Origin of the sequence: Stenotrophomonas sp. JC08 (assembly GCF_052180205.1) — a bacterium.
Classification (GTDB): Bacteria; Pseudomonadota; Gammaproteobacteria; order Xanthomonadales; family Xanthomonadaceae; genus Stenotrophomonas.
The window spans coordinates 3,138,050-3,194,415 of record NZ_CP197473.1; the positions used below are offsets into that span (position 1 = coordinate 3,138,050).

Genomic DNA, 56,366 nt, shown 5'->3' on the forward strand with positions numbered 1-56,366 from the left:
CCTTCCACGCCGGCTCCAGCAGTTGCACGCCCGAACGCGGCAGCGCCGCGCCGAATTCCTCGCGCATCAGGTCTTCCAGCGGGTACAGCTTGAACAGGCTGCCGATCACCACATCGTCCAGATCGGTGAAGCGGCCGTCGGCCGAAAGGCCGATGTCCTCGATCGCGATCGCCGCCCCATGCAGGCCGGCCTGCGCCGCGCAATCGCGCAGGTAGGCCACCGTGCCCTGGTCCTCCTCCGATTCACCCACCGCGCTGAAATACAGCGGCGGCGGCAGGCGCGCGGCCAGTTCGGCGAAGCGTTCCACCAGAGTTTCGTGGATCGAATTGAACTGGTCGGCGTGTGCCGGCAGCCCGCCGCGGTTGCGCTGGTCCTCCAGCCATTGCCACTGGAAGAACGACGCCTCGTACAGCGACGTGGGCGTGTCGTAGTTCAGCTCGTACAGCTTGGCCGGGCCATTGCCGTCGTAGGCGAAGTCCAGCCGGCCATACAGATGCGGATCCCGCCGCTGCCAGCTTTCGGCGATCCAGTCGCGGAAACCCTCGGGAATGGCCAGCCTCGTCATCAGCTCGTCGCTGGCCACCACCTCGCCGACCAGATCCAGCGCCATCGCGTGCAGCTCGGCGCTGGGGTCCTCGATGTCGTCTTCGATCTGCCGCAGGGTGAAGGCGTAGTACGCGCTTTCATCCCAGTACGGCGCGCCGTCGATGGTGTGGAAACGGAAGCCGGCTTCGGCCGCACGCGCGCGCCAGTTGTCGCGCTCGGCAATCGCAATACGCCTCACCGCATCAACCGCCGACGCTGCTGCGACCGCGGCTGTTGCCACCGAAGCCGCCACGGCTGGCGGTCACCGCACGGTTGGGCTGGGTGGTCACCGGCGCCAGACCGGCCTTGCCGGCACCGATGCCGCTGCCGGTATTCAGGCCGCCGGTGCCGCCCGGTGCGGGCTTGGCCCAGCCGTTGGCCTTGTCCTTGAACGCCGGCTGCGCCGCCGGCGGTGCGGCTACTGCGCCGCGGCCGCTGTTAAGCATCTGCGACATGAAAAAGCCCATCATCATCGGGCCGATGAAAGAGCCGCCGGCGCTGGTGGTCTGCTGCACGCACTGCTCGGCCGGATACTCCTTGGCGCACTCTTCCTTGCTGGCGTACTTGGGCGCGGCATCGGCGGCCTGCTGCTGTGCAGCGGCAAACGCCGTGCGGCAGGCGGAGGGATCGCCGGTGGCCTCGCTGCAGGCCTCCACCGAGGTGTACAGCCCTTCCTGCACCTGCACGGCGTCTTCCTTCTGGCAGGCGGTGAACAGCAGCGGCGCGGCGCTCATCAGCAGCAGCGCGGTAGTCCGGGAGCGCTTCATCTTCGAATCCTGGTGAAAGAGAGATTGGCGAATAATGCCCGATCACCGCTGGCGGCGGGAATTTCGCCGTGTACCGGCCTGAACCGCCAAGTCAGTTTCAGACATGCCGGAGCCTGCGCGATGGTTGCAGCTGCAACCGGGTTTTTTATGCAGAATCAACGGCCAAGGTGCCGTTGCGCCCATTGTCGCGTTCGATCCCATGCCTGAATACCGCTCGAAAACCTCCACTGCCGGCCGCAACATGGCCGGCGCCCGCGCCCTGTGGCGTGCCACCGGCATGACCGACGGCGACTTCCACAAACCGATCATCGCGGTGGTCAACTCCTTCACCCAGTTCGTGCCCGGCCACGTGCACCTGAAGGACCTGGGCCAACTGGTCGCGCGCGAGATCCAGGCCGCCGGCGGCGTGGCCAAGGAGTTCAACACCATCGCCGTGGACGACGGCATCGCCATGGGCCACGACGGCATGCTGTACTCGCTGCCCAGCCGCGAGATCATCGCCGACTCGGTCGAATACATGGCCAACGCGCATTGTGCCGACGCGCTGGTGTGCATCTCCAACTGCGACAAGATAACCCCCGGCATGCTGATGGCCGCGCTGCGGCTGAACATCCCGACGGTGTTCGTTTCCGGCGGACCGATGGAAGCGGGCAAAACCCGCCTGGCCGACCACAAGCTGGACCTGATCGATGCGATGGTCGCCGCCGGCGACGCCTCGATCAGCGACGAGGAAGTGGCCGCGATCGAACGCAGCGCCTGCCCCACCTGCGGCTCGTGCTCGGGCATGTTCACCGCCAATTCGATGAACTGCCTGACCGAGGCGCTGGGACTGTCGCTGCCAGGCAACGGCACTGTCGTGGCCACCCACAGCGACCGCGAGGGCCTGTTCAAGCGCGCCGGGCGGCTGGTGGTGGAGCTGTGCCACCGCTGGTATGGCGGCGAGGAGGCCAGCGTGCTGCCACGCGGCATCGCCACGTTCGAAGCGTTCGAGAATGCGATGACGCTGGATATCGCCATGGGCGGTTCCACCAACACCATCCTGCACCTGCTGGCTGCCGCGCAGGAAGCCGGCGTGGCGTTCGACCAGCGCGATATCGACCGCCTGTCGCGGCGCGTGCCGCAGCTGTGCAAGGTCGCGCCGAACTCGGAGAAATATCACGTCGAGGACGTGCACCGCGCCGGCGGCATCATGGCCATCCTGGCGGAGCTGGCGCGCGGCGGACTGCTGCACACCGATGTGCCGACCGTGCACGCACGCACGCTGGGCGATGCGATCGCCCGCTGGGACATCACCCAGACCGCCGACCAGAGCGTGCACCAGTTCTACAAGGCCGGACCGGCCGGTATTCCCACCCAGGTCGCCTTCAGCCAGTCCACCCGCTGGCCGTCACTGGATACCGACCGCGCCAACGGCTGCATCCGCAGCGTCGCCCACGCCTTCTCCAAGGAAGGCGGGCTGGCGGTGCTGTACGGCAACCTCGCCGCCGACGGCTGCGTGGTCAAGACCGCCGGTGTGGACGAATCCATCCACGTATTCGAAGGCAACGCCCGCGTCTATGAAAGCCAGGACGCGGCGGTCAAAGGCATCCTCGGCGACGAGGTGCAGGCCGGCGATGTGGTGGTGATCCGCTACGAAGGCCCGAAGGGCGGCCCGGGCATGCAGGAAATGCTGTATCCGACCAGCTATCTCAAATCCAAGGGCCTGGGCAAAGCCTGCGCGCTGCTCACCGACGGGCGTTTCTCCGGTGGCACCTCGGGGCTGTCTATCGGCCACTGCTCGCCGGAAGCCGCCGCCGGCGGCGCCATCGGTCTGGTCCGCGACGGTGACCGAATCCGCATCGACATCCCCCAGCGCAGCATCGACCTGCTGGTGGACGAGGCCGAGCTCGCACGCCGCCGCAGCGAACAGGACACCCGTGGCTGGAAGCCGACCGAGGCCCGTCCGCGCAAAGTCAGCAGCGCGCTGAAGGCCTATGCGCTGCTGGCCACCAGTGCCGACAAGGGCGCCGTGCGCGACACCTCGCTGCTGGACGGCTGAGCCGTCATTGCGCCGGGAGCAATGCTCCCGGCAAGCGGTCCAGAGGACTCAGCAATCCACCGGCACCGCGGCCGAGCACGTGGGTATAGATCTGCGTGGTGGCCACATCCTTGTGCCCCAGCAGCTCCTGCACCGTGCGGATGTCGTGCCCGGCTTCGAGCAGGTGGGTGGCGAAGGAGTGCCGCAGCGAATGGCAGGTCGCGGGCTTGATGATCCCCGCCCGCGTACGCCCGGCCTTGATCGCCCGCTGCAGCGTTTCCTCGGCGACGTGGTGACGCCCGATCCTGCCGGTACGCGGATCGCGCGAAACCCGTTCGGAAGGAAACAGGTACTGCCAGCCCGGCTCGCCCTCTGCGGCCGGATACTTCCGCGCCAGCGCGTTCGGCAGGTACACCCGGCCATGCCCCTGCAGCAGATCGGCACGATGCTGCAGCAGCGAGCGCTGCTGCTGGGCGGACAGCCGGTCCTGCAGCGAGGCCGGCAACGGTACCCGTCGATCCTTGTCGCCCTTGCCACTGCGCACGCAGATTTCGCGCCGCGCAAAATCCACATCCTTCACCCGCAACCGCAGGCATTCCATCAGCCGCATGCCGGTACCGTAAAGCAGGCGGGCCATCAGTTCCGTCAGCCCCTCCGGCATCGCCGCGAGCAATCGGGCCACTTCCTCCTGCGACAGCACCACCGGCAAGCGCCGAGGCCGTTTGGCCCGCACCACCTCCTCCATCCACGGCAGATCCACTCCCAACACTTCCCGATACAGGAACAGCAGCGCCGACAACGCCTGGTTCTGGGTGGCCCCCGATACATTGCCTTCCGTTGCCAATCGGGTAAGGAACGCCTCCACCTCCCGCGCCCCCAGCTGCTTCGGATGGCGCTTGCCATTGGCCAGGATGAAACGCCGGATCCAGCCGGTATAGGCCTGCTCGGTACGGATGCTGTAATGCCGGAAGCGGATCCGCTCCCTGACCTGATCAAGCAGTTTCGGCGATTGGGCACCCGTTACACCGGATGTCTGAGGGGTGTAACTCATAGGGCGGCACTCCTGCGGCATAACACCGCCAGCCTAGGGCTGCCAACGGCCCTGAAACGTCATCCAAGCCATTGAACAGGCGTAGGAATTCCCTGATTCACAATGCCCGCACAAACGACCATAATCTGCACATTGCCGCAATTAGGCGGTCCAATAAGCGTTAGATGCCATGTGGACAGTCGGGTGCTCACAGAAAAAATCTCCATGCAAGACTGTTTTCTGTTCTACGCCGGCCCCACTATTGTTCCTCGCGCGATAAGGAGAGGAAAGATGAAAAGCTGGCTGTTCTTGGCTATTGCAATAGTCGGAGAGGTCGTCGCAACATCCGCACTAAAATCCAGCGAAGGCTTCACAAAGATAGTCCCATCAGTTGTAGTTATTGCTGGCTATGGGATTGCGTTTTACTTCCTGTCTCTTGCGTTTAAGTCCATTCCGGTAGGAATAGCGTATGCGGTCTGGGCGGGGCTAGGTATCGTGCTTGTGGCGGCTATAGCATGGATATTTCATGGTCAAAAGCTCGACCTCTGGGCTTTTGTTGGCATGGGCCTCATAGTCAGTGGGGTCGCCGTGCTTAACTTGTTCTCAAACGCCAGTGCTCACTGACTCGGCTGGCATCTAACAATGCGTTCAAGCCGACACCGCTTCGTTACGCAAACCACATGGCAGGTACAGCTTGCCATGTGGTTCGCTCCACTGCGCGGCGCGGCTTAACTTAGGTGTTAGGCATCACAAAGTACAGCATCGTGACCAACAGCAACGATTCCGTCACACTGCGCCTCATGACTGAGCATGACCTTGCGATGCTCTATGAGTGGCTAAATCGATCTCATATCGTCGAGTGGTGGGGCGGAGAAGAAGCACGCCCGACACTTGCTGACGTACAGGAACAGTACTTGCCAAGCGTTTTAGCGCAAGAGTCCGTCACTCCATACATTGCAATGCTGAATGGAGAGCCGATTGGGTATGCCCAGTCGTACGTTGCTCTTGGAAGCGGGGACGGATGGTGGGAAGAAGAAACCGATCCAGGAGTACGCGGAATAGACCAGTCACTGGCGAATGCATCACAACTGGGCAAAGGCTTGGGAACCAAGCTGGTTCGAGCTCTGGTTGAGTTGCTGTTCAATGATCCCGAGGTCACCAAGATCCAAACGGACCCGTCGCCGAGCAACTTGCGAGCGATCCGATGCTACGAGAAAGCGGGGTTTGAGAGGCAAGGTACCGTAACCACCCCAGATGGTCCAGCCGTGTACATGGTTCAAACACGCCAGGCATTCGAGCGAACACGCAGTGATGCCTAACCCTTCCATCGAGGGGGACGTCCAAGGGCTGGCGCCCTTGGCCGCCCCTCATGTCAAACGTTAGGCCGCAGTTGTAAAAGTTGGGTGGTGGTTCCTGCTTCGGCAAACCCATTGCCCGTTTGCCGGTCGGCTCCGGTCACTGCTCTTCACCGTTCCCGGCATCGGCAAGTTTTCGACTCCGGCCCTGGCGTCACGTTTGCCGCATTCGGCTTGCGTTTGGCTTCGGTGGTTCCGCGCGTCCGGCTTCATCGGGCAAGCCCTGCCCTGCAGGCTGTGGCATCATCGGCCTGCGTTGGGTTGTTCAAGCCGGCAGCATTGCCTTCGGCAATTTCTCGGCCACTGCTGCCTAACAATTCATTCAAGCCGACGTCGCTTCGCGACGCGGCTTAATTCAGCGTTAGGCCTTGTTTCCCGCACTGTTGTTGCCGGGTTCCAGGCAATGTGTAGCGCCTCGCTTATCCGCAGCGTTTGCACCTCGCACGCACGGTGCAGGCATCGGCAGTCAGCCCTGCGGCGCCTCGGCTTCGGACGGGCGCGACTCTCCGCAAGGTTCGACCGGCCGAGTCGGCTTCGGACAGGGCGCTGTGAGAGTTCTTGGCCGCGCGAGTTGCTGGTTCTGGCTTCGGCCCCGGCAAGTGCCAGCCTCAGGCCATTCGGCCAGACTTGTTGTAGTGTTCGGCGCAGGGGTTGGGCTGTCGCCAGGTCGGGTGCAAGCCGGGCGTGCGGCGGCCTAACAAGTCGTTCAAGCCGAAGCCGCTTCGTTACGCAAACCACATGGCAGGTAAAGCTTGCCATGTGCTTCGCTCCACTGCGCGTCTCGGCTTAACTCTGGCGTTAGGCCGCAGTTGTAAAAGTTGGGTGGTGGTTCCTGCTTCGGCAAATCCATTGCCCGTTTGCCGGTCGGCTCCGGTCACTGCTCTTCACCGTTCCCGGCATCGGCAAGTTTTCGACTCCGGCCCTGGCGTCACGTTTGCCGCACTCGGTTTGCGTTTGGCTTCGGTGGTTCCGCGCGGCAGGCTTCGCTGGGCCAGCCCCGTCTTGCCGGCTGTGGCATCATCGACCTTCGTCTTGTTGTTCAAGTGGGCAGCATTGGCTTTCTGCTAGTTTCTCGGCCACTGCTGCCTAACAACTCATTCAAGCCGACGCCGCTCCGCGGCGCGGCTTAATTCAGGCGTTAGGCCGCAGTTGTAAAAGTTGGGTGGTGGTTCCTGCTTCGGCAAATCCATTGCCCGTTTGCCGGTCGGCTCCGGTCACTGCTCTTCACCGTTCCCGGCATCGGCAAGTTTTCGACTCCGGCCCTGGCGTCACGTTTGCCGCACTCGGTTTGCGCTTGGCTTCGGTGGTTCCGCGCGTCCGGCTTCATCGGGCAAGCCCCGCCCTGCAGGCTGTGGCATCATCGGCCTGCGTTGGGTTGTTCAAGCCGGCAGCATTGGCCTTCGGCAATTTCTCGGCCACTGCTGCCTAACAATTCATTCAAGCCGACGTCGCTTCGCGACGCGGCTTAATTCAGGCGTTAAACATCATGAGGGAAGCGGTGATCGCCGAAGTATCGACTCAACTATCAGAGGTAGTTGGCGTCATCGAGCGCCATCTCGAACCGACGTTGCTGGCCGTACATTTGTACGGCTCCGCAGTGGATGGCGGCCTGAAGCCACACAGTGATATTGATTTGCTGGTTACGGTGACCGTAAGGCTTGATGAAACAACGCGGCGAGCTTTGATCAACGACCTTTTGGAAACTTCGGCTTCCCCTGGAGAGAGCGAGATTCTCCGCGCTGTAGAAGTCACCATTGTTGTGCACGACGACATCATTCCGTGGCGTTATCCAGCTAAGCGCGAACTGCAATTTGGAGAATGGCAGCGCAATGACATTCTTGCAGGTATCTTCGAGCCAGCCACGATCGACATTGATCTGGCTATCTTGCTGACAAAAGCAAGAGAACATAGCGTTGCCTTGGTAGGTCCAGCGGCGGAGGAACTCTTTGATCCGGTTCCTGAACAGGATCTATTTGAGGCGCTAAATGAAACCTTAACGCTATGGAACTCGCCGCCCGACTGGGCTGGCGATGAGCGAAATGTAGTGCTTACGTTGTCCCGCATTTGGTACAGCGCAGTAACCGGCAAAATCGCGCCGAAGGATGTCGCTGCCGACTGGGCAATGGAGCGCCTGCCGGCCCAGTATCAGCCCGTCATACTTGAAGCTAGACAGGCTTATCTTGGACAAGAAGAAGATCGCTTGGCCTCGCGCGCAGATCAGTTGGAAGAATTTGTTCACTACGTGAAAGGCGAGATCACCAAGGTAGTCGGTAAATAATGTCTAACAATTCGTTCAAGCCGACGCCGCTTCGCGGCGCGGCTTAACTCAAGCGTTAGGCCTCTATGGAAAATATTCGCTGCCATGATTACACCAGAGCAGCCTCAGGCCGTTCAGGCTGGGGGATCCACTCGTTCAAGGGCGATCCCCGTGGACTCGTCCAAGTAGACGCATCAGGATATCGTGAGGAAAATGGGCCGAATGGCCTGACCTTTCATAAGCTAGAAGCTGGCGACCTGTATGCAGTATCTCTCCCTGACGGCACAGGGCTGTACGAGATCAAGTCTATCCGCTATCACGGCGGAGAGCCCGGAGACACTTACAGTGCTGACATCCAATACCTTCAGCATGTCACTGGCCTTCCTATCATGGAGCATCTATTTGATCCCGCCTATAGCGCCCGCAATTTGTGGTGGAGCGCCCGGCTCAAGGCAAGTGCAGATCAGCAGCCAGAGGCCTAACAATTCATTCAAGCCGACGCCGCTTCGCGGCGCGGCTTAATTCAGGCGTTAGACCGCAGTGTGGCAAAGGTCGGGTTGTTTCCTGCTTCGGCAAATCCACTGGCTGTTTTCCGGTCGGCTCCGGCCACCGTTGTTCACCGTTTCCGGTATCGGCCAGTTCACGACTTCGGCCTTGGCGTCAGGTCCGCCACACTCGCATTGCATTTGGCTTCGGTGGCTCCGCGCGGCAGGCTTCACTGGGCAAGCCCCGTCTTGCCGGCTGTGGCATCATCGACCTTCGTCTTGTTGTTCAAGTGGGCAGCATTGGCTTTCTGCTAGTTTCTCGGCCACTGCTGCCTAACAACTCATTCAAGCCGACGCCGCTCCGCGGCGCGGCTTAATTCAGGCGTTAGGCCGCAGTTGTAAAAGTTGGGTGGTGGTTCCTGCTTCGGCAAACCCATTGCCCGTTTGCCGGTCGGCTCCGGTCACTGCTCTTCACCGTTCCCGGCATCGGCAAGTTTTCGACTCCGGCCCTGGCGTCACGTTTGCCGCATTCGGCTTGCGTTTGGCTTCGGTGGTTCCGCGCGTCCGGCTTCATCGGGCAAGCCCTGCCCTGCAGGCTGTGGCATCATCGGCCTGCGTTGGGTTGTTCAAGCCGGCAGCATTGCCTTCGGCAATTTCTCGGCCACTGCTGCCTAACAATTCATTCAAGCCGACGTCGCTTCGCGACGCGGCTTAATTCAGCGTTAGGCCGCAGTGGGTCAAAGTTGGGGTGGTTCCTGCCTCGGCAAATCCACTGGCCGTTTACCGGTCGGCTCCGGCCACCATTCTTCACCATTTTTGGCATCGGCCAGTTCACGGCTTCGGCCTTGGCGTCAGGTTCGCCACACTCGGTTTGCCGTTGGCTTCGGCTGCTCCACGCTTCCAGCTTTACCGGGCAAGCCCCGTCTTTCGGGCTGTGGCATCATCGGTCTTCGTTGTGTTGTTCAAAGCAGGCAGCAATGGCCAACTGCAACTCCATCGGCCACTGCTGCCTAACAACTCATCCAAGCCGACGTTGCTATCGCAACGCGGCTTAATTCAGGCGTTAGGTGTTTTACAGACTTCGAGGTTGACATGTCCGATTGCGGGTGCGAGATGGAGGCAAACAACGAGCAGGAACGAAAGACTCTCAGGCTCATTCTTGGGATCAATGCTTTCATGTTCGCCGTCGAAATGGCGCTTGGGCTCTTTGCGCAATCCACGGGCCTCATCGCCGACTCTTTAGATATGCTGGCGGATGCAGGTGTGTACGCCATCAGTCTCTATGCTGTTGGCAAAAGCGACATTCTCAAGATAACAGCTGCAAAATTCAGTGGTTTTGCCCAAGTGGCCCTAGCCTTAATTGTGCTTACCGATGTAATCAGGCGATTCGTTCTCGGCAGCGACCCCGAAAGCACGGTGATGGTCACAGTAGGCACCGTTGCATTGATCGCTAATGTTATTTGCCTTTCTCTCATTGCCAAGCACCGAAGCGGTGGCGTGCACATGCGGGCGTCATTTATATTCTCCAAGAATGACGTCATTGCCAACCTGGGCGTCATTCTTTCTGGCGCGCTCGTGTGGGCGTTTGGCAGTCGTTATCCTGATCTTATAGTTGGTTTCGTAATCGCATTTGTTGTGCTTCGTGGCGGGATCCAAATTCTTAGGGATGCGTCATCGCAAAAATCAGGCGCTCCCAGTGACTGATGCAGAAACACCTAACATTGCGTTCAAGCCGAAATTGCATCGCTACGCCAACAACATGGCAGGAGGAGCTTGCCATGTTCTTGGCTACGCGCTGCAATTCGGCTTAACTTAAGCGTTAGGTGCTCACGGAGTGAACGATGAATCTGAGTGATCTTCTGGCAGTTTTTGCATTAGTTATCTCATTTGCTTCGGTTGTGTACGCGCGCGCATCTGCGAAAGCCGCTAAGGCCGCCAATAAAATTGGCCTTCATCAACCTCGGAAAGATATCTATGACGGGCTTCTGCATTTCAGGAGCCTGTTCGTTGGCATGGACCTTCACCCTACAGATGAAGAGATTGATACCTTCTACGCCAAATCTGTAGCCCCTGCCCGCATCTACCTCCAGCCAGAGCTTGCAAAGCGCATCCATTCCATCTACAAGAAATCTTGGGAGCTGTTTCGGCTGATAGAGGTTGCTGAGAGTGGCGAGCGCCCACAAATGTCAAAGTGGGACTACATCAAGCCATTCCAAGAATTAGGTCGGACGGAGCTAGAGGCGGTCATTGGGGCGGTGGCAGAAGAAATCCATGTTGGCCGCACCTAACAATTCATTCAAGCCGACGCCGCTTTGCGGCGCGGCTTAATTCAGGCGTTAGGCGGCAAGGGAGACATTCGGTGACTGAAGATGACTTCGACGACGACTGGGACTTCAGCCCGTTTGGCTCGGCTGCCGAGGCAAGGAAGCGAGCTTTGCTTGTAACAGCTGGTAAGCCGGCACATTCCCTTTCGCCCATCGAAATATTCGAGCTCGTAAAAAATTCGGTCCATCTAGAGAAGTTCGTACCCCTCGCATTGGACCTGATCGAAGCGGGTCGTGACTTCGATCTTGGACCGGTTGAGGACGAGTGGAGAATCCTAGAAAGGCAGCACGAGTACTTTCGCCAACATCACAACCAGAGAGTTCGCTTTGAAAGGCTTTCGAGAAACCGCTACAGCCTGAGAGCCGGTGATGTTGGTGTCTACCGTAAGTGCGGACGCTGCACCGACGGCGTTGGTGAACTTAAGAATCTATACTCCACAAAGGAGGCGGCGCTTTCTGCGGCTGCCAAGCGATCTGCAGCAACTTCGCTCCGTCTGGAAGCCTACAAGTGCCCACATCAGGATGGATGGCATCTCACGAAGGCAGATCGCGTGTGAGCTGTAAGTCGTCGCCGCCTAACAATTCATTCAAGCCGATGCCGCTTCGCGGCACGGCTTAATTCCGGCGTTAGGCCGCAGTTGTAAAAGTTGGGTGGTGGTTCCTCCTTCGGCAAATCCATTGCCCGTTTGCCGGTCGGCTCTGGTCACTGCTCTTCACCGTTCCCGGCATCGGCAAGTTTTCGACTCCGGCCCTGGCGTCACGTTTGCCGCACTCGGTTTGTGTTTGGCTTCGGTGGTTCCGCGCGTCCGGCTTCGTCGGGCAAGCCCCGCTCTGCAGGCTGTGGCATCATCGGCCTGCGTTGGGTTGTTCAAGCCGGCAGCATTGGCCTTCGGCAATTTCTCGGCCACTGCTGCCTAACAATTCATTCAAGCCGACGCCGCCTCGCGGCGCGGCTTAATTCAGGCGTTAGGCCGCAGTTGTAAAAGTTGGGTGGTGGTTCCTGCTTCGGCAAATCCATTTCCCGTTTGCCGGTCGGCTCCGGTCACTGCTCCTCACCGTTCCCGGCATCGGCAAGTTTTCGACTCCGGCCCTGGCGTCACGTTTGCCGCACTCGGTTTGCGCTTGTCTTCGGTGGTTCCGCGCGTCCGGCTTCATCGGGCAAGCCCCGCCCTGCAGGCTGTGGCATCATCGGCCTGCGTTGGGTTGTTCAAGCCGGCAGCATTGGCCTTCGGCAATTTCTCGGCCACTGCTGCCTAACAATTCATTCAAGCCGACGTTGCTATCGCAACGCGGCTTAATTCAGGCGTTAGGCGCTGACCGCTGTTAGTCGCCGTTTGGGAGAAGAAGCGTGGGAAGTTTCAGCTTGTGGCACTGGCTCATCGTTCTCGTGATGGTAGGGGTGCCTGCCCTCATCGTCGCCGGGATCATCTGGCTTATCGTTCGCGCCAGCCGGGGTAGCAATCGCCAAGCGGTACAGCCGCGCATCCCTCCGATGAGCAACACAGAGGTCAGGCTTGCCGAGCTCGCCGCACTGTTGAGAGCCGGCCACATTACGCAGGAAGAGTACGAACGGCAGCGTGCTGCCGTGATCGCTAGTGTCTAGGCACGCGCCTAACAATTCGTCCGAGCCGACGCCGCTTCGCGGCGCGGCTTAACTCAGGTGTTAGGCGCCAGATCAGATGTGCTGGCAACTTGGGGAAACTCTGTGAGAAACCTAACCCTTGCTCTTGCGCTGTACGCTTCAGCTGGACTCGCCGTTGCTCAAGAGATCTCCAAACCGCATACCGTCTATCGGTGCACCGTAGATGGCGTTCTGCACTACATGGCCCGTCCAATCCAAAACGCAGACTGCCAAGCCGTGTCAGTGCAACCGGCCCCGCAGCAACTCTTGGCAGGCCCTCCCAGCATCCTTTCGCAGTGCTTGGATGCACCACGCGGGTCCATGCTGGTTGGCCCTTCTGCACGCGCGAGAGAGTGCACCAGGCAGTATTGCTCGCAGCCGAGCTACAAAGCCATTGTGTCCGCGTATGCCATGAGCAGACCGCAATCTGACACAGACCAACGAGTTGCTTTGACTTGCATTACACGTGCAGAGCAGGATATGAAACGGTAGGGGCGTCGTGCTGAGTACCGGCATGGCGCCTAACAATTCGTTCAAGCCGATGCCACTTCGCGGCACGGCTTAACTCAGGCGTTAGGCGGCATTGGTAAACGATGGGTGGCGGTTTCTGCTTCGGTCTGTCTCTCGGCTGTTTGCCGGTCGGCTCCGGCCACCACTTTTCATCATTTGTGGCATCGGCAAGTTCACCGCTTCGGCCCTGGCCCCAAGTTCGCCGCACTCGGTTTGTCATTGGCTTTGGCAAGTCCACGCGGCAAGGTTTCTGGGGCAAGCCCCGGCCCCGCAAGCTGTGGCACTATCGGCCTTCGTTGTGCAGTTCAGGCGGGTGGTTTTGGTCAGCGGCTAAACATCTCGGCCAATCCCACCTAACAAGTCATCCAAGCCGACGTTGCTACGCAACGCGGCTTAATTCTGGCGTTAGGCCGCAGTTGTAAAAGTTGGGTGGTGGTTCCTGCTTCGGCAAACCCATTGCCCGTTTGCCGGTCGGCTCCGGTCACTGCTCTTCACCGTTCCCGGCATCGGCAAGTTTTCGACTCCGGCCCTGGCGTCACGTTTGCCGCATTCGGCTTGCGTTTGGCTTCGGTGGTTCCGCGCGTCCGGCTTCATCGGGCAAGCCCTGCCCTGCAGGCTGTGGCATCATCGGCCTGCGTTGGGTTGTTCAAGCCGGCAGCATTGGCCTTCGGCAATTTCTCGGCCACTGCTGCCTAACAATTCATTCAAGCCGACGTCGCTTCGCGACGCGGCTTAATTCAGGCGTTAGGCCTCACAGAGCAAGATCATGGCAGCTTCAACAGAGCAAGAGTTGGGTGCACGTGCAGTCTCACCAGCCGAGGTAAGACCCGACGGCCATCTCACTTTGCCGCGCAGCTTTGGCGTCTACGAGCTTCCGGCCCGGTCAGGAGCAACGCGACGCTTTCGCCTCGGCAACCACCCTATTCGCGAGTCGGAACTTCATCGGGAGTTCGGTGGCTGCAAGCTCTTGTACCTATTCTTGCAGCGATCGGATGCAGTGCAGATGGCTTCTCTGCTCAATGGGCGTGAGGCCTAACAATTCATTCAAGCCGACACCGCTTCGCGGCGCGGCTTAATTCAGGCGTTAGACGGCACAGGGAGTGCGTCGCAAATGATGTCTCAGAAGAAAATCGGGCTTGTTGCAGTAGCGACTCCGTTCTGGTTCCTGTTGGTCTACCTCGTGATGTCGGCCATGCGGCCGGACTACCTGCACACGGATCAGGCAATAAGCGAGCTGGGCAGTCTGGATGCTCCGAACCTATGGGCATGGAACGTGCTCGGCTACATCCTGCCCGGGCTCGCCGTCGCGCTTTTAGGCATCGGAGTGCGTCGGGAGCTGGCCACATATGAGGTCCGTGCCACGGCACCCGCAATGGCCCTCGTGGCTGCAGGTCTACTTATGTCGCTGTCGGGTGCGTTTCCGGCCAACATGGCGGACTTCAGATCTCTTACCACGCTCCTCCACACAGTCGGCAGCTTTGGGTGTTACCTCGCGTTCCTCGTAGCTGGTTTTTGGCTGCCCTCGGCACTCCGACGGGTGCACTCGTTGCGGTGGGCGGCCACCCCCTCGCTCGTGCTCGTCATTGCATCGGTCGTAACCGGGTTTCTGCGCTTCGCCGGTATGGCCAGCATCGGTCAGCGCATCACGTTCGCGTGCTTCTTCCTGTGGGTCTTGCTGCTGGGCTGGGCACTTTGGCGTGCCAACGGCCCGTCGGCGCCGTCTAACAATTCGTCCAAGCCGACGCCGCTTCGCGGCGCGGCTTAACTCAGGCGTTAGGCCTCACAGAGCAAGATCATGGCAGCTTCAACAGAGCAAGAGTTGGGTGCACGTGCAGTCTCACCAGCCGAGGTAAGACCCGACGGCCATCTCACTTTGCCGCGCAGCTTTGGCGTCTACGAGCTTCCGGCCCGGTCAGGAGCAACGCGACGCTTTCGCCTCGGCAACCACCCTATTCGCGAGTCGGAACTTCATCGGGAGTTCGGTGGCTGCAAGCTCTTGTACCTATTCTTGCAGCGATCGGATGCAGTGCAGATGGCTTCTCTGCTCAATGGGCGTGAGGCCTAACAATTCATTCAAGCCGACACCGCTTCGCGGCGCGGCTTAATTCAGGCGTTAGGCACCACAGGGGAGTTCTTCGTCAGTGCCACGATACCGAGTCATTATCACGGGCACCGGAATGAACATTCCGCCGGAAGGCTCTAGTGGCTTCGCCACCACTCGCTTTGTCCGTGCCGTATCGGAGAATGAGGCAGCAGGTAAGGCTCTTGCCTTGGTTGCAGCGTCTGTCGCGTCGGAGCCCGCATTTTCAACCTCGCCCTCCCCAACATTGGCGGTTGATCAGGTTGTACGCGTCCGCAGTCCTTTCAAGTTGTCCCGTCCCAATAAGGGCTATACCTTTGTCGGAGCAGATGCGGAGTTGGAGGACGCCCTGCACATTGAGCGTCAGGTAGGCACTGGATGGTTCCTGTAATGCAGGTGGTGCCTAACAATTCATTCAAGCCGACGCCGCTTCGCGGCGCGGCTTAATTCAGGCGTTAGGTTGCTCATGGCGCTAGACACAAAAAATAAGTGGCGCGTGGTTTTGGCCGTGGGCGTCGGCACTGCCATTTCATTCGCCGCCAAGCAACTTTTGGTGCTTCTCTCTGACGCTCTGCCCAACCATCTTTGGCTGGCTAAAGGTGTCGTTATCGTTCTGTACGCTTTCGCTATGACCTACTGGGCCGTAGTGCCAATCCTTCGAGCCACCGGCCATACAGTACGGTAGCGAAACTAGAGAGTTACATGACCTCGTTTGAGTTGCGGCAACCTAACAGTTCGTTCAAGCCGAACGCGCTTCGCTACGCCAACAACATGGCGGAACAGCTTGCCATGTTGTCGGCTCCGCTACGCACGTCGGCTTAACTCAAGCGTTAGGGCGCACTGCGAGTGCGTCGCAACTTCCACAAGGAGCTTTGATGTCCGGTCCTGCCTCTGCTGGCCTCTTCATTTACGCAAAAGACCTTGAGCGCCTCGCTAGCTTCTATCAAACGCTTCTTGGCATGTCTCGTGCGCATGCTGCACCCGGCTTGGTGGTATTGCGCTCGCCGGACCTCCAGATCACCGTCAACGCCATGCCCGCCCATATCGCCGCTCAAGTTGACATTTCCAGCCCACCGACCTCCAGTCACCGTCAACGCCAGCCCATATCGCCGCTCGCCCACCGGTCAAGCGGGACAATGCGGCCTACAAGTTCTTCTTTACGGTCCCAAGCCTTCAGCAAGCTAGTCAAACAGCATCGGCACTCGGGGGTGAGGTTCTGCCAGAGCAATGGTCCGGCCCAGGTTTCATCGTGTGCAATGCGGTGGACCCAGAGGGCAATATCTTCCAGGTGCGCGAGAGTGTGCCCTAACAATTCATTCAAGCCGACGCCGCTTCGCGGCGCGGCTTAATTCAAGCGTTAGGCGCGCATGACAGATCCCCTTCATCCTGTCGAGAAAGTTCCTGGCTTAGTCGGCGAGCTTTACGCGCTTGTGGCGCAGTTGGAGGCGCTTTTCCCTGGCCGTCGCTTCACGCCTGACGGACACTTGGTCGGAAGCATTGGCGAGGTAATTGCAGCGCATCGCTACGGCCTCGACCTGCTACCTCACTCAGCACAGGGGCATGATGCTCGCTCGCCGTCGGGCATGCTGGTAGAGATCAAAGCCACCCAAGGCAGCTCGGTCGCCCTTCGGGAGCAGCCAAACCATTTGATCGTTCTGCACCTCTCCAAGCTAGGCGAGGCCTTGGAGGTCTATAACGGTCCCGGCGCGCCAGTCTGGGCAGCTGCCGGCGCTATGCAGCGTAACGGACAGCGACCAGTATCACTGTCCAAGCTCCGCAAGCTTATGGCGCACACTCCAGAGGCATTGCGCCTCCCGGTGTGCGCGCCTAACAATTCATTCAAGCCGAAGCCGCTTCGCGGCTCGGCTTAATTCAGGCGTTAGGCCGCAGTTGTAAAAGTTGGGTGGTGGTTCCTGCTTCGGCAAATCCATTGCCTGTTTGCCGGTCGGCTCTGGTCACTGCTCTTCACCGTTCCCGGCATCGGCAAGTTTTCGACTCCGGCCCTGGCGTCACGTTTGCCGCACTCGGTTTGCGTTTGGCTTCGGTGGTTCCGCGCGTCCGGCTTCATCGGGCAAGCCCCGCCCTGCAGGCTGTGGCATCATCGGCCTGCGTTGGGTTGTTCAAGCCGGCAGCATTGGCCTTCGGCAATTTCTCGGCCACTGCTGCCTAACAACGCATTCAAGCCGACGCCGCTCCGCGGCGCGGCTTAATTCACGCGTTAGGCCGCAGTGGGGCAAAGTTCGGGGCGGTTCCCGCTTCGGCAAATCCACTGACTGTTTCCCGGTCGGCTCCGGCCACCGTTCTTTACCGCTCCCGGCATCGGCAAGTTTATGGCTTAGGCCTTGGCGTCAGGTTTGCTACGCTCGGTTTGTCGTTGTGTTCGGTGGCTCCGCGCACCAAGCTTCACTGAGCAAGCCCCTTCTCGCTGGCTGTGGCATCATCGCCCTTCGTTGCGTTGTTCAAGCAGGCAGCATTGGCCGGGCGCTGCAATTCCATCGGCCACTGCTGCCTAACAACTCATTCAAGCCGACGTCGCTTCGCGACGCGGCTTAATTCAGGCGTTAGGGCCAATGAAGACAAATCGCAGGGGGAAGTTATGAAAAGCTCATTGATGGCGTTAGTCGCGGCGGGAATAATTGCCCTGTTGACTGGGTGCTCAGACCCTTATGAAAAAGAGATTCCAGCTTCTGGATTCATCGCCGCAGGAGAAGCTGAGAAAATAGCAAAAAAACTCAACGAGTCTGACAGAGATATCTTCAAGCGCTGGGCAGCAAGAGCACCCACGAGTGAGAGATTCCCCGGAGAGGCTATCCCGCACAATGTACGAATTGCCCTGATGAATCAGACGCGATTTGAGGCAATTCAAGCAGAAAAAGCAGCCAAAGATGCCGAGAGGCTTGAAGAAGAGAGAAAAGCTGCCGAGAAGATGAAGAAAGAGCAAGAAGAGGATGAGCTTGCATATCTGGCAATAAAAGAGGCAGATGCAGTAATCAAGGAATACTTTGTTGCAAGGCCAGACTCTTACAACATAGTTCCAATATTTAACAGCTATGGGGCACTATCCCATCGAGAATGGCAATTCAATGTCAAGCTCACAAATAGAACACCAAAAGAAATCATAGGCATGAGCGGCCTTGTTCTTGTCAAAGATGCATTCGGCGAAGAGATTGGTTTATACAACTTTCGCGTGGAGCCACGGGTTAGTCCCGGCAAAACAATTAGCTATACGCTCTCCATGCGGCACAACCCCAAAGACCCAGCCCATATGGCCATGCTCAAAACAGAAACTCTATTCTTTGAGTGGCTTTTTGACAGCTTGGCATTCAATGACGGCACAAAGCTTGATTACCAGTCCGTCTCCAGGCTCAACAATCCACAAGACACCCCTGACATGAAAACGAGTTGGCCCTAACAATTCATTCAAGCCGACGCCGCTTCGCGGCGCGGCTTAACTCAGGCGTTAGGCCGCAGTTGTAAAAGTTGGGTGGTGGTTCCTGCTTCGGCGAATCCATTGCCCGTTTGCCGGTCGGCTCCGGTCACTGCTCTTCACCGTTCCCGGCATCGGCAAGTTTTCGACTCCGGCCCTGGCGTCACGTTTGCCGCACTCGGTTTGCGTTTGGCTTCGGTGGTTCCGCGCGTCCGGCTTCATCGGGCAAGCCCCGCCCTGCAGGCTGTGGCATCATCGGCCTGCGTTGGGTTGTTCAAGCCGGCAGCATTGGTCTTCGGCAATTTCTCGGCCACTGCTGCCTAACAATTCATTCAAGCCGACGTCGCTTCGCGACGCGGCTTAATTCAGGCGTTAGCTCATACGGGGGGATCGATGAGGTCGAGGATACTTCCAATAGTCGCCGCGATTATTCTGGCCCTCTTGGTCCACGGCTACTACGTAGAGTACGGGGTGTCTAACAGCGAGCGAACAATGCTCGACCTTAGTCCCGTGCCCGCGCTGCCGGGCGACTCAGTCGCTTGGAATAAAAGCCTCGTTCGTGATGAGGCCCGACAACTGCAGAGGTATCGTCGTGGCGAGGGATGGGTGATTGATCGGGCTGCCTTAGAAGAAGCGTCGGAATCAATCTTTGCGCAACAGCTCTACATGGGTCTGCTAGTGCCGGCAAGATTGATCAGCGATGCGGGGACAGAACATCAACGGGCACAAGACATGCGGAAAGCCAAAGAGAAGTCATTCTGGCTTGGCATAGTCCTTCCGCTATTGATTGTCGTTGTCGGTGCTTCCTGGCTCTACGGGCGGCAAGAAGGCCGTAACGAACTTGAGCTAACAAGTCATTCAAGCCGATGCCGCTTCGCGGCACGGCTTAATTCCGGCGTTAGGTGCCATTCGGACGTATGTCGTTAGCCAAAGCACAAATCGGCAAGTGCGGCGAGCTTCTGGTGCAGTACCAGCTACTACTGCGTGGCATTGAGTCAGCTCCGATGAGCACCGACACGGGCATTGACCTTGTGACTTACTCTCCCAGGCTGCCTCACCCCATCACAGTTCAAGTCAAGACCAACCTTCAATCCAAACCCGGTGGCGGCAAGGGCAAGCTCGCGCTTGACTGGTGGGTTCCAAATGACACACCCGCTCATTACGTTGCGCTTGTCGACCTTTCCAGTGAGAGCATTTGGTTCATGTCGCCTGCCGAGCTGCGCATTCATGCACAGCAGCAGCCCACTGGCCGGCTTCACATCTACATGTACACGGACGCATCCGCTCGGCCTCGCCGCTCAGATCGTCTCGCACACTTACATGAGTTCGAGCATTTCAAGCTCTCCAATCGGGTGTGCGCCGTCTATGGCACCTAACAATTCATTCAAGCCGAACCCGCTTCGCGGGTCGGCTTAATTCTGGCGTTAGGCGGCACAGGAGAGTTCGCAGGTGAGTACAGCACTGTTCGTCATTGGGTCAATTGCTCTCATCGCGCTCATTGCATGGGCGAGCAACAATCTTCTTTATCGCGCCGCAAAGCCCCTTTCGCGCGTGGATCATCTAGTTAGCTTTCCGCCGCTAGTCACACTTTCCATTACTCGCAAAGAGGTTCCGGCCCTAGCTCATGCTGGCGTCTATGACTCTGTAGCTGTACAACGCAATCCATACGCACTTGAGTTGCGCCTTACCAATTCAACTGACCCAAAATCGTTAGACCCATTTTCGTTCTACGTACCTTTGGATCAAACCTCATTGCGCCAACTCGCATCGGTTCTAACCAGTGAGGCGGATCGGCTAGACGAGGTTGGTAGTCCATACTGGCGGTAGTGTGCCGCCTAACAATTCATTCAAGCCGACGCCGCTTCGCGGCGCGGCTTAATTCAGGCGTTAGGGGCGAGTGGAGAAGCGGAAACAGACTTGCTTCTTCGGTGGCAATGTTGGCCGCGTGGGACCGCGTGATGCATGGCCGCTTCGCCCGGCAACTGGCTTCGGCTGCATCGGGCCAACAGCCGGTAGCCGATGGCCTCCGGGGCAGGACAGTGAGCGGCGTCTGTAGCACCCTGGGCAAGCCTCGTCTTCCTTGCCGGTCTGGCATTTCCGCGCGATGATCGCCCCTAACAAGTCATTCAAGCCGATGCCACTTCGTGGCACGGCTTAATTCCGGCGTTAGGCGCACATGTACGAGTTCGGCAATTGGATAACAAGAACTCTTTGGGGTGGGGTTACTCTCTATCCTGCCGAGCATTGGTTTCTCACCCAGATGGTCGCGGCATTGCCGGAGTACCTGAGAATCACGGTCCAAGCTCAACTGCGCTCGTACAACCTGGCACAACGAGAGATTGATGGACGCACAATCAACTTGTACCGCAAGCCGGCTCTCTTGACTCAAATGCCGCTGCTGCCCATGTCGGTGGCAGATGCGCCACTCATCCATCTGACAGCCAGCGCCGACAGGGGCGAGCCAGTGCATGCCACCCTCAACGCGGTTTCTGGCCGGGTATTCTGCATGGCGCTCAGTCGTTCCGCTCAAGGAATTCCAGACTCGGGCCTTGGCGTTGTACAAGTAACTGAAACATGGCGCTCAAGCTTCCCGGCTTGTGCGCCTAACAATGCGTTCAAGCCGACACCGCTTCGTTCCACCAAGCACATGGCAGGTCAAGCTTGCCATGTGCTTGGCTCCACTACGCGGCGCGGCTTAACTTAGGCGTTAGGTGCCATGGAAAATCTGCGCGAGCAGTTGGTAAGAGTCACGCTCGCTTGGGAGCGTGCATTCGGCAATGCCCCTCAGATCACCACCGTTCTGTCGGAGTATGACGCCGCGTGTTTGGTCGGCTGCTCCACAGATTCGTACTCATGCGCCATGCAGGGAACAACGGCCGTTCAAAAGGGCCATGACTTCATCTTCAATGGCGCTCGGTACCAGGTCAAAGGCAATCGTCCCAGTGGCAAGCGCGGAAGCTTCGTGACGTGGGTTCCTAAAGCCACTAACTACGACTGGGACTACCTGATCTGGGTTCTCTATGATTCCCAATACCAGATTCAAGAGGCATGGCAATGGGAGGTCTCTGCGTACAGACGTGCCTTTGACAGCGTTAAACGTTTGTCACCCGCTCATCTACGCCTCGGCAAGCAACTGGCGTAAGCTGGCACCTAACAATTCATTCAAGCCGACGCCGCTTCGCGGCGCGGCTTAATTCAGGCGTTAGGCCGCAGTTGTAAAAGTTGGGTGGTGGTTCCTGCTTCGGCAAATCCATTGCCCGTTTGCCGGTCGGCTCCGGTCACTGCTCTTCACCGTTTCCGGCATCGGCAAGTTTTCGACTCCGGCACTGGCGTCACGTTTGCCGCACTCGATTTGCGTTTGGCTTCGGTGGTTCCTCGCGTCCGGCTTCATCGGGCAAGCCCCGCCCTGCAGGCTGTGGCATCATCGGCCTGCGTTGGGTTGTTCAAGCCGGCAGCATTGGCCTTCGGCAATTTCTCTGCCACTGCTGCCTAACAATTCATTCAAGCCGACGTCGCTTCGCGACGCGGCTTAATTCAAGCGTTAGGGCGCACTGCGAGTGCGTCGCAACTTCCACAAGGAGCTTTGATGTCCGGTCCTGCCTCTGCTGGCCTCTTCATTTACGCAAAAGACCTTGAGCGCCTCGCTAGCTTCTATCAAACGCTTCTTGGCATGTCTCGTGCGCATGCTGCACCCGGCTTGGTGGTATTGCGCTCGCCGGACCTCCAGATCACCGTCAACGCCATGCCCGCCCATATCGCCGCTCAAGTTGACATTTCCAGCCCACCGGTCAAGCGGGACAATGCGGCCTACAAGTTCTTCTTTACGGTCCCAAGCCTTCAGCAAGCTAGTCAAACAGCATCGGCACTCGGGGGTGAGGTTCTGCCAGAGCAATGGTCCGGCCCAGGTTTCATCGTGTGCAATGCGGTGGACCCAGAGGGCAATATCTTCCAGGTGCGCGAGAGTGTGCCCTAACAATTCATTCAAGCCGACGCCGCTTCGCGGCGCGGCTTAATTCAGGCGTTAGGCCTCGTGATCGAAATCATCGCAATCTTCACCATCTTGCCGTTGGCGCTTTACTTCGGCGTTTTGGTAGCTGTCGGGTTCTTCTCCAGCAGTCTGTATTGGGCCGTAGTAGGCCTCGCTGGCGCTGCCATTGTCGTGCTTCTAGCGGCCGCTGGCCCCTCAATGAGCCCACTAACACTGCTATTCGCTTGTCTCATTTTTGGTGGCTTCATACTCACATCGTGGCTAGCCGCGTCGTGCATCCGCAGCCTGAATCGTTCGTACAATCAATCCCGGGCTTTGGCCAATCAGCCCGAGGCCTAACAGTTCATTCAAGCCGACGCCGCTTCGCGGCGCGGCTTAACTCAGGCGTTAGATTAAATTGGAGGCATCATGAAAACTTTACTTGTCTTCTTAGTAGCGTTATTGACATCAGCGCCATTGCTCGCACAGAACTCTTTATCTTTAGTGCGTAATAAGGCGCAAGTCATTGCATTGCAGTTAAATGACAATTTTTCCACCAGTGGCGCGGGACTTCCTACTGAGTTCAATTATCAGCAAAGAAAAATTTATGCCGTTCCAATTTCCGTCGCAGAACGATATGGCGGAAATGGTTACGATCAATATATCGCCGTGTACGAACTCAGCAATGATAGCCGCAGTCAGAACCAGAGCTCTCCACCCAGCTACAGCCTAATCGCATTTTCAAAAGTCGGTGCGAAAATGTGGCGTAGCATCAAATTCGAATCAATACAATTTGCCAATGACACCTTCTACTTTGACGCAGTCCGTTGGGGGCCAAATGACCCCGGATGCTGCCCATCACAAGAAGTTAGAGTTGGATACAGAATTACAGACTTTGGGTTGGTTGAAATTTAATCTAACAATTCATTCAAGCCGACGCCGCTTCGCGGCGCGGCTTAATTCAGGCGTTAGGCCTTGTTTCCCGCACTGTTGTTGCCGGGTTCCAGGCAATGTGTAGCGCCTCGCTTATCCGCAGCGTTTGCACCTCGCACGCACGGTGCAGGCATCGGCAGTCAGCCCTGCGGCGCCTCGGCTTCGGACGGGCGCGACTCTCCGCAAGGTTCGACCGGCCGAGTCGGCTTCGGACAGGGCGCTGTGAGAGTTCTTGGCCGCGCGAGTTGCTGGTTCTGGCTTCGGCCCCGGCAAGTGCCAGCCTCAGGCCATTCGGCCAGACTTGTTGTAGTGTTCGGCGCAGGGGTTGGGCTGTCGCCAGGTCGGGTGCAAGCCGGGCGTGCGGCGGCCTAACAAGTCGTTCAAGCCGAAGCCGCTTCGTTACGCAAACCACATGGCAGGTAAAGCTTGCCATGTGCTTCGCTCCACTGCGCGTCTCGGCTTAACTCTGGCGTTAGGCCGCAGTTGTAAAAGTTGGGTGGTGGTTCCTGCTTCGGCAAACCCATTGCCCGTTTGCCGGTCGGCTCCGGTCACTGCTCTTCACCGTTCCCGGCATCGGCAAGTTTTCGACTCCGGCCCTGGCGTTGTGTATTCCAGTGATGCTGACACTCAGTTCCAGAGATTGTGGCCCATTCATGCTGGAGATTCTGACCATCCTTTCCAGTGATTGTGATCCACCGCGCTTATGGTTTTGACCGGCAAGAGTTGGGACGAATCGTACCTGTGCTGCACCCATGCAATCGCGCGCTCAGCGTGCTAGGCGGTGTTCTCATTTGATGCCGAAGGTGCCGCCAGTATCTCGCCGCTTTTTGTAGTTGGGATTTGTCGGTATTGGCTGCGTGATGATCACTGGCAATGAATCGAGGTGTTATTGATGGGCAAATTCAGTGACAGTGACTGGCGGCCAGAGATAGTTGAGGTCTTTGTCGAGACGGTGTTCTTCTGAATTGCCCGAATCGGCCCTCTCTGGCACGACACTCCAGAAGCCTATGACCGTTGGCACCGTATGTATGTGCGGTATAGCCGCTAGTAATGCAAAGGAGTGTGATTGGCCTGATTGAGAACGTTCCCTGTAAAGTTGCTCGTGGCCTGCTCATAACAAGGCCAAGCTTGTTATGAGCCTCTTCCCAGATACTCTTCAAGGGGCCGCCGATTAAGACTTCAAGGCGGGCGATCAATAGGATCATGTCCAGTGAGGCGTACTGGGGCCGGTGCAACGGCAAGTGTTTGCCCTGCTAACGCCGCTCCCGCAACCACTCAATTAGTTCAGGTAGTGGCATCGGCCTGGCAAACCAGAAACCTTGCCCTTGAGAGCATCCTGCCTCCCGCAGGAAGGCTAGCTGCTCCTCCGTTTCAACCCCCTCAGCCACCGTGCGCATGCTGAGTCCTTTGGCCATACCGAGAATGGCCTGCACGATAGCTTGATCGCTACGGCTTTCAAAAAGACCAGAAACGAACGATCGATCGATCTTCAGCTTGTCAAACCGCAACTTTTTCAAGCGGTTCAACGACGAAAAGCCGATGCCAAAATCATCCATTGCCAAACGGATACCGGCCTCATGCAGTTCATCCGAGGTCTGCAATACCTGGGCCGAAGAGTTCATTGCCACACCTTCGGTGATCTCAAGCTCCAAACGCTCAGCCGGCAGTCCAGTGCTGACAAGTAACTGATGAACCAGCGCGCAGAATCCGGCTTCACTGAACAACGGGGCACAGATGTTGACCGCTACCACCACATCCAGCAGGCCCGTTTCGATTAGCGTCATATTGTCTTTGCACGCCTGGCGAATGACCCAGCGTCCAATAGTCGGCATCAGGCCGTATTCCAGTGCTACAGGAATAAACTGATCAGGTGCCACCAGGCCATTAACGCCATCACGCCAACGCAGCAAGGCCTCCATGCCGCACGGCTGCAAGGTCTGCATATCGAACTGCAACTGGTAATGCAACTCGAACTGCTCTAGCGAAATGGCCTTGCGCAAGCGACTGAGCAGGCGATAGACCTGCTCGGATCGTTGACGTAACGCTTGATCGAATAGGCGAATACAGCCGCCTCCTTCCACCTTGGCCTGATACATGGCGATATCAGCTTCATTCATCACCTCATCGGCTGTCAGACCGTCATCGGGGTACAGGCTGATGCCGATACTTGCGCCAACACTCAGTGCCCGATTATCAATGACGAATGGCTCCTTCAGCGCCTCCATCAACCGTGCGGCGATGTGGGAGGCTGTTTCCCCTTTGGAATCTAGAATGATAGAGACGACGAACTCGTCTCCCCCCACCCGACCTAATAAGTCACTATCGCGCAAGGTTTTCTGAAAGCGCTCAGCTGTTAGCTTGAGCAAGCGGTCTCCAACTTGATGGCCATGGTTATCGTTGATCTGCTTGAAGCCGTCAAGGTCGATAAACAGCACCGCAATTTTACGTCCGCTTGTCTGGCAAGCATCAATGGCGGTGGCCAGCCCTTCAATAAATTCACGTCGGCTGATACATCCGGTAAGTCCGTCGTATTTGGCCAAAAAGGCAATGTGCTCGGTGAACTTGCGGCGCTCGCTGATATCGTGGCAAATACCGACGAATAACTGCTGATCATCTTGGCGAAACTCACCGATGCTCAAGTGCATCGGAAAGCAGCTGCCATCTTTGCGCTGGCCCGTAACCTCTCGGCCAATACCGATAATCTTGCGCTCACCACTGGATCTATAGTTGTTTAAATAACCGTCGTGCTCCTGGGCATAGGGTGCTGGCATCAGCATGGAGATGTTCTTGCCAAGCATCTCGTCTGAACTAAAGCCGAAAAGCCCTTCCGCAGACCGGTTAGCCGCTTGGAGAATGCCGCGTGCGTCGATAACCATGATGGCATCCACGGCTGCATTGAAAATGGCGCCGGCCAGTGCGGACTCCAAGCCATCCAATGTACCCAGCTCATTCCCTTCTGCGGTCTGATTAACCTCTATCCGTTTTTTCATTTTCAGTTACCGAAGCGCTCAACCAGTGCATGCATGGCATGAGATGTCTGTTTCAAGTCGTTGCCCATTTGTGCGGACTCTCCCGCCAACTCGGCATTATGGTCAGAGGCCTGAGCAATTCGCGTGATCTGCTGGGAAATATCCTCGGCGACATGCGCCTGTTCTTCTGATGCCGCCGCCATCTGCTGGCCCATGTCATGGATCAACTCAACGGCGTTGCTGATGCCTTGTAGTGCTTCCTGGGTGGCAATTACCTGCTGCACACCGGCGGCGGCCTCCTGGGTACCGGCCTTGGCTATCGACACCGCGTTCTGTGCCCCTTCTAGCAATGTCTTGATGATGTCCTGAATAGCTTTGGTCGACTCCTGAGTCTTCGATGCCAAGGCGCGCACTTCATCTGCCACCACGGCAAAGCCCCGGCCCTGTTCGCCAGCCCGCGCCGCCTCGATGGCCGCGTTCAAGGCCAGCAGGTTGGTCTGTTCGGCAATTGCCCGAATCATGCCCGCCGCCTGTTCAATGGCTTGAGTATCACGAGCCAATGTTTCTACTGAATCGCTGATCCCGGATACCGTTTGTGCTAGGTTTTCAATCACGTCGCGAGTCTTGCCTGCCTCGGCAGAGCCGTTACGAGCCAGCGTATTTGCACGCTGCGCCTCATCGGCCGTGCGATGAACATGTGCCGATACCTCGGCAATCGAGGCCGCCATCTCATGCATGGCGGTTGCCGTCATATCGGCTTCGCTGCGCTGAGCCAGCAAGGAAGCTTCAGAGCTGCTGGTCAATTGCCCGCTGCGCTGGGCCAGCTCTGAGCTATGGTCGGCATAGTCTTCAAGACGGCTAAGTACGGTACTAATGCGCGCGCGCTCACTGATCAAGGCCATTTGTATCTGGGCGGGCTTGCCAGTCAGGTCGGTATAGGTTCGGGCGATCAGTTCGCTATCGAAGGCCCCATGCACAGTATTTTGCAAACGCAAAAACAAATGCTCGGAAAGCCGATTTTGCCAAGCCTGTAATGCAAAAAACGCAATCACTGCGCAACCGCTGGCAATTGCCGGGGAAATGAGCAGAGACACTGCCAGCACGAGTAGGCTGGCAAGCAGAGGCATAGCCAGCACCCGCAAGAAACGCGAAGCTTTGCCTGCTGAATCGCTCCACGTTCCAGAGCGCATCCGTGCATACAAGGCAGAGGCCCTGCGCACTTGCTCGGCATCCGGTTTTACCCGTACTGACTCATACCCCGTCACCCGGCCGTTTTCGGTTATCGGCGTCACATAGGCGCTGACCCAGTAAAAATCACCGTTTTGGCAGCGGTTTTTGATGATACCCATTCAAGCCTTACCGGCCTTAAGGTGACTCCACATGTGTGCGAATACCGCTTCCGGCATATGCGGATGGCGCACGATATTGTGTTCTGACCCCAGCAGCTGATCGCGTTCGAAGCCGCTAATGCTGACGAAGGCATCATTACAATAAGTAATGGTGCCTTTCGTGTCCGTAGTCGTAATCAGGCGTTGAGTTCCAGGGAAATCGCGTTCTTTCGTGGTGACATGACCATTGTTTTTCATCGAGTAAAGTCTCGGAACAAATATTCAATTATAGCAAAAAGCCATCATATCAAAAAGCTATTTCAGCATCCCGGATGATTAGCTGAATCGGCAATTGGTCGTATATCTTTTGAGTGAAACCGGGCAGTTGCAGTCAGTTTTTGCGGTCGTCCCATACCATGCGTGAGCAGCATGCTGCCAGTAGCTTGCCTTGCTGAGCAACTTGCCAAAGTGGAGTACGCGCCCTCCGGAGCTTGACACCGCTGAGTGATTCGCTACGCCCGCTGACGGGGCGCCTTCAAACAGGCTTTGAGCTACGTACGATGTATTATCACGCTGCCTGACGCCCCTGCCACAGACTGATGCGCATCTGGCACAAATGCTCCACGAGCACGCCCGCGAACGCTTGACGATCCTGTCGTCGCGTACCTAGCTGGGGAAGGCGCTGCCCCGCTCAGTTGTAAGTTCATCTATCAGCCAGCAGCCTGCTAGCTCTGTGGATCAGCATATAAAGAAGCAGGTAACGACTCGCTCTCGAGCCGTATAGGACGCCCTGCTCCAGAGCGTTTTCCTCCCCATTGCCCTCGCACATCCGAGCGGCAGCGATGCCACCCCTCGGCCCGTATTAGCATCGGCCAGATCAGTAATGGATGCTCGTACAGATGCTGATTGATAAGTCGATAAATTTGATTGGCCTTGGGTGGCAGGCCATCAGGACAGTGCAATAGATCAACCAGCATGCTCACGGCATTCGTATCGTTGAGCTGCTGCTGTCGTTCCCCGAGCAACTGCCACAGCAACGGGCGACGCTCAGTCAGCCAAGTCACAATGCCCTGTTCGGGGAACAGCACCACGGGAGTAAAGAGCCCTTCATGGAACTCCGTCACTTCCCTGGTCAGGATGCGATTTACCGCCTTATCGAACCGCTCTCTTTGGCGAACGCCTGATTTGTAGCGGGCCGCCGCAGCTTTCGTTCCGACCTCATCCTGAAGCGGAACATTGGGGGAATGGTGTGCGCAGAGCTTTCTTCCTGGCAATGGCTGCCGCCAACACAGCGTGCAAAAGCTGAACGGATCAAGTCGCAGGCCATTTTCCAAGCGCAAATGGCTCTGCACGGAAATCTTCAGTTGAGTACACATGCTGAGGAAGTAGGTGACCTCAATGACAGTCGGGAACGTGTACTCCCTTGGCGGCCAAGTCGTGTAGTGATGGATAAGCTCCACTGCCTTCATTACTTCAAACAGCAGAGGGGTGTTGCTCTTGCCAACGCAACATCCCAGCTCGGCATAAATTCCCCAGATGCCATTCCAGGTCGCTATGCGCTGCCCATAAAGCACATGGCAATGCTCAGGTGGGATCAAGGGCTGTAGATACTGCCTGATCAGTCGCAGCGCGATTGCCGGCGTAACAGCGATGTCAGCAGCGTGCAGCCTGATTGCCCAGAGGGCAACCGCCACATCCTCGTATACGAAAGAATCGAGAAATTCATCGTTCAGGTAGAGAGGCAAATCAAGTGTCCAGTCTGGCTAGTAGCTAGGTATCCACCAACTGCCTAGCATGCGTTATCGGGATATTGCAGCTCAGGCAAGGGGATAACGGTGGATACGATGACACTCATGGAGGTGAGTCAGATTCTCAGAATTTCTGAACATACGGCTCGCAACCGATTGAGCATGGGCTTGCCGATGCCGCCTTCGTTTCGCGTCGGTCGCCGCCGCTTGTTCCTCAAGCAGGAGGTCGAACGGTGGCTGGCCGCGCAGGCTGGAGTATCCGGCAGCCACGACCACTAAAGCCCAGAAAACTACAGGACATCACGCTATCAATTAGGTCATGCGAGCAAGAAAAACTGTGGACGCAAAAAAGCCCGGAGCAGCAACTCCGAGCCTTTTTCTAGATGACATAAGCACCTTCAACGCTTGTGGATTCTCAGCGTCCTTCTATCGGCTGTCAAGGCCGAGGGGCAGGTACTGCCTGCCGTTAAGCGCCCTCCACAGGGCAAGAAGGAGTATGGATGAGAGTCAGGATTGAACCGCGCCTGCTGCGCGAAGCCGTGCGCCTGCACTATGGCACACGTTTATCGACACGCGAAATCGCTCATAGCACCGGGCTTTCGCGCAACAGCCTCAAGCGCTTGTGCCGGCACTTAGAAAACGTTGCCCTCGATGTGGGTCAGCTTGCTGAATGGAGCGACGAACAGCTTTATGAGCGCTTGGGTATCAAGCCATTCAACGGCTTCCGCCTGAAAGCCTGCCCCGACTGGAACTGGGTGCATTCTGAAATGCGTAATCCTTGCGTCACCCTGGAACTGCTCTGGCGTGAATGGCGGGCCACCGAGCCAGACGGCATCGCCTATTCGCAGTTTACGGCCAGCTATCGCAGCTTTCTGCAACAACAACCATTGGCAATGCGTCAGCTTCATCTGCCTGGCGACAAGCTCTTTTTGGACTTTTCCGGCAAGACCATGCCGATCTATCTGGAAGGTCAATCGGAACCGCGCCTGGCACAAATCTTTGTTGGTGTGCTGGGTTACTCCAGCTACACCTTCGCCTGTGCCGTGTGGAGTCAACGGATTGAAGACTGGATGCACTGCCATGTGCAGGCCTTCAATTTCTTCGCAGGTGTACCCCGCCTACTGATTCCCGACAACCTCAAGGCGGCGGTGATCAAGCATGGCAAGGATGAAGTTCAGCTCAACCTGATCTACCAGCAACTGGCCCAGCATTACCAAGCCGTCATTCTGCCGGCGCGTCCGCGCAAACCCAAAGACAAGGGCAAGGTGGAAGCCGGAGTGAAACTGGTTCAGCGCTGGCTGCTGGCAGCTCTTCGTCACCGTCGGTTCTTCAGCTTGGCAGAACTCAATCAGGCCATCCTGGAATTGTTACCGGCATTCAATCAACGCCCCTTCAAGCGACAGCCCGGCTGTAGTCGGCACAGCCTGTTCGTTGAGGTGGAGCAGCCTGCGCTCCAGCCGTTGCCAATCCACGCCTATGAGCATGCCGACTGGCGCTTCAAGGTACGGGTGCGCAGTGACTACCTGGTGGAGTACGACAACCACCACTATTCAGTACCGAACCGATTAGTTCAGCAGCAAGTGGATGTCCGCGCTACTGGCGAGGTCGTGGAGGTTTTTCACAATCATCTGCGGGTCAGCAGTCATCCCCGACAGTATGTTTCCGGCATCAGCATGCAACCGGAGCACAGGCCGCCGAACCACCAGTATTACGCTGACAGTGAACCCGCCGCATTGCTCGCCTGGGGCGAGCGAGTCGGGCCAGCACTGCTGCGACACCTGCAATATCACCTGACCGAACGTACCGATGTGGCCAACGGGCACAAGGCTGCCAGCGCCTTGCGCAAAGAAGCTCGCTTGCATGGCGATGCCCGACTGGAGGAGGCCTGCGCCTATGCGCTGACCATCAAGACCTTCGCCCTGAAAAGCCTGCAATCCATTTTGCGCGAGCAACCCGACAAGCGCCCTGGCCTGAAAGCTTTACCCAGCTCGACACCGGCTCACGAAAACCTGCGTGGTGCCCATTACTTTGCTGATGAAAAGGAACGCTCGACATGCTGAACCAGCAGACCCAAAGCAAGCTCCAGCAACTGCAACTGTCCGGCATGGCCAAGGCCTACCGCGACCAGCTTGAACTGCCGCGCATGCAGGAACTGCCCTTCGATGATCGCCTGGGCCTGATGGTGGATCGTGAACTCAGCGAGCGCGAGAATCGCAAGCTATCTCGGCTGCTGAAACAGGCAAAGTTGCGCTATGCCGCACACTTGGAGGATGTTGACTACCGCAGCAGTCGAGGCCTGGATAAGCAAGTGATCGCCAGCCTGGCGGGCTGCACCTGGATCGGTCAGCAACAGAACCTGCTACTGACCGGTGCCACCGGCACAGGCAAGAGCTGGCTCGCCTGTGCATTCGGCAGCCAGGCCTGCCGGCAGGGCTACTCGGTGATCTATAAAAGCGCTTCGAAGCTCTATGAAGAGCTGCAAATCGCCATTGGCGACGGCTCCCTGCCCAAGTACCGAACGGCCTTGAGCAAAGTCCACCTGCTGATCCTCGATGACTTCGGGCTGGCACCGGTAGAACCCACTGTGGGGTATACCTTGCTGGATATTGTCGATCAACGCATGCAGACCGGCTCACTGATCATAACCAGTCAATTCCCTACGGAACACTGGCATAGCATGTTCAGCGACGCCACGCTGGCCGAGGCCATCCTGGATCGCATCGTCCACCGATCACACCGTATTGGGCTCAAGGGCGAGTCCTTGCGCAAGCAGGCTGTCAAGGCGCAGTGACCGATAGCGGAGGGGGCATTGTCCCCTTCGCTATTTTCGCGCCCGCGAAAATAGCCGAGTCAGTGAGCTGCATCTCAGGTGGAGTAAGCAGGCATGCACTACGGCTTCGTCGGCATCTCGAAAATGTCCCTTTAACCAAGCCTCCAAAGCGGAAATAACATCACTGATACGCACGACGAGCATAGCTTTGCGCTGCATTGTGTTCGCATGTGGTGTGCCCAGATCAGCATAGGCGTTTGAACTAATTTTCTCGACGTGCATTTGATGGAGTCAAGGCGGTTTGAAATTGCATCCATATTACCCTTGGCGGGTGGGCCAGAATCATCAGCGTAGTGGATCACAATCACTGGAAAGGATGGTCAGAACCTCCAGCGTAGGTGGGTCATAACCATTGGAATAAAGTGTCAGAACCAGCAGCGCCCACAGGCGTCACGTTTGCCGCATTCGGCTTGCGTTTGGCTTCGGTGGTTCCGCGCGTCCGGCTTCATCGGGCAAGCCCTGCCCTGCAGGCTGTGGCATCATCGGCCTGCGTTGGGTTGTTCAAGCCGGCAGCATTGCCTTCGGCAATTTCTCGGCCACTGCTGCCTAACAATTCATTCAAGCCGACGTCGCTTCGCGACGCGGCTTAATTCAGCGTTAGGCCGCAGTTGTAAAAGTTGGGTGGTGGTTCCTGCTTCGGCAAACCCATTGCCCGTTTGCCGGTCGGCTCCGGTCACTGCTCTTCACCGTTCCCGGCATCGGCAAGTTTTCGACTCCGGCCCTGGCGTCACGTTTGCCGCATTCGGCTTGCGTTTGGCTTCGGTGGTTCCGCGCGTCCGGCTTCATCGGGCAAGCCCTGCCCTGCAGGCTGTGGCATCATCGGCCTGCGTTGGGTTGTTCAAGTCGGCAGCATTGCCTTCGGCAATTTCTCGGCCACTGCTGCCTAACAATTCATTCAAGCCGACGTCGCTTCGCGACGCGGCTTAATTCAGGCGTTAGGCGGCTATGACCCTTCTCTGGATCGTCATTGCACTAGCTATTTCGTCTCCTGCTGGCACAGGCAACGCAGCCTGCTCACAACTGGATCCGGAGCTCCTTCACTGCCCAGCACCGGAGGCCTCTCGGATCACCGAGCTTCGCGAGGGTAAGGTGACCCTGGAGCTCTATATCGATCCAGACGGGTCAGTTCGCTCCTCCAAGGTCCTTACGTCGTCCGGCCATCCCGCTTGGGCTAGTGCCGCTCAGGCAGCGGTGGCAGAGTGGCGCTATGTGGCGGGTTCGGGGTCTCGTACGCGGGAGGTTCCCTTTGACTTCCTGTTTAGTGTCCCGTAGCCGCCTAACAATGCGTTCAAGCCGAAGCCGCTTCGTTCCACCAACCACATGGCAGGTCAAGCTTGCCATGTGGTTGGCTTCACTACTACGCGTCTCGGCTTAACGCCTGAATTAAGCCGCGCCACGAAGTGGCGTCGGCTTGAATGAATTGTTAGGCCTCACGCCCATTGAGCAGAGAGGCCATCTGAACTGCATCCGATCGCTGCAAGAATAGGTACAAGAGCTTGCAGCTACCGAACTCCCGATAAAGCTCCGACTCGCGAATAGGGTGGTTGCCGAAGCGAAAGCGGCGCGTTGCTCCTGACCGGGCCGAAAGCTCGTAGACGCCAAAGCTACGCGGCAAAGTGAGATGGCCGTCGGGTCTTACCTCGGCTGGCGAGACTGCACGTGCACTCAGCTCTTGCTCTGTTGAAGCTGCCATGATCTCGCTCTGTGAGGCCTAACTTAGGTGTTAGGCGGCTATGACCCTTCTCTGGATCGTCATTGCACTAGCTATTTCGTCTCCTGCTGGCACAGGCAACGCAGCCTGCTCACAACTGGATCCGGAGCTCCTTCACTGCCCAGCACCGGAGGCCTCTCGGATCACCGAGCTTCGCGAGGGTAAGGTGACCCTGGAGCTCTATATCGATCCAGACGGGTCAGTTCGCTCCTCCAAGGTCCTTACGTCGTCCGGCCATCCCGCTTGGGCTAGTGCCGCTCAGGCAGCGGTGGCAGAGTGGCGCTATGTGGCGGGTTCGGGGTCTCGTACGCGGGAGGTTCCCTTTGACTTCCTGTTTAGTGTCCCGTAGCCGCCTAACAATGCGTTCAAGCCGAAGCCGCTTCGTTCCACCAACCACATGGCAGGTCAAGCTTGCCATGTGGTTGGCTTCACTACTACGCGTCTCGGCTTAACTTAGGTGTTAGGTGCCATGAAAAGCATGCTCGTAGTCGTAAGTCTTCTGCTTTGCACCTCATCCGTATCCGCACATGAGCTTACCGATTCGTTTTCCCGTGACATACAAGTCACGGTCGAGGCTGAGTCGGTTACTGTCGAGTATTGTCCAGACAATACTTGCGACGTGTTTACCATCGGCGACCCTACGGGGTCGGAGGTGCTCCAAGACTTTGCATACGCATATCTTCTCGGGGCTTCAACTTACATCTATCTCAAACAGTTCCAAGCAGATGCAGACTCTGCCGCTACCAAGTCGGTACTCGGTCGCTACAGTGCCCATTGCCCGCCAGAGCCTCTGATCCAGGCTGCGCGGTGTGTCGTCATGTACCTGATAGACAAACATCCCATCCGGGTAAGCTTCGTCCGCTACGACGAGGGAGAGCGCAATGTTGTACCCATTGCACCGGAGGACTTCTGGCATGGCACCTAACAATTCATTCAAGCCGACGCCGCTTCGCGGCGCGGCTTAACTCAGGCGTTAGGCGCTAGCTCGGTTTTAGGGGTTAGGCACAACGCGCAAGTCGTGTCGGGCGTCGCCTCGGCAAGTTTTCCGTGGCGCGGGGCGCGCTCGGGGTTCAGGTGTGGTGGTGCTCGGCTTCGGCCGGTTGGCGGCTTGCGGCCATCACGCCCAGACTTCGGGCGCTCGCTTCGGCAAGGTCCGGCGGATTGTCGCGCGGGGCGCGCACGGCTATCTTCGGACTTCGTACCAAAAGCTTTGGGGCGGCGCCGTGGCTCGGCTTTACTTGCCTGGCCGTAGTGCCTAACAAGTCATTCAAGCCGAACGCCACAAGTGGCGTCGGCTTAATTCCGGCGTTAGGCGCTAGCTCGGTTTTAGGGGTTGGGTACAGCGCGCAAGTCGTGTCGGGCCGTCACCTCGGCAAGTTTTCTATGGCGCGGGGCGCGCTCGGGGTTCAGGTGTGGTGGTGCTCGGCTTCGGCCGGTTGGCGGCTTGCGGCCATCAAGCCCAGACTTCGGGCGCTCGCTTCGGCAAGGTCCGGCGGATTGTCGCGCGGGGCGCGCACGGCTATCTTCGGACTTCGTACCAAAAGCTTTGGGGCGGCGCCGTGGCTCGGCTTTACTTGCCTGGCCGTAGCGCCTAACAAGTCATTCAAGCCGAACGCCACAAGTGGCGTCGGCTTAATTCCGGCGTTAGGCGCTAGCTCGGTTTTAGGGGTTAGGCACAACGCGCAAGTCGTGTCGGGCGTCGCCTCGGCAAGTTTTCCGTGGCGCGGGGCGCGCTCGGGGTTCAGGTGTGGTGGTGCTCGGCTTCGGCCGGTTGGCGGCTTGCGGCCATCACGCCCAGACTTCGGGCGCTCGCTTCGGCAAGGTCCGGCGGATTGTCGCGCGGGGCGCGCACGGCTATCTTCGGACTTCGTACCAAAAGCTTTGGGGCGGCGCCGTGGCTCGGCTTTACTTGCCTGGCCGTAGTGCCTAACAAGTCATTCAAGCCGAACGCCACAAGTGGCGTCGGCTTAATTCCGGCGTTAGGCCCCACAGGAAGCCACCGCTACCCATGAAAGGATCGAAGAGCAATCAGCGCCAAGGAAATGCGCCCGATCTCGCGCGCCAGAAACGCGATCAATCGCAGCTTGTCGTTCTTGAATGCCCAAAGGTCGCTGCGCTTCATCTGCCTGGCCCGTACCGCGTTGTCGCTATGCTGCCATTGCGCCGCCGGAAATTGGCGGCCAGAACCTTTTGCTCATGGCGCGGCAATGGCAGCCTTGTCGTTAGACTTATCGCGGGCAAACCCGCTCCTGATTAGCCCCGACCCTCAGCCGCGAGTCGCAGGATTTGCGCCGCCTGCGGCACAGCATGGTGCCACCTGAAGCCAACGAGGTGGCGCCATGGGCATCAACCGCGTGCAGTTCCAACCCGGCCTCTCGATGAGCGAGTTCATCCACCGCTACGGCACCGAAGCAAAGTGTTACCGGGCCTTGTACAAGTGGCGCTGGCCTGAAGGCTACCGCTGCCCGGCCTGTGCCGGACGCGCGCGTTCGCGATTCAGGCGCGGCGATGCGATCTACTACCAGTGCCGCGCTTGCCGGCATCAGACGACCTTGACGGCGGGCACCCTGTTCGAAGGCACCAAACTGCCGCTGCGCACCTGGATGCTGGCGATGCACCTGCTTACCTCGACCAAGACCAATTTGGCTGCGCTGGAACTGATGCGCCACCTGGGCGTGAACTACAAGACCGCCTGGCGCCTGAAGCACAAGGTCATGCAGGCCATGACCGAGCGGGAGGATTCCAGAAAACTCCAGGGTTTCGTGCAGCTTGACGACGCCTATTTGGGCGGCGAGCGCAACGGCGGCAAGCCCGGGCGCGGATCGGAGAACAAGCAGGCGTTCGTGATCGCAGTGCAGACGGACGAACACCTCGAACGCCCGACCTTCGCAGTGATCGAGCCGGTCCGCAGCTTCGACAACGCCTCGCTCAACGACTGGATCACGCGCCGCCTGGCACCTGAGTGCGAGGTCTACAGTGACGGCTTGGCTTGCTTCCGCCGGCTCGAAGACGCCGGCCACGCCCACACAACGCTCGACACCGGCGGCGGCCGCGCCGCCACCGAAGTGGCTGGAGCGCGATGGGTTAACGTCGTGCTGGGCAACCTCAAGCGGGCGATCAGTGGCACCTACCATGCCGTCAAACAAGCCAAGTACGCGCGGCGCTACCTGGCCGAAGCGGCGTACCGTTTCAACCGCCGGTTCCGCCTGCGCGAGACGCTGTCGCGACTTGCGACCGCGATGATGCGGTGCAAACCATGTCCGGAGCCGCGTCTGCGGATTGCGAGCAACTTTCTTGGCTGAGAGTTGGGGCTAATCAGGAACCCGCTAGCAATAGCACGCGGGTGTGGCCTAACAGTTCGTCCAAGCCGACGCCGCTTCGCGGCGCGGCTTAACTCAGGCGTTAGGCCTACATGGAGAGACTCGTGAGACTTTTAGCAACCTCTGCACTGATCTTCGCATCCGTGACCGCCAATGCTTCGCCTGACTACAAGTACTGCGAGATTGCTGGGCTTGCATTTGGCGCTGACAAAACATTCATAGGCTCAATTGCCGCCCGTATTGTTGACCGTCAAGGCCTCACGGGCACATCCGCATGTCAAGCTGTCTGGAAAGATTCTTACAACACTGGGAAACGCCTCTCGATAGGCGGGCAATGGTCTGACCTAGACTCCGTTAAGTGGCAAAAGCTGCAAGATTTCGAGACTAGAGTTCTGGATGGCGTTATCGACGACCTACATCTCGGCTTATAGGCCTAACAATTCATTCAAGCCGACGCCGCTTCGCGGCGCGGCTTAATTCAGGCGTTAGGCGCTTCAATGACCTTATCCGCAGCCCTTGCAATCATCACCCTGGCCAGCTCCTCGGTCAGTCCGGAGTTGTGTCACGGTGTCGAGAACAAGATCGAGCCGGATGTGCGCATTCTGGAGTCTGATCTGAGCCAGTCAGCTGCAATCGAGGCTGCTGAAAAGCTCAAGAACATGATTGCCCGCGGCGACTTGACGGGTGAGTTCCAGTTTGGAGCGCTCAACCAGTCAAAGATCATCCACGGGCACATCCTGCTTCGTCAGGCAGCAGCTGACCGAGAGGAGTTTGGCGCAGGCTCCATAGAGTCGAGAGAATCGACAAGGTCATTTTGCACTTGGCTTAGCAAAGAGGGCTTCTGGTATGACTAGCTCGTCGCAACCAGCGCCTAACAATTCATTCAAGCCGACGCCGCTTCGCGGCGCGGCTTAATTCAGGCGTTAGAGCCCTTTGGATAGTTGGCACCCAATCACAGTTCCTGAGCTTGAGGCGATTGTTGCCAGGCAACTGTGCGCTTGCTCGCCGGAGCAACAGGCGGCCTTTGCTTCTTGCCGCGTCCCGTTCTACCCCGTTCCCCTCTCTCGCTTGGGCGCAATCGAAAGCGCCTTGGTCGTTGCGGAGCTTCCCACCGGCCTGCTCTACTTTGAGGACGTTGAGGAGGGGTTTGAGATTGGCACTCCGAGCCCTGACGGGGTTTTGCCTGACCAAGGCTGCAACCAACTAGAGCTCGCACATGTACTCACCCGGGCAGGGCTCTAACAATTCATTCAAGCCGAACCCGCTTCGCGGGTCGGCTTAATTCCGGTGTTAGGCGTCCATGAAACAACTTTGGCGATTTTTAGCAGCATCACTAGGCCCGGGAGTCGCTTTGTTCGTCGCGCTGGTGGGGTACACGGCAATCGACGTTTACGTCCTTGGCAACTTCGATCCAAAGTTCGGACGCTTCGGCAGTATCCAACTCGCCGCTTTCATATCGGGATTCATGCTTGCCTGCTCGTTTTCTGGACACTTGCTCGCCTGTCTTCTTTTCCGCACCACAGTTTTTTCTCTGCGTGGATGGAGGCTCTTTGGGGTCGTTGCTGGGCTAAGCCTTGGTCAAGGCGCACTGCTTGTTTCAATGGAGCATCTGTTGCCCAGTGACTCGGTCACAAGCATGATGGCGTGGTGGGCGGCTATTTCCGGCGGTGTGGCACTAGGCATTCTCTATGCGGTGCGTCGCTGGTCGCCTAACAGTTCATTCAAGCCGACGCCGCTTCGCCGCGCGGCTTAATTCAGGCGTTAGGCGCATACCCACTGCTCCGGAAAATCAATGAACCGATGGAACATTCCAAGTTGGCTTGAGGCGGAAGTAATCGCACGCGACACTGATTGCGTTTATTGCCGATCTCCTTTTGCCGATCGGGATGGCCCAAAGCGGAGCCGCCCAAGCTGGGAGCACATCATCAATGACATGCGCATTGTCACGCGCGAGAACATTGTCTTGTGCTGCATAGGCTGCAACGCCAGCAAGGGCGCTAGGGAGTTGCAGGTCTGGCTCGCCTCGCCCTATTGTCAGATGCGGGGCATCGGCCCTCACACTGTGGCGCCCGTTGTGCAAGACGCCATTTCCAGGTGCTATCCCGCCAGCGCGGGCGGCGCCTAACAATTCGTCCAAGCCGAAGTTGCTTCGCAACTCGGCTTAACTCAGGCGTTAGGCGGCCTATCTAGTGAACGAAGTATTCGACCAGACAGAAGCTCTCCAGAACCTGCTGATCTCCCAAGCTACCGGGGGAAGCGAGGACGATGCCGAGTTCGTCCGACTGCGTCAGATGCTGCTCACCAATCCCGCGCTGGACTCGTTGGTTCCCCGTTTCGTTAGGACGTGCAGGAATCTTTCGCAGTTCTGGCAGTTCATTAAGTACAAGCACCCCACGTATGCCGAGAGGCGCGAGTTCATCTGGGCAGAGTTCCGACCACTCTTGGACCTGCTGGAGCGCGGTCCTCTGTCGCCTGCGGATCAATTGGTCTCTGAGAGACTGGAGAAGTTTGACGCTTCACATGTCCAAGCCGCTTGGTCAAAGGCCCTTGAGCGTCGCGCGGCGGATCCAGAAGGTGCGATCACATCTGCCAGGACGCTCATCGAATCAGTCTGTAAGCACATCCTCGATTCCGCGGACGCTACCTATGACGATGGAGCAGATCTTCCGAAGCTGTATAAGCTGACCGCGGAAACCCTCAATCTGGCCCCCTCACAGCACACCGAGGCTGTGTTCAAGCAGGTTCTTGGCGGTTGTACGGCTGTTGTCGAGGGTTTGGGCTCACTGCGCAATCGCCTCAGCGACGCACACGGCAAGGGAAAGGTTGGTTCAAAGCCGGCGCCTCGGCACGCTGAGCTGGCCGTCAACCTGTCAGGGGCATTGGCTACTTATTTGTTGGCAACTTGGGAGGCGCGCAATGAAGCGGCCGCCTAACAATTCATTCAAGCCGACGCCGCTTCGCGGCGCGGCTTAATTCAGGCGTTAGAGCCCAATTGAGGTAACCCATGGACTGGAAACAAAAGAGCATAAACGTTCTAGCCGTGCTGGGCTCGGTGGCATCAGTGACAGGCGTCACCGCGCTGTGGTTAGCTCAGCTCCGACCAAGTCTTAATTGGCTACTCGTCATTCCAATTGTGGTCGTTGCCGTCTCAACGTTCCTGGCGCTTGCGGCCTTATTCGTTCTTATAGCTCGGATTGGCTACCATAAATTGTCCGCTCCCCCTCATACGCCGTACGATGGCAATCTCAAGTTTGCCTATGCCGCCTGCGCCATAGGAGGGGGCACGATGCTCCTTACACTGTTTGCCTTTCTGCTAGCAGGTGCCGCCTTTCATCATGCCAATCAGGCGCTTGGGCTCTAACAATTCATTCAAGCCGACGCCGCTTCGCGGCGCGGCTTAATTCAGGCGTTAGGCATCACAAGGAAGGGGAGCGAGTTATGCAGTTTCTGATTCAGTCCAAACCCATGTCCAAATGGGACCGGCGTTTCTGTGAGCTGGCTAAGTACGTATCAGAGTGGTCCAAGGACCAAGATGCAAAAGTTGGTGCCGTGGTGTTCTCGAAGCGTGGGGGCGAAATTTCTATCGGATACAACGGCTTTCCAATGGGCGTCGAGGACTCTGCCGAACGACTCACTGACACAGCGATCAAGCTGGAGTTGGTAGTTCATGCCGAGGTAAATGCGCTGATAGCTGCTGGCGCTAGGAGCGCGGGTGCTGTCCTCTATGTATGGGGCAAGCCTATCTGCGCTAGGTGCGCAGGCCCGATCATCCAGTCAGGCGTCAAGCGAATCGTTGCGCTCAGCCCAGACTCAGTGCCAGAAACTTCGAAGTGGCATCAGACCGGCAAGTACGCGTACGAGATGTTCAGGGAGGCTGGCATCGAAGTTGACTTTTATACCGTCGCCGACGGTGATTCCTAATAGCTGTCAGGTCGCACATCAATCGCAAGGGGATAAGCATGAGCAATTTAGAGTTTAAGTTGTGCACTATTTGGGGCGACATGACGGCGGATAGCGCTGCGGATCAGTATCCGCAAGAACCCGTTTGCACAGACTGCATTGCGGCAGAAGAAGCTGATGGCGAGAATTCTAGGGTCGTCAGCGTTGGTGAGACACTGACGGACACTGATGCTGTCTGCTATTTCTGTGAATGTAGTGCCGACGACTGACGGGACAGCAATGCCTAACAATTCATTCAAGCCGACGCCGCTTCGCAGCGCGGCTTAATTCAGGCGTTAGGCCGCAGTTGTAAAAGTTGGGTGGTGGTTCCTGCTTCGGCAAATCCATTGCCCGTTTGCCGGTCGGCTCCGGTCACTGCTCTTCACCGTTCCCGGCATCGGCAAGTTTTCGACTCCGGCCCTGGCGTCACGTTTGCCGCACTCGGTTTGCGTTTGGCTTCGGTGGTTCCGCGCGGCAGGCTTCGCTGGGCCAGCCCCGTCTTGCCGGCTGTGGCATCATCGACCTTCGTCTTGTTGTTCAAGTGGGCAGCATTGGCTTTCTGCTAGTTTCTCGGCCACTGCTGCCTAACAACTCATTCAAGCCGACGCCGCTCCGCGGCGCGGCTTAATTCAGGCGTTAGGCCGCTCAACGTGCCACAGCGCGGCCGGAACAATTCACAAATCACACAGGGGGCTATATGACTCTTAACACCATCCAGAGGATTGTCGTTGGACTAGGTGCATTCGCACTTGCGCTCTCGCTCGTGTGGGTTCCGTTCTCTGCCCACCTAGTGAGGTCCGGCGACAATTATGACCGTGAAGTTGGCTATGGATTAGTTTTTCAACCGCCTCAAGAAACTGGTTGTGAATTTGCATTCGGTAAGGAAGTTTCGAGACGGCGACTTGAAGTTGCGTGCGCAGTAAAAGTCGAAACATCGCGCGTGGTAATGACTGCCAGCGCCATTGCTGTTGCTACTATTGCGCTGTTTATTCTAGCGGGGATCTTCGGCAATCACAGGAGCGCGAGCGGTGCGCAACTCCGAGAGCGAATTGAGCCGGACTCGCTCGCAGCGAAACTCAAAAAGGCAAACGCAAAATTCCCCGTATCAGGAGGGAACTGCACTAACGATGACCCCCTCATCATCACTGAAAAGAAAGATTACGCGAGCATCGAGTATGCAGTCGCGGAGATGATAATGAAAAGCCAAGGCCTTGAGTTCAAGTTTACGCTCCAAGGACTTGAGAATCGCGGGAAACGCTACATTGATGTTCTCACTTATAACGTTAAAGAGGGCGGCGACACCGAGTGGACAAGCAAGCGCTCATTTTATTTTGATATTACCGCCGGCTACGAAAGACTGATAAGACGCTTACGCTAGTAGGCAAACTGAACCATCTCTCAAGCCGAAATTGGGGTAACAAGTCATGCCCGTAGCACACTTCCAACGCCACATCACTTCACTTTCCACCAACACCATTGGCACCGACGCCCTGAACGCCTTGCTGAGAATTCCGGGCGTGAGCAACCCCGAGGTCGTCGAGGAATCAGAAAACCGCGTCACCATTTCCTACACTTGGGACGCACAGGCCACGCCTCCAGAAAACTCTGCCTCACACTTTCAAAGCTTTGGGCTGCAAAAGGTCGAGGTCGCGGCCTAACAATTCGTTTAAGCCGAACTTGCTTCGTTACGGCAAAGGTATGGCAGAAAAATCTTGCCATACCTTTACCTTCACTACGCAAGTCGGCTTAACTCAAGCGTTATGCGTACCCCCAACATCCTCACTAAGGAGAGAACATGAGCACCCCCCCCGAAGAAGAGCATCGAGGCAGCACCGGATGAAGCAAACAAAAAGAAGATTCTTGACGACATCAAGGCAGAAATATCAAGGATTAGAAATTACACCCCGAAGGTTGCCGTTTTCGGGGACACTGGCGTTGGGAAATCCAGCCTATGCAATGCCCTTTTCGGAAAAGAAATTGCTGAAATAAGTGACGTAGAGGCTTGTACAAGAAAGCCGCAAGAAATCTTACTGTCCGGCGAAGGGAGTGGAATTACCCTTATTGATGTTCCCGGAGTTGGCGAAGACCCTAGCCGCCATTCAGAATATCGCGAGCTATATAAGAGCCTATTGCCGGAACTTGACTTGGTTATCTGGGCAATCAAGGCTGATGATAGAAAATACGCGACCGCGCTTGATGTATATGAAGAAATACTTAAGCCAAAACTAAAGTCTTGTCCTGTAATCTTTGTTATCACTCAAGCCGACAAAATTGAACCCCATCGCAAATGGAATGAAGCAGAAAACAGGCCAGGCGATGAACAAATTGCAAACCTTAGCATCAAAATCAATGACGTATCATCCAGATTTGATGTCTCCACCAACAAGATTGTCGCAGTGTCAGCAAGCGATTCATGGAACCTAGTTGAGCTTGTCAATAAAGTAGTTGAAGTACTCCCAAACGAAAAAAAGTACGCCTTCGCAAGAGAGGCGAAAGAAGAAAACGTGTCCGAAGAAGCCGCGAAAGCAGCAGAAAAAGGAATCTTTGACGCAATCAAAGAAAGGGCAGGTGAAGCTTGGGACTACATCAAATATGAAGTTGCCGACTTCGTCGTTGACAAAGTCAAAGAGTACGCGCCAGTCATCGCCAAAAAGGCCATTGGGTTCCTAAAATCGCTCTGGCGGTTCTAAAGCGTACGCATAACAATTCATTCAAGCCGACGCCGCTTCGCGGCGCGGCTTAATTCAGGCGTTAGGCAGCACAACCAGGGGAGTCGCATCATGAAGAAGATAAGCAGATGGCTGTCTGTTTCCGCGTTGCTTGTGGTCGCCACCAGTGTCAGTGCAGCGACCGAGTATGAAATCGAGGTCTCGCACAAGGACGAGCTTTTCATCATTAATGGCGAGAAATACGAGGCAAAAACGTACTGCTTCAACATGGAGGAAGGAGATCGCGTGATCTTCCTTGAGGGCAGCCCGTACGGAGCTTGCGCTTCGGCAAAAATTCTCAACCTCCGCACCAAAAAGGTTTGTGAGGTGTGGTGCGAATGAAGCTGCCTAACAATTCATTCAAGCCGACGCCGCTTCGCGGCGCGGCTTAACTCAGGTGTTAGACCGCGGAGAAAGGAATGCTCGCAACTGCAGTAGCGGCTATCGCTGCAACATACCTTTTAGCCAGTCTCATTGCGCTCGCGCCACGCAAGGCAGGATACAGCCACATCAAGCACTCTATTAGCGAGATGGGTGAGATTGGAGCACCCCATCAGCGCTTTATTGCCTTTGGCCTCTTCCTGCCAATCGGCTTGGCCATGCTGCTCGTTGCCTACCTTGTTCGTCCTGACTCGTCTGCGGCCTCAAATCTCGCGCTATGTATCGCCATTGGTTACATCGGTGCGGCTGCGTTTCCCTGCGACCCGGCTTCTCCTTTGTTCAGTACAACCCGACAAGCTCTCCACAATATTGCCGGAGCTGTTCAGTACATCGGTGGCGGCATCGCTCTCACGACGCTTGCTGAGCGCTTCGGCGAGCCATTTGAGACCGCCGGGTTCATCGTGCTTGTAACCGCCATCGCGCTGTGCTTTTCAAGTCTTGTCCGTGGCATCATCCAACGCATCGCAGAGACCTGCCTGTTCGGCGGTCTTGCATTGGCCGTTTGGCAGATCGGCGCCGCGGTCTAACAATTCATTCAAGCCGACGCCGCTTCGCGGCGCGGCTTAGTTCAGGCGTTAGGCCGCAGTGGGGCAAAGTTGGGGATGGTTCCTGCTTCGGCAAATCCACTGGCCGTTTTCCGGTCGGCTCCGGCCACCGCTTTTCACCATTTCCAGCATCGGCAAGCTCGCGGCTTCGGCTTTGGCGTCACGTTCGTCGCACTCGGTTTGCACTTGGCTTCGGGGGTTCCGCGCTTCCGGCTTTACCGGGCAAGCCCCGTCTCGCCGGCTGTGGCATCATCGGCCTTCGTTGTAGTGTTCAAAGCAGGCAGCATTGGCCCGCTGCAACTCCATCGGCCACCGCTGCCTAACAACTCATTCAAGCCGACGCCGCTCCGCGGCGCGGCTTAATTCAGGCGTTAGGCCGCTGGGGAGCTACATGGCCAGTCCAACCAACAAGCTTCTGGTAGCCGGCGCCGCCCTTAGCGGGCTCGCAGCGCTGGCGCATCTGGCGTGTCTGGTAGTTGGCGCTCCGCTGTTTCGGCTCTTGGGCGCCGGGGAGCAAATGGCACAGTTGCACTTGGCCGGCCACTGGTATCCCACCGTCGTTACCCTGGCCATTGCCGGCGTCCTTGCAACGTGGAGTGCGTACGCACTGTCCGGCGCCGGCGTGATTCGCAAGCTGCCGTTGCGGCGTACTGCACTCTCCGCCATCACCGCCATCTACATTGTCCGGGGCGTCGCCTTTGTGCCGGTCATGGCGTACTTCCCGGGAAACAGCATGACGTTCTGGGTAGTAAGCTCTTCAATATGCCTGCTGATCGGCATGGTCCATCTTGTAGGCCTTCGGCAGTCTTGGGTGAGGCTGTCGGGCGGCGCGGCCTAACAATGCGTTCAAGCCGAAGCCGCTTCGTTACGCAAAGCACATGGCAGGTACAGCTTGCCATGTGCTTTGCTCCACTGCGCGTCTCGGCTTAACTTGGGTGTTAGGCCTCATGCTCAAGAAACTCGTACTCATAGTCATCGTGCTGCTGCTGGCATTGGCCCAGAGCTACTTCATCTACGCCGTTCAGCATGGTGCCGACGACGCTTTCGCTGGTGCCTGGAGCAGCTTCAATGTCGCTCAATCTGAGTACTCGCAATTTGTATTCCGTACCATCAAGTGGTGGTGGGCTCTGCCTGTGCTCTGTCTGCTGCTCGCCGCCATTGCCGCTTGGAAGTCCAAGACAAGGCTCGTCTTTCTTGCACTGGTCTTCAGTTTCATCGGTACCATAGCCTTGTACTGGTCTGCATACGCCCCCTCATTGCTCATCCGCATATAAGGCCTAACAATTCATTCAAGCCGACACCGCTTCGCGGCGCGGCTTAATTCAGGCGTTAGGGCTCATCAGATGGATTACGACGACCCTGAAATTGAAGAACACTGGTGCAGCGAGCGGCGCAACGAGGTTGCTTCCTACTTGGCGCAAGAGGGTATTGCACACGGCCAGATCGGTGAGTGGCCTGCGTGGCACCTGGCGCCGTACGTCTCCGTTTGGGCCATTGAGAGCCGCTCCAATCCGGGCTGTGTCGGTTGGTGGGTCATTTGCGGCGACCTTCCCACCGACTACGTCTCTGCAGCCTCTGTAGAACACCCTCGTGACGCTTTGCTGTCATTCGTCGCCCGCTGGCGCACCGCCGCGGACCATATGGCACGCGGAGAGTCCTCGCCTGGCTTCACTATCGGCCCTCGCTCGGAGTGGATCGCATTGGCACCAATGCTGGCATCCCGTGCAGAGTCGCTGCAGGATATGTCCGCTGACACAGGGCTGTGGGATGAGCCCTAACAATTCATTCAAGCCGAACGCCACAAGTGGCGTCGGCTTAATTCCGGCGTTAGGCGCCACACTACAGGCTATCGCAAGCGAGTCTGCTCATGAGCTGTCTTGAGACCTACGCAACGCTGCGAATTTTCTCGAAGTCCATCGAGCCGGAAACTATCGGAGCGATGCTTGGCATATCGACCGCAAGCTGCCGACCTATTGATCCGAGCTCAAAGTACCGCAGCCGGAGAGAATGGGGTCTTTGGAGCTGGTGTACGGATACCATCGTCGAGTCCCGTGACAACTTGGAGCATCTTCGGGCCATCACTGAGCTACTTGACGGAAAATCTGAGCAGCTTGCTTATCTACGCGCGCAGAATTGCCAAACCGACATCTTCTGCTACTGGGTCTCTTCTGGCCAGGGTGGCCCCTATCTAGATGCCTCAACGATCAATGCATTGGCATCATTGGGGTTAGATATTTCATGGGACATGTACTTCGGCGATGAGGCAAACTACAACGAAGATGGAAGCCGGAAATCACCGCATGGCGCCTAACAATTCATTCAAGCCGACGCCGCTTCGCGGCGCGGCTTAATTCTGGCGTTAGGCCGCAGTTGTAAAAGTTGGGTGGTGGTTCCTGCTTCGGCAAATCCATTGCCCGTTTGCCGGTCGGCTCCGGTCACTGCTCTTCACCGTTCCCGGCATCGGCAAGTTTTCGACTCCAGCCCTGGCGTCACGTTTGCCGCACTCGATTTGCGTTCCTGATTAGCCCCGACCCTCAGCCGCGAGTCGCAGGATTTGCGCCGCCTGCGGCACAGCATGGTGCCACCTGAAGCCAACGAGGTGGCGCCATGGGCATCAACCGCGTGCAGTTCCAACCCGGCCTCTCGATGAGCGAGTTCATCCACCGCTACGGCACCGAAGCAAAGTGTTACCGGGCCTTGTACAAGTGGCGCTGGCCTGAAGGCTACCGCTGCCCGGCCTGTGCCGGACGCGCGCGTTCGCGATTCAGGCGCGGCGATGCGATCTACTACCAGTGCCGCGCTTGCCGGCATCAGACGACCTTGACGGCGGGCACCCTGTTGGAAGGCACCAAACTGCCGCTGCGCACCTGGATGCTGGCGATGCACCTGCTTACCTCGACCAAGACCAATTTGGCTGCGCTGGAACTGATGCGCCACCTGGGCGTGAACTACAAGACCGCCTGGCGCCTGAAGCACAAGGTCATGCAGGCCATGAGCGAGCGGGAGGATTCCAGAAAACTCCAGGGTTTCGTGCAGCTTGACGACGCCTATTTGGGCGGCGAGCGCAACGGCGGCAAGCCCGGGCGCGGATCGGAGAACAAGCAGGCGTTCGTGCAGTGCAGACGGACGAACACCTCGAACGCCCGAACTTCGCAGTGATCGAGCCGGTCCGCAGCTTCGACAACGCCTCGCTCAACGACTGGATCACGCGCCGCCTGGCACCTGAGTGCGAGGTCTACAGTGACGGCTTGGCTTGCTTCCGCCGGCTCGAAGACGCCGGCCACGCCCACACAACGCTCGACACCGGCGGCGGCCGCGCCGCCACCGAAGTGGCTGGAGCGCGATGGGTTAACGTCGTGCTGGGCAACCTCAAGCGGGCGATCAGTGGCACCTACCATGCCGTCAAACAAGCCAAGTACGCGCGGCGCTACCTGGCCGAAGCGGCGTACCGTTTCAACCGCCGGTTCCGCCTGCGCGAGACGCTGTCGCGACTTGCGACCGCGATGATGCGGTGCAAACCATGTCCGGAGCCGCGTCTGCGGATTGCGAGCAACTTTCTTGGCTGAGAGTCGGGGCTAATCAGGTAGGTCTTTGCCCGAGCCACTTGCGCGCCCGGAAGTGATACTGTAGTGTCACTCTATGCGCACGGAACTTGTCACGACCCTAAAACGCCAGGCCACTGAGCTCCTCTCGGACATTGAGCGGGACAAAGAGCCAATCCTCATCACTCAACACGGTCTGCCGAGTGCCTATCTGCTGGACGTTGAGACTTATCAGCTCATGCAGCAGCGCATGGCCGTCCTGGAGGGTATTGCCCGTGGAGAACAGGCAATCGCTGAGGGCCGCGTAGCGACCCATGCTCAAGCCAAGAAGCGCCTCGCCAGATGGCTGAAATAGTCTGGTCAGAGCCCGCGCTGGCGGATCTTGATGCAATTGCTGACTACATCGCGCTGGAAAATCCGGTCGCAGCGGCAGAGCTTGTCAAACGCATATTTGGCCACGTTGAGCGGCTTATCGACCATCCCGACAGCGGTAGTCGTCCTCAAGAACTTGGGCGCTCCCGTTATCGCCAGATAGTGGAGCTGCCCTGCCGTGTCTTCTATCGGCATGACGGGCACAAGGTCTTTATCTTGCATGTCATGCGCTCAGAGCGTCTATTGCGCAAGGGGCGGCTCACCTCGCGCTCCAAGCAAGCAAAGACCTAACAATTCATTCAAGCCGACGCCGCTTCGCGGCGCGGCTTAATTCAGCGTTAGGCCGCATGTCATCCTCGCAATCATCCAACTCGCCATGGTTCCGATACTGCTGGCTGTCGCACTGACCGTCCGCTTCGCCACGTCTGTTCCTCATGAGTGCCTCGATTCGTTCTGGGCGCGGGGGGTTACTGGACTGCGGTCAGTTGCAGGGCGCGTACCGCGAAGCTGCCAGCAATCTGCTTCTCGGCGGTTTCAACCGCCTTGGCGACCAGTGCAGTGATCGCTTCGTCACTGGCACCCACGGGAATCAGTGCCATTGCGGTTTAGCACACATTGCGCCCCTCGCTGGTGAACTGGAACTTCAGGGGGTTGTGGTAGCCATCGTCCTGGTAGAGATAGGCAACGGCAGTCTGACCCACCTGGATGGTCTTGAAGGTCTTCGCTGCAAGGAAGCCGCGCCCGCCGGCCCAGCCAAACGGAGCCATGGTGGCCAGAACTTTCGCGGAGAGCGTTTCGAATGCGGTCATCTTCTGCAGGTCGGTGGTCTTGGTTTCCATGGCGCTTCACGTGTGGACTGGGCTGTATCCACTTTAAGCAATCGACTTGCTCCCAAAAGTTGCACGACACCGGTTTGGCCGGCTGGGCATAACAGACGATGTACCAATATGGGCATAGCAAGCATTGCTGTGAACCCATATGCGTCCAGGGATGCAGCGATCCGCTCGCTCTTGCCGCCGCTATCCCGCAGTACCTCCCTGCGCTGTCCACCCTGGCCGAGCTGCTCAATGTCCCAAGAGGGCTGGGGCAGCGTTACTGGCCTAAGTCCGGCAGGATCAGGAGCGCCGGCACCGGTCCGGCATCAGCCATGCGCCGCTGCAACGTTGAAGTACACAGAGCGTGGGCCTGGCTGGGGGAGGTATCGGTGTCGCTTCTATTTGCGAGCCCTGAAAATGTACGCATACAGGTATGATAGGCTTTCTAATGTACCCATACCCGTCCAATGGAGCCGCCATGCCTGCGCCCATGCCGCCATTGTCCCCGAGCGCCGAAAGTGCATTGTCCGCCCTGGGCGAACTGCTCAAGCAGGCCCGTCTCAAACGCAGAATGTCCCAGGAGATGTTGGGGCAGCGCTGCGGGGTAGGCCGGCGTGTGATCGCAAAGCTCGAATCCTCGCCCGCCAGTGTCCCTGCCGGCGTATTCGTTGAAGTGCTGAGTGTGCTTGACCCCGAAATGCTCGACAACGTCGTCAAGGCCGTTGCCCATGATCCCATCGGGGACACGTTGGCACGGCAGCGCATGCCCACCCGGGCCGTCCAGCCGCGAGATGACTTCTGATGACCAGTGAGCTCTATGTGTTCGCTCCCAGACTCGCGCAGGCCGGCGGGCTGAATACCCAAGTAGAACTGTGCGGCCGCATTCGCTGGCACGACAAGGTGGGTACGTTCCGCTACGCGAAAGAGTGGCTGGAACTGCCGTATAGCTACGCCCTGGACCCAGTGAACTTGCCGCTGGTAGAGGGCGACCGCAATGTAACGGTCAATGGCGGCGTCCCTGGCGTTCTGGCAGACGCCGGCCCGGACGGTTGGGGGACTGTGCTGCTGGAGCGGATGCGTGGCGTCCTGCCGACGCCCTTGGAAGCACTGCGGCTTACCAGTGGTAGCGGGGTAGGTGCCCTTCGATTCTCCCAGTCGCGCACCAAGGCTGCTCCCAGTCGCAGCGTATTGGCCCGCACTACTCTGGATGAGCTGGAGACGGCCGCCCGTGCGCTCGACGCCGGCCTGCAGGTGGCACACCCCGCGCTGGAAGAAGTGTTTTATGCGGGCAGTGGCCTTGGTGGGGCGCGCCCCAAGGTGCTCGTATCCGACGCCGGCCGAGAGTGGATCGCCAAATTCCCCCGGAAGTCCGATGCGCTGGACATTCCCATTCTGGAGGCGGCATGTCTCACGCTTGCTGCCCGCGCCGGCCTGGAGGTGCCCGGGCACCGGTTGGTGACACTCAACGGGCGGCAGACCTTGCTTGTCGAACGGTTCGACCGGGCCGGGGGCGCGCCGCTGCACTACATGAGCTTTCACGCAATGCTCTCTGCCGCCCGGGTGGGGCCAGCCGATGCAATCCCGCCAGGGCCGCTGACGTACAGCAGCCTTGGCGTTACTTGCCGCAACCTTGGGGTGCCTGCCGCCCTTCCCACACTGTTCCGGCGGATGCTGTTCAACGTCTGCATCGCCAACACCGATGACCACCTGCGTAACCACGGGCTGCTGTTCGACGGCAGCTGGCGACACGCACCGACCTTCGACCTGGTAAGCATCGGTGGCCCTGCAATGGCTATCGGCATCGGCATGGAGGGCAGGGCGCGATCCATAGAGAACGCCCTGAGCGCGACTGCGCGGTTTGGACTTAGCGAGGAGCAGGCAAGGCAGATCCTGTCCGAAGTTCAAACGGCGGTGGCCACCATGGAGCCGCTGCTGCTGGATCTAGGGATGCCTGCCGGCGATGCGGAGGTCGTGGCACGGCGCTGCATGTGAGGGGCAATGCATTAGCCAAACAGTCTGGTTCCGGGCTCACCAGCGAGGGTGACCCAGCGCATGCGGAGCTGGCGCAGGTCGAGCCCGCTAGGGAAGGTCTGATCAAAGCGCTCTGATACTTGGATTTCAGCGTCAAGGCGCCAAGTCGACCTCGATATGATCGATTTTGCGCCGTTTCTGACGCTTTTCGACGGGTTTCCCCGTCCAACGGACGGATTTACCCCGTCGGCAGCAACAGACGTCGCCGCCCATCCACAGGTTCGACAGCGCGAACAGCGTCAGCACCTGCGCCGTGTTCTTCGCCAAGCCTCGGTAGCGCACCTTGGTGTAACCGAACTGCCGCTTCACCACCCGGAACGGGTGCTCCACCTTCGCCCGCACGCTGGCCTTGAAGTGCTCCCAGCGCTCGGCGTACTTGCGCTCGCGCTTGTTCTTCAGCGCTCGCAACTTCGATGGCTTCTCCGCGATCCAGAACGCAGCCTCCACGCCTTGCAGCTCCTCGCGCTTGTCCGCGCCCGTGTAGCCGCTGTCGCCGCAGATCGTATCTTCCTTGCCGTGCAGCAGCTTGTGCACCTGTGTCACGTCATTGACGTTCGCCGCCGTGCACTCCACGTGATGCACCAGGCCCGATTCCTCGTCCACGCCAATGTGCGCCTTCATCCCGAAGTGCCACTGGTTGCCCTTCTTCGTCTGGTGCATCTCCGGGTCGCGCTTGCCGTCCCTGTTCTTGGTAGAGCTCGGTGCCGCAATGATCGTCGCATCGACGATCGTGCCCGCCTTCAGGCTCTGGCCCTTGCGCGCCAGGTGTGCGTTCACGCGCTCCAGGAGCTGCGGCGCCAGATCATGCGTCTCCAGCAGCCGGCGGAAGTTTAGGATCGTGGTCTCGTCCGGGATGTTGTCCAGCCCGCTCAGGCGGGCAAAGCGGCGCATCACCGGCATCTCGTACAGCGTCTCTTCCATGCCCGGGTCGCTCAGCGAATACTACTGCTGCAGGAAGTGGATGCGCAGCATCGTCGCCAAGGGATACGGCTGCCGGCCGCGCTGGCCCATCTTCGGGTAGTGCGGTGCGATCAGCGCCAGCAATACGTTCCACGGCACAACCTGCTCCATCTCCGCCAGGAAGATCTCGCGTCGCGTCTTCTTCCGCTTGCCCGTGTGTTCCGCGCCCCCAAAGCTCAGCTGCATCGTCGTCATCCGTCGACCTGATTAGCCCCGACTCTCAGCCAAGAAAGTTGCTCGCAATCCGCAGACGCGGCTCCGGACATGGTTTGCACCGCATCATCGCGGTCGCAAGTCGCGATAGCGTCTCGCGCAGGCGGAACCGGCGGTTGAAACGGTACGCCGCTTCGGCCAGGTAGCGCCGCGCGTACTTGGCTTGTTTGACGGCATGGTAGGTGCCACTGATCGCCCGCTTGAGGTTGCCCAGCACGACGTTAACCCATCGCGCTCCAGCCACTTCGGTGGCGGCGCGGCCGCCGCCGGTGTCGAGCGTTGTGTGGGCGTGGCCGGCGTCTTCGAGCCGGCGGAAGCAAGCCAAGCCGTCACTGTAGACCTCGCACTCAGGTGCCAGGCGGCGCGTGATCCAGTCGTTGAGCGAGGCGTTGTCGAAGCTGCGGACCGGCTCGATCACTGCGAAGGTCGGGCGGTCGAGGTGTTCGTCCGTCTGCACTGCGATCACGAACGCCTGCTTGTTCTCCGATCCGCGCCCGGGCTTGCCGCCGTTGCGCTCGCCGCCCCAATAGGCGTCGTCAAGCTGCACGAAACCCTGGAGTTTTCTGGAATCCTCCCGCTCGGTCATGGCCTGCATGACCTTGTGCTTCAGGCGCCAGGCGGTCTTGTAGTTCACGCCCAGGTGGCGCATCAGTTCCAGCGCAGCCAAATTGGTCTTGGTCGAGGTAAGCAGGTGCATCGCCAGCATCCAGGTGCGCAGCGGCAGTTTGGTGCCTTCCAACAGGGTGCCCGCCGTCAAGGTCGTCTGATGCCGGCAAGCGCGGCACTGGTAGTAGATCGCATCGCCGCGCCTGAATCGCGAACGCGCGCGTCCGGCACAGGCCGGGCAGCGGTAGCCTTCAGGCCAGCGCCACTTGTACAAGGCCCGGTAACACTTTGCTTCGGTGCCGTAGCGGTGGATGAACTCGCTCATCGAGAGGCCGGGTTGGAACTGCACGCGGTTGATGCCCATGGCGCCACCTCGTTGGCTTCAGGTGGCACCATGCTGTGCCGCAGGCGGCGCAAATCCTGCGACTCGCGGCTGAGGGTCGGGGCTAATCAGGAAATAGATTGGCAATCACCAGTGCGCACGCGCGCAGGCCTCTGAGGCAGCTTCACCGCTCCCGGAATGCTTCACCACCATGCTTTTGTAACGGGCTGAATACGTAATCGATCAGCCGACATTGTCATTGCTGAGTACCTGAACGCTGCGTTGGAAGATGAGAATCCCAACGTCTTTCTTCAGGCAATCGCTCACGTTGCAAAGGCTCGAGGTATGAGCAAGCTGGCCAAGGACACCGGACTTGGTCGTGAGAGCCTGTACAAGGCGTTGGCCCCGGGCGCAAAGCCACGCTACGACACCGTACTTAAGCTGGTTCGTGCGCTTGGCGTTGAGCTTCATACAACGCCAGCTCATGCAAGTCAGGCCTAACAATGCGTTCAAGCCGAACCCGCTTCCTTACGCGACTCAATCACCGACTCCGAAAGCACCGCTGCAGCGCGATACGGTTGCAGCATACTCAGAGCAGAAACCTCAGCTGCTGACTGCCATTGTTCGTAGCTATGATCTTAGGAAGTACATCCTGGTCAACGCGAAGGACAAAAGTGTCTGGCGTGGCGACAACGACCGCGGCTGGCAAAGGGAAGAGGACGGCCCTATCACCGTCCTGACGCAACACGCCGCCGGCAAGGTCCATCATCTCAGGGCTGGCCAATGCCCTGTGGAACTCGCGCCTGGCATTCGCGACCCCGGCTGCCCCGTCTGCCAGACGTTGGTGGCTCTGGGTCACTGAGTCCGGGCTGGACAGGAGAGCCTAATTCCGGGCGTCGTCGCGGCACGCACGCCGGCGGACGAAGCGCGGCCCGATCAGTCCTTGATGAGCCACTTGGTCGAACTGCAGTACCGGACAGGGATCATCGCGAACTGGCCACGGAGCACATTGAACGCCAGGGAGCATTCCCGTACACCGCCGGCTCGATGATGGCGAGCAGTGGCTGAATGGCCACCTGTTGGCCTATGCTGCAGCCGCCGGGGCAGCAGATCTAAAATTAAATTGCATTTCGGTCGGTCTGAATATAATTTAATTGAGTATGGCTAAGCGAACCCCCCCTACGATGCCGCGTGCGATGAAGCAAATTCGCGAGCTGGGAGAACGGCTTCGCAATGCCCGACTTCGCCGTTCAATGACGCAGGCCGAGCTTGCCGCTCGTGTCGGGGTCAGCATGCCTACCCTGGGGAAGCTGGAGAACGGCGATCCCACGACCAGTCTGGCAACGATGCTGCGCGTGCTGACTGTTCTTGGTCTAGGCGCGGATATTGATCTGCTGGCCAAGGAAGACGCGCTCGGGCGCGAGCTGCAGGACAGCCAGCTGCAGCGCCCGGCGCGGACCAGCAGGAGCCGCAAATGAGCCAGCAACCGCAAGGGGCGCTCGAGGTCGATGCCTGGATGGATGCTGCTGGTCTTGATGAGCCTATCAAGGTGGGGACCCTACGCCGGAGCGCCGAGCGCAGGGGTGATACGGTCCACTTTGAATACTCCGACCCCTGGCTGAAATCCGTCAAAGATGGGTTCGAGACCTTCCAGCTGGACCCGCAGCTCCCGCTGCATCCAGGCGCGGTGTACGCCCGTGCCGGTGCGGACCAGCTGACCGGGGCGTTTCAGGACGCTTCGCCGGATCGGTGGGGAAGGCTCCTCATGGACCGGCGGGAAGTCCTGCAGGCACGGGAGGAACGCAGGCCCAAACGCAACCTGCGTCCCTGGGATTACCTCATGGGGGTCCACGACGATTCGCGGATGGGCGCTTTGCGCCTGCGCACGCCGGAGGGTTTCTACCTGGACAGCAGTGAGCTGGCGTGCCCGCCCGTCACAGAACTGCGGGAACTGGAAGCGATCGCCATCCGCATCGACAGGGATGACGTTCAGGACACGGATGAGAATCGCAAATGGGTACGCCGGCTGATCGTCGGTGGCGGCACGATGGGCGGCGCCCGGCCGAAGGCCAGCGTCCGAGACGCTGGCGGCAGGCTGCTGATGGCCAAGTTCCCTTCCAGTGATGATCGGCATGACGTGGGCCTGTGGGAGCTGATCACCTGCAGGCTGGCCGCCGCGGCCGGGATCAACATGCCGCCTGCAACAGCTCAGCGGTTCTCCAACCTCGGCTCCACTTTCCTGGTATCGCGCTTCGACAGGACCCCGACTGGTCGCCGTGCCTATGCGTCGGCATTCACGCTGCTGGACGTGGACGACAGCGAGAACTCCAGCTACCTGGACCTGGTGGAAGTGATCGAACACCACGCGCCGGCCTGCCGGATTGGAGAAGAACTTCGGCAGCTGTTCGCTCGAGTGGCATTCAACATCCTCATCGGGAACCGGGACGACCACCTGCGCAACCACGGGTTCTTGCGTGCGGAAGGCGGCTGGAGGATGTCGCCCGCCTTCGACGTAAACCCGAACCCAAACCGGGACTCCCACGTCCTATCCATCGATGAGGACGACCCAACCCCGGACACGCGACTGCTGCTTGATTCGTCCGCTTAT

The 56,366-nt window shown here is 58.3% G+C and carries 55 protein-coding genes and 2 pseudogenes (2 of these 57 running past the window's edge); 46 read left to right on the plus strand and 11 right to left on the minus strand.

The annotated features are described in order from the left end of the window. Window positions 1–784 carry the 5' portion of a glutathionylspermidine synthase family protein gene (locus ACSBPQ_RS14440; RefSeq protein WP_442682781.1) on the minus strand. 404 nt of this gene lie to the left of the window's left edge, so only the first 784 of its 1,188 coding nucleotides appear in the window; it begins with the start codon at window positions 782–784; the stop codon falls past the left edge of the window. A gap of 4 nt (window positions 785–788) precedes the next feature. Beyond that, window positions 789–1,352 (minus strand): DUF1190 domain-containing protein, encoded by a 564-nt coding sequence (locus ACSBPQ_RS14445; RefSeq protein ID WP_442682782.1) that lies wholly within the window; start codon window positions 1,350–1,352, stop codon window positions 789–791. Between the two features lie 199 nt (window positions 1,353–1,551). On the opposite strand from ACSBPQ_RS14445, the gene ilvD reads away from it, so the two are divergent. Next, window positions 1,552–3,390 carry a dihydroxy-acid dehydratase gene (gene ilvD / locus ACSBPQ_RS14450; RefSeq protein WP_442682783.1) on the plus strand — a complete coding sequence of 613 codons (1,839 nt, stop codon included), beginning with the start codon at window positions 1,552–1,554 and terminating at the stop codon, window positions 3,388–3,390. A gap of 4 nt (window positions 3,391–3,394) precedes the next feature. Here the strand turns inward: ilvD and ACSBPQ_RS14455 are convergent, their stop codons facing one another. Next, the gene (locus ACSBPQ_RS14455) at window positions 3,395–4,420 is read right to left on the minus strand and encodes an integron integrase (protein ID WP_442682784.1); all 1,026 of its coding nucleotides are present in this window, start codon (window positions 4,418–4,420) and stop codon (window positions 3,395–3,397) included. A gap of 270 nt (window positions 4,421–4,690) precedes the next feature. Here ACSBPQ_RS14455 and qac point away from each other — a divergent pair, with 270 nt between their 5' ends. The 16 genes from qac to ACSBPQ_RS14535 all read left to right on the plus strand — a co-directional run bounded on the left by qac (window position 4,691) and on the right by ACSBPQ_RS14535 (window position 23,340). Continuing rightward, entirely contained in the window at window positions 4,691–5,023 is a 333-nt protein-coding gene (gene qac, locus ACSBPQ_RS14460; RefSeq protein WP_442682785.1) for a quaternary ammonium compound efflux SMR transporter QacL, read from the plus strand. A gap of 140 nt (window positions 5,024–5,163) precedes the next feature. Then, the gene (locus ACSBPQ_RS14465) at window positions 5,164–5,718 is read left to right on the plus strand and encodes an aminoglycoside N-acetyltransferase AAC(6')-Ib4 (RefSeq protein ID WP_003159191.1); all 555 of its coding nucleotides are present in this window, start codon (window positions 5,164–5,166) and stop codon (window positions 5,716–5,718) included. A 1,522-nt stretch (window positions 5,719–7,240) separates the two neighbouring features. Further along, window positions 7,241–8,032: an ANT(3'')-Ia family aminoglycoside nucleotidyltransferase AadA1 gene (gene aadA1 / locus ACSBPQ_RS14470; protein WP_001206316.1), complete on the plus strand. Its 792-nt coding sequence runs from the start codon at window positions 7,241–7,243 to the stop codon at window positions 8,030–8,032. Between the two features lie 65 nt (window positions 8,033–8,097). Then, window positions 8,098–8,493: a hypothetical protein gene (locus ACSBPQ_RS14475; protein ID WP_442682786.1), complete on the plus strand. Its 396-nt coding sequence runs from the start codon at window positions 8,098–8,100 to the stop codon at window positions 8,491–8,493. 1,179 nt (window positions 8,494–9,672) lie between these two features. Further along, a complete protein-coding gene (locus tag ACSBPQ_RS14480; protein ID WP_242651443.1) occupies window positions 9,673–10,200 on the plus strand; it encodes a cation transporter in 528 nt (175 codons plus the stop codon). Window positions 10,201–10,337: 137 nt separating this feature from the next. After that, window positions 10,338–10,784 (plus strand): hypothetical protein, encoded by a 447-nt coding sequence (locus ACSBPQ_RS14485; protein WP_442682787.1) that lies wholly within the window; start codon window positions 10,338–10,340, stop codon window positions 10,782–10,784. A gap of 71 nt (window positions 10,785–10,855) precedes the next feature. Beyond that, window positions 10,856–11,377, plus strand: a complete 522-nt coding sequence (locus ACSBPQ_RS14490) for a hypothetical protein (RefSeq protein ID WP_442682788.1) — start codon at window positions 10,856–10,858, stop codon at window positions 11,375–11,377. A gap of 935 nt (window positions 11,378–12,312) precedes the next feature. Beyond that, the gene (locus ACSBPQ_RS14495; RefSeq protein WP_442684603.1) at window positions 12,313–12,423 is read left to right on the plus strand and encodes an SHOCT domain-containing protein; all 111 of its coding nucleotides are present in this window, start codon (window positions 12,313–12,315) and stop codon (window positions 12,421–12,423) included. A gap of 1,642 nt (window positions 12,424–14,065) precedes the next feature. After that, window positions 14,066–14,716, plus strand: coding sequence for a DUF998 domain-containing protein (locus tag ACSBPQ_RS14500; RefSeq protein WP_442682789.1), 651 nt, complete (start codon window positions 14,066–14,068; stop codon window positions 14,714–14,716). Window positions 14,717–16,398: 1,682 nt separating this feature from the next. Beyond that, window positions 16,399–16,902: a DUF6998 domain-containing protein gene (locus ACSBPQ_RS14505; RefSeq protein WP_442682790.1), complete on the plus strand. Its 504-nt coding sequence runs from the start codon at window positions 16,399–16,401 to the stop codon at window positions 16,900–16,902. A gap of 740 nt (window positions 16,903–17,642) precedes the next feature. Beyond that, window positions 17,643–18,443 carry a hypothetical protein gene (locus ACSBPQ_RS14510; RefSeq protein WP_442682791.1) on the plus strand — a complete coding sequence of 267 codons (801 nt, stop codon included), beginning with the start codon at window positions 17,643–17,645 and terminating at the stop codon, window positions 18,441–18,443. A gap of 1,019 nt (window positions 18,444–19,462) precedes the next feature. Continuing rightward, the gene (locus ACSBPQ_RS14515) at window positions 19,463–19,834 is read left to right on the plus strand and encodes a hypothetical protein (RefSeq protein WP_442682792.1); all 372 of its coding nucleotides are present in this window, start codon (window positions 19,463–19,465) and stop codon (window positions 19,832–19,834) included. Window positions 19,835–20,634: 800 nt separating this feature from the next. Next, on the plus strand, window positions 20,635–21,162 hold the full coding sequence (locus ACSBPQ_RS14520; RefSeq protein ID WP_442682793.1) for a hypothetical protein: 528 nt from the start codon (window positions 20,635–20,637) through the stop codon (window positions 21,160–21,162). 12 nt (window positions 21,163–21,174) lie between these two features. Next, complete coding sequence (locus tag ACSBPQ_RS14525) at window positions 21,175–21,600, plus strand: hypothetical protein (protein ID WP_442682794.1); 426 nt, start codon at window positions 21,175–21,177, stop codon at window positions 21,598–21,600. Between the two features lie 444 nt (window positions 21,601–22,044). Then, complete coding sequence (locus ACSBPQ_RS14530; protein WP_182688942.1) at window positions 22,045–22,431, plus strand: VOC family protein; 387 nt, start codon at window positions 22,045–22,047, stop codon at window positions 22,429–22,431. Window positions 22,432–22,854: 423 nt separating this feature from the next. Then, entirely contained in the window at window positions 22,855–23,340 is a 486-nt protein-coding gene (locus tag ACSBPQ_RS14535) for a hypothetical protein (RefSeq protein ID WP_442682795.1), read from the plus strand. Between the two features lie 1,271 nt (window positions 23,341–24,611). On the opposite strand, the gene ACSBPQ_RS14540 is transcribed toward ACSBPQ_RS14535, so the two are convergent. From ACSBPQ_RS14540 to ACSBPQ_RS14555, 4 genes are all read right to left on the minus strand, one after another. Then, window positions 24,612–26,348 (minus strand): putative bifunctional diguanylate cyclase/phosphodiesterase, encoded by a 1,737-nt coding sequence (locus tag ACSBPQ_RS14540; protein WP_442682796.1) that lies wholly within the window; start codon window positions 26,346–26,348, stop codon window positions 24,612–24,614. A gap of 2 nt (window positions 26,349–26,350) precedes the next feature. Next, entirely contained in the window at window positions 26,351–27,676 is a 1,326-nt protein-coding gene (locus tag ACSBPQ_RS14545) for a methyl-accepting chemotaxis protein (protein ID WP_442682797.1), read from the minus strand. Beyond that, window positions 27,677–27,913, minus strand: coding sequence for a PAS domain S-box protein (locus ACSBPQ_RS14550; RefSeq protein ID WP_442682798.1), 237 nt, complete (start codon window positions 27,911–27,913; stop codon window positions 27,677–27,679). Between the two features lie 467 nt (window positions 27,914–28,380). Continuing rightward, complete coding sequence (locus ACSBPQ_RS14555; protein ID WP_138763660.1) at window positions 28,381–29,400, minus strand: hypothetical protein; 1,020 nt, start codon at window positions 29,398–29,400, stop codon at window positions 28,381–28,383. 108 nt (window positions 29,401–29,508) lie between these two features. Here ACSBPQ_RS14555 and ACSBPQ_RS14560 point away from each other — a divergent pair, with 108 nt between their 5' ends. The 23 genes and pseudogenes from ACSBPQ_RS14560 (at window position 29,509) to ACSBPQ_RS14670 (ending at window position 49,102) form a co-directional block, all read left to right on the plus strand. Next, entirely contained in the window at window positions 29,509–29,682 is a 174-nt protein-coding gene (locus ACSBPQ_RS14560) for a helix-turn-helix domain-containing protein (RefSeq protein WP_225422662.1), read from the plus strand. 221 nt (window positions 29,683–29,903) lie between these two features. Next, on the plus strand, window positions 29,904–31,463 hold the full coding sequence (istA, locus tag ACSBPQ_RS14565) for an IS21 family transposase (protein WP_124528274.1): 1,560 nt from the start codon (window positions 29,904–29,906) through the stop codon (window positions 31,461–31,463). Further along, complete coding sequence (istB, locus tag ACSBPQ_RS14570; protein WP_110973478.1) at window positions 31,457–32,194, plus strand: IS21-like element helper ATPase IstB; 738 nt, start codon at window positions 31,457–31,459, stop codon at window positions 32,192–32,194. Before istA ends, istB begins: the two co-directional genes overlap by 7 nt. Window positions 32,195–33,178: 984 nt before the next feature. Further along, window positions 33,179–33,505 (plus strand): TonB family protein, encoded by a 327-nt coding sequence (locus ACSBPQ_RS14575; RefSeq protein ID WP_442682799.1) that lies wholly within the window; start codon window positions 33,179–33,181, stop codon window positions 33,503–33,505. 461 nt (window positions 33,506–33,966) lie between these two features. Next, window positions 33,967–34,293, plus strand: coding sequence for a TonB family protein (locus ACSBPQ_RS14580; RefSeq protein ID WP_442682799.1), 327 nt, complete (start codon window positions 33,967–33,969; stop codon window positions 34,291–34,293). 1,990 nt (window positions 34,294–36,283) lie between these two features. After that, on the plus strand, window positions 36,284–37,246 hold the full coding sequence (locus ACSBPQ_RS14585) for an IS1595 family transposase (RefSeq protein ID WP_442682800.1): 963 nt from the start codon (window positions 36,284–36,286) through the stop codon (window positions 37,244–37,246). Window positions 37,247–37,761: 515 nt separating this feature from the next. Then, on the plus strand, window positions 37,762–38,118 hold the full coding sequence (locus ACSBPQ_RS14590; protein ID WP_442682801.1) for a hypothetical protein: 357 nt from the start codon (window positions 37,762–37,764) through the stop codon (window positions 38,116–38,118). A 497-nt stretch (window positions 38,119–38,615) separates the two neighbouring features. Continuing rightward, the gene (locus ACSBPQ_RS14595; protein WP_442682802.1) at window positions 38,616–39,017 is read left to right on the plus strand and encodes a hypothetical protein; all 402 of its coding nucleotides are present in this window, start codon (window positions 38,616–38,618) and stop codon (window positions 39,015–39,017) included. A 436-nt stretch (window positions 39,018–39,453) separates the two neighbouring features. Then, a complete protein-coding gene (locus tag ACSBPQ_RS14600) occupies window positions 39,454–40,197 on the plus strand; it encodes an abortive infection family protein (RefSeq protein ID WP_442682803.1) in 744 nt (247 codons plus the stop codon). A gap of 71 nt (window positions 40,198–40,268) precedes the next feature. After that, entirely contained in the window at window positions 40,269–40,625 is a 357-nt protein-coding gene (locus tag ACSBPQ_RS14605) for a hypothetical protein (protein ID WP_442682804.1), read from the plus strand. Window positions 40,626–40,702: 77 nt separating this feature from the next. Beyond that, the gene (locus ACSBPQ_RS14610) at window positions 40,703–41,185 is read left to right on the plus strand and encodes a deoxycytidylate deaminase (RefSeq protein WP_442682805.1); all 483 of its coding nucleotides are present in this window, start codon (window positions 40,703–40,705) and stop codon (window positions 41,183–41,185) included. 715 nt (window positions 41,186–41,900) lie between these two features. Beyond that, window positions 41,901–42,581 carry a hypothetical protein gene (locus ACSBPQ_RS14615; protein ID WP_442682806.1) on the plus strand — a complete coding sequence of 227 codons (681 nt, stop codon included), beginning with the start codon at window positions 41,901–41,903 and terminating at the stop codon, window positions 42,579–42,581. Window positions 42,582–42,627: 46 nt separating this feature from the next. After that, entirely contained in the window at window positions 42,628–42,861 is a 234-nt protein-coding gene (locus ACSBPQ_RS14620; protein WP_442682807.1) for a hypothetical protein, read from the plus strand. A gap of 210 nt (window positions 42,862–43,071) precedes the next feature. Then, entirely contained in the window at window positions 43,072–43,893 is an 822-nt protein-coding gene (locus ACSBPQ_RS14625; protein ID WP_442684604.1) for a GTPase family protein, read from the plus strand. A gap of 90 nt (window positions 43,894–43,983) precedes the next feature. Further along, window positions 43,984–44,253 (plus strand): hypothetical protein, encoded by a 270-nt coding sequence (locus tag ACSBPQ_RS14630; protein WP_442682808.1) that lies wholly within the window; start codon window positions 43,984–43,986, stop codon window positions 44,251–44,253. Between the two features lie 77 nt (window positions 44,254–44,330). After that, window positions 44,331–44,879, plus strand: coding sequence for a DUF998 domain-containing protein (locus ACSBPQ_RS14635; RefSeq protein ID WP_442682809.1), 549 nt, complete (start codon window positions 44,331–44,333; stop codon window positions 44,877–44,879). 409 nt (window positions 44,880–45,288) lie between these two features. Continuing rightward, window positions 45,289–45,735, plus strand: coding sequence for a hypothetical protein (locus tag ACSBPQ_RS14640; protein WP_442682810.1), 447 nt, complete (start codon window positions 45,289–45,291; stop codon window positions 45,733–45,735). Window positions 45,736–45,844: 109 nt separating this feature from the next. Continuing rightward, window positions 45,845–46,171, plus strand: a complete 327-nt coding sequence (locus tag ACSBPQ_RS14645) for a hypothetical protein (protein ID WP_442682811.1) — start codon at window positions 45,845–45,847, stop codon at window positions 46,169–46,171. 69 nt (window positions 46,172–46,240) lie between these two features. Beyond that, window positions 46,241–46,675: a DUF4826 family protein gene (locus tag ACSBPQ_RS14650; RefSeq protein WP_442682812.1), complete on the plus strand. Its 435-nt coding sequence runs from the start codon at window positions 46,241–46,243 to the stop codon at window positions 46,673–46,675. Window positions 46,676–46,764: 89 nt separating this feature from the next. Next, window positions 46,765–47,208, plus strand: a complete 444-nt coding sequence (locus tag ACSBPQ_RS14655) for a DUF4279 domain-containing protein (RefSeq protein WP_442682813.1) — start codon at window positions 46,765–46,767, stop codon at window positions 47,206–47,208. A 296-nt stretch (window positions 47,209–47,504) separates the two neighbouring features. Further along, a pseudogene (locus ACSBPQ_RS14660) lies at window positions 47,505–48,463 on the plus strand (IS1595 family transposase). Window positions 48,464–48,536: 73 nt separating this feature from the next. Then, a complete protein-coding gene (locus tag ACSBPQ_RS14665) occupies window positions 48,537–48,794 on the plus strand; it encodes a type II toxin-antitoxin system Phd/YefM family antitoxin (RefSeq protein WP_442682814.1) in 258 nt (85 codons plus the stop codon). After that, entirely contained in the window at window positions 48,782–49,102 is a 321-nt protein-coding gene (locus ACSBPQ_RS14670; protein ID WP_442682815.1) for a type II toxin-antitoxin system RelE/ParE family toxin, read from the plus strand. Before ACSBPQ_RS14665 ends, ACSBPQ_RS14670 begins: the two co-directional genes overlap by 13 nt. 176 nt (window positions 49,103–49,278) lie before the next feature. Here ACSBPQ_RS14670 and ACSBPQ_RS14675 read toward each other — a convergent pair whose 3' ends face one another. Together ACSBPQ_RS14675 and ACSBPQ_RS14680 are read right to left on the minus strand one after the other, a co-directional pair. Further along, on the minus strand, window positions 49,279–49,410 hold the full coding sequence (locus tag ACSBPQ_RS14675) for a hypothetical protein (RefSeq protein ID WP_442682816.1): 132 nt from the start codon (window positions 49,408–49,410) through the stop codon (window positions 49,279–49,281). A gap of 6 nt (window positions 49,411–49,416) precedes the next feature. Beyond that, window positions 49,417–49,650: a hypothetical protein gene (locus ACSBPQ_RS14680; protein ID WP_442682817.1), complete on the minus strand. Its 234-nt coding sequence runs from the start codon at window positions 49,648–49,650 to the stop codon at window positions 49,417–49,419. 454 nt (window positions 49,651–50,104) lie between these two features. Here ACSBPQ_RS14680 and ACSBPQ_RS14685 point away from each other — a divergent pair, with 454 nt between their 5' ends. After that, window positions 50,105–50,428, plus strand: a complete 324-nt coding sequence (locus ACSBPQ_RS14685; RefSeq protein ID WP_442682818.1) for a helix-turn-helix domain-containing protein — start codon at window positions 50,105–50,107, stop codon at window positions 50,426–50,428. After that, on the plus strand, window positions 50,428–51,618 hold the full coding sequence (locus ACSBPQ_RS14690) for a type II toxin-antitoxin system HipA family toxin (RefSeq protein WP_442682819.1): 1,191 nt from the start codon (window positions 50,428–50,430) through the stop codon (window positions 51,616–51,618). Before ACSBPQ_RS14685 ends, ACSBPQ_RS14690 begins: the two co-directional genes overlap by 1 nt. A 217-nt stretch (window positions 51,619–51,835) precedes the next feature. Here ACSBPQ_RS14690 and ACSBPQ_RS14695 read toward each other — a convergent pair. Both ACSBPQ_RS14695 and ACSBPQ_RS14700 read right to left on the minus strand, forming a co-directional pair. Beyond that, window positions 51,836–52,803: pseudogene (locus tag ACSBPQ_RS14695) on the minus strand (IS5 family transposase). A gap of 34 nt (window positions 52,804–52,837) precedes the next feature. Continuing rightward, a complete protein-coding gene (locus tag ACSBPQ_RS14700) occupies window positions 52,838–53,800 on the minus strand; it encodes an IS1595 family transposase (protein WP_442682820.1) in 963 nt (320 codons plus the stop codon). Between the two features lie 240 nt (window positions 53,801–54,040). Between ACSBPQ_RS14700 and ACSBPQ_RS14705 the strand changes: the two genes are divergently transcribed. From ACSBPQ_RS14705 to ACSBPQ_RS14720, 4 genes are all read left to right on the plus strand, one after another. Next, window positions 54,041–54,259: an addiction module antidote protein gene (locus ACSBPQ_RS14705; RefSeq protein ID WP_442682821.1), complete on the plus strand. Its 219-nt coding sequence runs from the start codon at window positions 54,041–54,043 to the stop codon at window positions 54,257–54,259. After that, window positions 54,213–54,620 carry a hypothetical protein gene (locus ACSBPQ_RS14710; protein ID WP_442684616.1) on the plus strand — a complete coding sequence of 136 codons (408 nt, stop codon included), beginning with the start codon at window positions 54,213–54,215 and terminating at the stop codon, window positions 54,618–54,620. Before ACSBPQ_RS14705 ends, ACSBPQ_RS14710 begins: the two co-directional genes overlap by 47 nt. 334 nt (window positions 54,621–54,954) lie before the next feature. Continuing rightward, the gene (locus tag ACSBPQ_RS14715; RefSeq protein ID WP_442682822.1) at window positions 54,955–55,236 is read left to right on the plus strand and encodes a helix-turn-helix transcriptional regulator; all 282 of its coding nucleotides are present in this window, start codon (window positions 54,955–54,957) and stop codon (window positions 55,234–55,236) included. Then, window positions 55,233–56,366 carry the 5' portion of a type II toxin-antitoxin system HipA family toxin gene (locus ACSBPQ_RS14720; RefSeq protein WP_442682823.1) on the plus strand. The gene runs 144 nt beyond the window's last position, so 1,134 of the gene's 1,278 nt are visible here — the first part of the coding sequence; it begins with the start codon at window positions 55,233–55,235; its stop codon lies beyond the right edge, outside the window. The genes ACSBPQ_RS14715 and ACSBPQ_RS14720 overlap by 4 nt, the downstream gene beginning before the upstream one ends.

Excerpts from the sequence above, each read along its gene's own strand:
- ACSBPQ_RS14495 (WP_442684603.1), top strand. The coding sequence starts at position 12,313 with ATGAGCAACACAGAGGTCAGGCTTGCCGAGCTCGCCGCACTGTTGAGA.
- ACSBPQ_RS14525 (WP_442682794.1), top strand. The coding sequence starts at position 21,175 with ATGGAAAATCTGCGCGAGCAGTTGGTAAGAGTCACGCTCGCTTGGGAG.
- ACSBPQ_RS14530 (WP_182688942.1), top strand. The coding sequence starts at position 22,045 with ATGTCCGGTCCTGCCTCTGCTGGCCTCTTCATTTACGCAAAAGACCTT.
- ACSBPQ_RS14605 (WP_442682804.1), top strand. The coding sequence starts at position 40,269 with ATGGACTGGAAACAAAAGAGCATAAACGTTCTAGCCGTGCTGGGCTCG.
- ACSBPQ_RS14585 (WP_442682800.1), top strand. The coding sequence starts at position 36,284 with ATGGGCATCAACCGCGTGCAGTTCCAACCCGGCCTCTCGATGAGCGAG.
- ACSBPQ_RS14670 (WP_442682815.1), top strand. The coding sequence starts at position 48,782 with ATGGCTGAAATAGTCTGGTCAGAGCCCGCGCTGGCGGATCTTGATGCA.
- ACSBPQ_RS14545 (WP_442682797.1), bottom strand. The coding sequence starts at position 27,676 with ATGGGTATCATCAAAAACCGCTGCCAAAACGGTGATTTTTACTGGGTC.
- ACSBPQ_RS14590 (WP_442682801.1), top strand. The coding sequence starts at position 37,762 with ATGACCTTATCCGCAGCCCTTGCAATCATCACCCTGGCCAGCTCCTCG.
- ACSBPQ_RS14535 (WP_442682795.1), top strand. The coding sequence starts at position 22,855 with ATGAAAACTTTACTTGTCTTCTTAGTAGCGTTATTGACATCAGCGCCA.
- ACSBPQ_RS14680 (WP_442682817.1), bottom strand. The coding sequence starts at position 49,650 with ATGGAAACCAAGACCACCGACCTGCAGAAGATGACCGCATTCGAAACG.
- ACSBPQ_RS14635 (WP_442682809.1), top strand. The coding sequence starts at position 44,331 with ATGCTCGCAACTGCAGTAGCGGCTATCGCTGCAACATACCTTTTAGCC.
- ACSBPQ_RS14675 (WP_442682816.1), bottom strand. The coding sequence starts at position 49,410 with ATGGCACTGATTCCCGTGGGTGCCAGTGACGAAGCGATCACTGCACTG.
- ACSBPQ_RS14630 (WP_442682808.1), top strand. The coding sequence starts at position 43,984 with ATGAAGAAGATAAGCAGATGGCTGTCTGTTTCCGCGTTGCTTGTGGTC.
- ACSBPQ_RS14560 (WP_225422662.1), top strand. The coding sequence starts at position 29,509 with ATGGAGGTGAGTCAGATTCTCAGAATTTCTGAACATACGGCTCGCAAC.
- istB (WP_110973478.1), top strand. The coding sequence starts at position 31,457 with ATGCTGAACCAGCAGACCCAAAGCAAGCTCCAGCAACTGCAACTGTCC.
- ACSBPQ_RS14520 (WP_442682793.1), top strand. The coding sequence starts at position 20,635 with ATGTACGAGTTCGGCAATTGGATAACAAGAACTCTTTGGGGTGGGGTT.
- ACSBPQ_RS14500 (WP_442682789.1), top strand. The coding sequence starts at position 14,066 with ATGTCTCAGAAGAAAATCGGGCTTGTTGCAGTAGCGACTCCGTTCTGG.
- ACSBPQ_RS14655 (WP_442682813.1), top strand. The coding sequence starts at position 46,765 with ATGAGCTGTCTTGAGACCTACGCAACGCTGCGAATTTTCTCGAAGTCC.
- ACSBPQ_RS14615 (WP_442682806.1), top strand. The coding sequence starts at position 41,901 with ATGACTCTTAACACCATCCAGAGGATTGTCGTTGGACTAGGTGCATTC.
- ACSBPQ_RS14510 (WP_442682791.1), top strand. The coding sequence starts at position 17,643 with ATGGCGTTAGTCGCGGCGGGAATAATTGCCCTGTTGACTGGGTGCTCA.
- aadA1 (WP_001206316.1), top strand. The coding sequence starts at position 7,241 with ATGAGGGAAGCGGTGATCGCCGAAGTATCGACTCAACTATCAGAGGTA.
- ACSBPQ_RS14685 (WP_442682818.1), top strand. The coding sequence starts at position 50,105 with ATGCCTGCGCCCATGCCGCCATTGTCCCCGAGCGCCGAAAGTGCATTG.
- ilvD (WP_442682783.1), top strand. The coding sequence starts at position 1,552 with ATGCCTGAATACCGCTCGAAAACCTCCACTGCCGGCCGCAACATGGCC.
- ACSBPQ_RS14665 (WP_442682814.1), top strand. The coding sequence starts at position 48,537 with ATGCGCACGGAACTTGTCACGACCCTAAAACGCCAGGCCACTGAGCTC.
- ACSBPQ_RS14505 (WP_442682790.1), top strand. The coding sequence starts at position 16,399 with ATGACAGATCCCCTTCATCCTGTCGAGAAAGTTCCTGGCTTAGTCGGC.
- ACSBPQ_RS14455 (WP_442682784.1), bottom strand. The coding sequence starts at position 4,420 with ATGAGTTACACCCCTCAGACATCCGGTGTAACGGGTGCCCAATCGCCG.
- ACSBPQ_RS14515 (WP_442682792.1), top strand. The coding sequence starts at position 19,463 with ATGAGCACCGACACGGGCATTGACCTTGTGACTTACTCTCCCAGGCTG.
- ACSBPQ_RS14620 (WP_442682807.1), top strand. The coding sequence starts at position 42,628 with ATGCCCGTAGCACACTTCCAACGCCACATCACTTCACTTTCCACCAAC.
- ACSBPQ_RS14540 (WP_442682796.1), bottom strand. The coding sequence starts at position 26,348 with ATGAAAAAACGGATAGAGGTTAATCAGACCGCAGAAGGGAATGAGCTG.
- ACSBPQ_RS14580 (WP_442682799.1), top strand. The coding sequence starts at position 33,967 with ATGACCCTTCTCTGGATCGTCATTGCACTAGCTATTTCGTCTCCTGCT.
- ACSBPQ_RS14715 (WP_442682822.1), top strand. The coding sequence starts at position 54,955 with ATGAAGCAAATTCGCGAGCTGGGAGAACGGCTTCGCAATGCCCGACTT.
- ACSBPQ_RS14480 (WP_242651443.1), top strand. The coding sequence starts at position 9,673 with ATGTTCGCCGTCGAAATGGCGCTTGGGCTCTTTGCGCAATCCACGGGC.
- ACSBPQ_RS14650 (WP_442682812.1), top strand. The coding sequence starts at position 46,241 with ATGGATTACGACGACCCTGAAATTGAAGAACACTGGTGCAGCGAGCGG.
- ACSBPQ_RS14575 (WP_442682799.1), top strand. The coding sequence starts at position 33,179 with ATGACCCTTCTCTGGATCGTCATTGCACTAGCTATTTCGTCTCCTGCT.
- ACSBPQ_RS14700 (WP_442682820.1), bottom strand. The coding sequence starts at position 53,800 with ATGGGCATCAACCGCGTGCAGTTCCAACCCGGCCTCTCGATGAGCGAG.
- ACSBPQ_RS14475 (WP_442682786.1), top strand. The coding sequence starts at position 8,098 with ATGGAAAATATTCGCTGCCATGATTACACCAGAGCAGCCTCAGGCCGT.
- ACSBPQ_RS14645 (WP_442682811.1), top strand. The coding sequence starts at position 45,845 with ATGCTCAAGAAACTCGTACTCATAGTCATCGTGCTGCTGCTGGCATTG.
- ACSBPQ_RS14550 (WP_442682798.1), bottom strand. The coding sequence starts at position 27,913 with ATGAAAAACAATGGTCATGTCACCACGAAAGAACGCGATTTCCCTGGA.
- ACSBPQ_RS14690 (WP_442682819.1), top strand. The coding sequence starts at position 50,428 with ATGACCAGTGAGCTCTATGTGTTCGCTCCCAGACTCGCGCAGGCCGGC.
- qac (WP_442682785.1), top strand. The coding sequence starts at position 4,691 with ATGAAAAGCTGGCTGTTCTTGGCTATTGCAATAGTCGGAGAGGTCGTC.
- istA (WP_124528274.1), top strand. The coding sequence starts at position 29,904 with ATGAGAGTCAGGATTGAACCGCGCCTGCTGCGCGAAGCCGTGCGCCTG.
- ACSBPQ_RS14640 (WP_442682810.1), top strand. The coding sequence starts at position 45,289 with ATGGCCAGTCCAACCAACAAGCTTCTGGTAGCCGGCGCCGCCCTTAGC.
- ACSBPQ_RS14610 (WP_442682805.1), top strand. The coding sequence starts at position 40,703 with ATGCAGTTTCTGATTCAGTCCAAACCCATGTCCAAATGGGACCGGCGT.
- ACSBPQ_RS14485 (WP_442682787.1), top strand. The coding sequence starts at position 10,338 with ATGAATCTGAGTGATCTTCTGGCAGTTTTTGCATTAGTTATCTCATTT.
- ACSBPQ_RS14445 (WP_442682782.1), bottom strand. The coding sequence starts at position 1,352 with ATGAAGCGCTCCCGGACTACCGCGCTGCTGCTGATGAGCGCCGCGCCG.